The organism is Nostoc sp. CHAB 5836 (genome assembly GCF_020829445.1).
Classification (GTDB): domain Bacteria; phylum Cyanobacteriota; class Cyanobacteriia; order Cyanobacteriales; family Nostocaceae; genus Nostoc.
Genome location: NZ_JAIVFV010000023.1, coordinates 1 through 57,671 on the forward strand (window position 1 = coordinate 1; position 57,671 = coordinate 57,671).

Annotated in this window: 52 protein-coding genes and 1 pseudogene (1 of these 53 running past the window's edge); 23 read left to right on the forward strand and 30 right to left on the reverse strand. The window is 42.0% G+C overall.

Annotated features, from left to right (window positions below; all coding sequences use genetic code 11):
• The 4 genes and pseudogenes from LC605_RS07085 to LC605_RS07100 form a co-directional block, all read right to left on the reverse strand.
• Nucleotides 1–457, reverse strand: a pseudogene (locus LC605_RS07085) (photosystem II q(b) protein); the annotation flags it as partial.
• A gap of 559 nt (nucleotides 458–1,016) precedes the next feature.
• A complete protein-coding gene (locus LC605_RS07090) occupies nucleotides 1,017–1,703 on the reverse strand; it encodes a DUF2834 domain-containing protein (protein WP_229546851.1) in 687 nt (228 codons plus the stop codon).
• Between the two features lie 227 nt (nucleotides 1,704–1,930).
• Nucleotides 1,931–3,103 (reverse strand): heat-inducible transcriptional repressor HrcA, encoded by a 1,173-nt coding sequence (locus tag LC605_RS07095; RefSeq protein WP_229546852.1) that lies wholly within the window; start codon nucleotides 3,101–3,103, stop codon nucleotides 1,931–1,933.
• A gap of 463 nt (nucleotides 3,104–3,566) precedes the next feature.
• On the reverse strand, nucleotides 3,567–3,899 hold the full coding sequence (locus LC605_RS07100) for a rhodanese-like domain-containing protein (RefSeq protein ID WP_229546853.1): 333 nt from the start codon (nucleotides 3,897–3,899) through the stop codon (nucleotides 3,567–3,569).
• A gap of 159 nt (nucleotides 3,900–4,058) precedes the next feature.
• Between LC605_RS07100 and LC605_RS07105 the strand changes: the two genes are divergently transcribed.
• Nucleotides 4,059–5,714, forward strand: coding sequence for a DUF3352 domain-containing protein (locus LC605_RS07105; protein WP_229546854.1), 1,656 nt, complete (start codon nucleotides 4,059–4,061; stop codon nucleotides 5,712–5,714).
• A gap of 374 nt (nucleotides 5,715–6,088) precedes the next feature.
• On the opposite strand, the gene LC605_RS07110 is transcribed toward LC605_RS07105, so the two are convergent.
• Genes LC605_RS07110 through LC605_RS32835 form a run of 3 tightly spaced genes read right to left on the reverse strand, consistent with a single transcriptional unit; the run spans nucleotide 6,089 to nucleotide 7,110 of the window.
• The gene (locus LC605_RS07110) at nucleotides 6,089–6,388 is read right to left on the reverse strand and encodes a hypothetical protein (protein WP_229546855.1); all 300 of its coding nucleotides are present in this window, start codon (nucleotides 6,386–6,388) and stop codon (nucleotides 6,089–6,091) included.
• Nucleotides 6,389–6,413: 25 nt separating this feature from the next.
• Complete coding sequence (locus LC605_RS07115; protein WP_229546856.1) at nucleotides 6,414–6,983, reverse strand: hypothetical protein; 570 nt, start codon at nucleotides 6,981–6,983, stop codon at nucleotides 6,414–6,416.
• Nucleotides 6,976–7,110, reverse strand: coding sequence for a hypothetical protein (locus tag LC605_RS32835; protein ID WP_267868446.1), 135 nt, complete (start codon nucleotides 7,108–7,110; stop codon nucleotides 6,976–6,978). The genes LC605_RS07115 and LC605_RS32835 overlap by 8 nt, the downstream gene beginning before the upstream one ends.
• 243 nt (nucleotides 7,111–7,353) lie before the next feature.
• Here LC605_RS32835 and LC605_RS07120 point away from each other — a divergent pair, with 243 nt between their 5' ends.
• On the forward strand, nucleotides 7,354–7,521 hold the full coding sequence (locus LC605_RS07120) for a hypothetical protein (protein WP_229546857.1): 168 nt from the start codon (nucleotides 7,354–7,356) through the stop codon (nucleotides 7,519–7,521).
• Here the strand turns inward: LC605_RS07120 and LC605_RS07125 are convergent.
• On the reverse strand, nucleotides 7,511–7,723 hold the full coding sequence (locus LC605_RS07125) for a hypothetical protein (RefSeq protein ID WP_229546858.1): 213 nt from the start codon (nucleotides 7,721–7,723) through the stop codon (nucleotides 7,511–7,513). The genes LC605_RS07120 and LC605_RS07125 overlap by 11 nt on opposite strands.
• A gap of 990 nt (nucleotides 7,724–8,713) precedes the next feature.
• Here LC605_RS07125 and LC605_RS07130 point away from each other — a divergent pair.
• On the forward strand, nucleotides 8,714–9,202 hold the full coding sequence (locus tag LC605_RS07130; RefSeq protein WP_229546859.1) for a hypothetical protein: 489 nt from the start codon (nucleotides 8,714–8,716) through the stop codon (nucleotides 9,200–9,202).
• 158 nt (nucleotides 9,203–9,360) lie between these two features.
• On the forward strand, nucleotides 9,361–10,125 hold the full coding sequence (gene cysE / locus LC605_RS07135; protein ID WP_229546860.1) for a serine O-acetyltransferase: 765 nt from the start codon (nucleotides 9,361–9,363) through the stop codon (nucleotides 10,123–10,125).
• Nucleotides 10,126–10,311: 186 nt separating this feature from the next.
• Here the strand turns inward: cysE and LC605_RS07140 are convergent, their stop codons facing one another.
• The 6 genes from LC605_RS07140 to LC605_RS07165 all read right to left on the reverse strand — a co-directional run bounded on the left by LC605_RS07140 (nucleotide 10,312) and on the right by LC605_RS07165 (nucleotide 18,870).
• Nucleotides 10,312–10,896, reverse strand: a complete 585-nt coding sequence (locus LC605_RS07140; RefSeq protein WP_229546861.1) for an Npun_F5749 family FMN-dependent PPOX-type flavoprotein — start codon at nucleotides 10,894–10,896, stop codon at nucleotides 10,312–10,314.
• Nucleotides 10,897–11,248: 352 nt separating this feature from the next.
• Nucleotides 11,249–12,013, reverse strand: a complete 765-nt coding sequence (locus LC605_RS07145; RefSeq protein ID WP_229546862.1) for a Uma2 family endonuclease — start codon at nucleotides 12,011–12,013, stop codon at nucleotides 11,249–11,251.
• 123 nt (nucleotides 12,014–12,136) lie between these two features.
• Nucleotides 12,137–12,973, reverse strand: coding sequence for a formate dehydrogenase accessory sulfurtransferase FdhD (gene fdhD / locus LC605_RS07150; RefSeq protein WP_229546863.1), 837 nt, complete (start codon nucleotides 12,971–12,973; stop codon nucleotides 12,137–12,139).
• Between the two features lie 232 nt (nucleotides 12,974–13,205).
• Nucleotides 13,206–14,183, reverse strand: a complete 978-nt coding sequence (locus tag LC605_RS07155) for a hypothetical protein (protein WP_229546864.1) — start codon at nucleotides 14,181–14,183, stop codon at nucleotides 13,206–13,208.
• Between the two features lie 203 nt (nucleotides 14,184–14,386).
• Nucleotides 14,387–15,607 (reverse strand): MFS transporter, encoded by a 1,221-nt coding sequence (locus tag LC605_RS07160; protein ID WP_229546865.1) that lies wholly within the window; start codon nucleotides 15,605–15,607, stop codon nucleotides 14,387–14,389.
• A gap of 1,376 nt (nucleotides 15,608–16,983) precedes the next feature.
• Nucleotides 16,984–18,870, reverse strand: coding sequence for a calcium-binding protein (locus tag LC605_RS07165; protein WP_229546866.1), 1,887 nt, complete (start codon nucleotides 18,868–18,870; stop codon nucleotides 16,984–16,986).
• Between the two features lie 773 nt (nucleotides 18,871–19,643).
• Between LC605_RS07165 and LC605_RS07170 the strand changes: the two genes are divergently transcribed.
• Both LC605_RS07170 and LC605_RS07175 read left to right on the forward strand, forming a co-directional pair.
• Complete coding sequence (locus LC605_RS07170) at nucleotides 19,644–19,877, forward strand: hypothetical protein (protein ID WP_229546867.1); 234 nt, start codon at nucleotides 19,644–19,646, stop codon at nucleotides 19,875–19,877.
• Nucleotides 19,870–20,151, forward strand: coding sequence for a hypothetical protein (locus LC605_RS07175; RefSeq protein ID WP_229546868.1), 282 nt, complete (start codon nucleotides 19,870–19,872; stop codon nucleotides 20,149–20,151). The genes LC605_RS07170 and LC605_RS07175 overlap by 8 nt, the downstream gene beginning before the upstream one ends.
• A 381-nt stretch (nucleotides 20,152–20,532) precedes the next feature.
• Here the strand turns inward: LC605_RS07175 and LC605_RS07180 are convergent, their stop codons facing one another.
• From LC605_RS07180 to LC605_RS07190, 3 genes are all read right to left on the reverse strand, one after another.
• On the reverse strand, nucleotides 20,533–21,096 hold the full coding sequence (locus LC605_RS07180) for a Uma2 family endonuclease (protein WP_229546898.1): 564 nt from the start codon (nucleotides 21,094–21,096) through the stop codon (nucleotides 20,533–20,535).
• Nucleotides 21,097–21,369: 273 nt separating this feature from the next.
• On the reverse strand, nucleotides 21,370–22,065 hold the full coding sequence (locus tag LC605_RS07185) for a hypothetical protein (RefSeq protein WP_229546869.1): 696 nt from the start codon (nucleotides 22,063–22,065) through the stop codon (nucleotides 21,370–21,372).
• On the reverse strand, nucleotides 22,040–23,287 hold the full coding sequence (locus LC605_RS07190; RefSeq protein WP_229546899.1) for a sulfite exporter TauE/SafE family protein: 1,248 nt from the start codon (nucleotides 23,285–23,287) through the stop codon (nucleotides 22,040–22,042). Before LC605_RS07190 ends, LC605_RS07185 begins: the two co-directional genes overlap by 26 nt.
• A gap of 680 nt (nucleotides 23,288–23,967) precedes the next feature.
• Here LC605_RS07190 and LC605_RS32840 point away from each other — a divergent pair.
• Nucleotides 23,968–24,093, forward strand: coding sequence for a hypothetical protein (locus LC605_RS32840; RefSeq protein ID WP_267868448.1), 126 nt, complete (start codon nucleotides 23,968–23,970; stop codon nucleotides 24,091–24,093).
• An 81-nt stretch (nucleotides 24,094–24,174) separates the two neighbouring features.
• On the opposite strand, the gene LC605_RS07195 is transcribed toward LC605_RS32840, so the two are convergent.
• The 5 genes from LC605_RS07195 to LC605_RS07215 all read right to left on the reverse strand — a co-directional run bounded on the left by LC605_RS07195 (nucleotide 24,175) and on the right by LC605_RS07215 (nucleotide 27,232).
• A complete protein-coding gene (locus tag LC605_RS07195; RefSeq protein WP_229546870.1) occupies nucleotides 24,175–24,435 on the reverse strand; it encodes a hypothetical protein in 261 nt (86 codons plus the stop codon).
• 271 nt (nucleotides 24,436–24,706) lie between these two features.
• Nucleotides 24,707–25,306, reverse strand: coding sequence for a DUF1802 family protein (locus LC605_RS07200; protein ID WP_229546871.1), 600 nt, complete (start codon nucleotides 25,304–25,306; stop codon nucleotides 24,707–24,709).
• A gap of 369 nt (nucleotides 25,307–25,675) precedes the next feature.
• Nucleotides 25,676–25,921, reverse strand: coding sequence for a hypothetical protein (locus LC605_RS07205; protein WP_229546872.1), 246 nt, complete (start codon nucleotides 25,919–25,921; stop codon nucleotides 25,676–25,678).
• 179 nt (nucleotides 25,922–26,100) lie between these two features.
• On the reverse strand, nucleotides 26,101–27,054 hold the full coding sequence (locus LC605_RS07210) for an alpha/beta fold hydrolase (RefSeq protein WP_229546873.1): 954 nt from the start codon (nucleotides 27,052–27,054) through the stop codon (nucleotides 26,101–26,103).
• A gap of 25 nt (nucleotides 27,055–27,079) precedes the next feature.
• Nucleotides 27,080–27,232, reverse strand: a complete 153-nt coding sequence (locus LC605_RS07215; RefSeq protein ID WP_229546874.1) for a hypothetical protein — start codon at nucleotides 27,230–27,232, stop codon at nucleotides 27,080–27,082.
• Nucleotides 27,233–27,349: 117 nt separating this feature from the next.
• Here LC605_RS07215 and LC605_RS07220 point away from each other — a divergent pair, with 117 nt between their 5' ends.
• From LC605_RS07220 to LC605_RS07240, 5 genes are all read left to right on the forward strand, one after another.
• Nucleotides 27,350–28,297 (forward strand): shikimate dehydrogenase, encoded by a 948-nt coding sequence (locus LC605_RS07220; protein ID WP_229546875.1) that lies wholly within the window; start codon nucleotides 27,350–27,352, stop codon nucleotides 28,295–28,297.
• A gap of 192 nt (nucleotides 28,298–28,489) precedes the next feature.
• Nucleotides 28,490–29,554 (forward strand): vWA domain-containing protein, encoded by a 1,065-nt coding sequence (locus LC605_RS07225; RefSeq protein WP_229546876.1) that lies wholly within the window; start codon nucleotides 28,490–28,492, stop codon nucleotides 29,552–29,554.
• A 585-nt stretch (nucleotides 29,555–30,139) separates the two neighbouring features.
• Nucleotides 30,140–32,176, forward strand: a complete 2,037-nt coding sequence (gene ligA / locus LC605_RS07230) for an NAD-dependent DNA ligase LigA (RefSeq protein ID WP_229546877.1) — start codon at nucleotides 30,140–30,142, stop codon at nucleotides 32,174–32,176.
• Nucleotides 32,177–32,342: 166 nt separating this feature from the next.
• The gene (locus LC605_RS07235; RefSeq protein ID WP_229546878.1) at nucleotides 32,343–33,152 is read left to right on the forward strand and encodes a Uma2 family endonuclease; all 810 of its coding nucleotides are present in this window, start codon (nucleotides 32,343–32,345) and stop codon (nucleotides 33,150–33,152) included.
• 231 nt (nucleotides 33,153–33,383) lie between these two features.
• On the forward strand, nucleotides 33,384–34,238 hold the full coding sequence (locus LC605_RS07240; protein ID WP_229546879.1) for an HIT family protein: 855 nt from the start codon (nucleotides 33,384–33,386) through the stop codon (nucleotides 34,236–34,238).
• A gap of 230 nt (nucleotides 34,239–34,468) precedes the next feature.
• Here LC605_RS07240 and LC605_RS07245 read toward each other — a convergent pair whose 3' ends face one another.
• Nucleotides 34,469–35,314 (reverse strand): Uma2 family endonuclease, encoded by an 846-nt coding sequence (locus tag LC605_RS07245; RefSeq protein ID WP_229546880.1) that lies wholly within the window; start codon nucleotides 35,312–35,314, stop codon nucleotides 34,469–34,471.
• A gap of 1,381 nt (nucleotides 35,315–36,695) precedes the next feature.
• On the opposite strand from LC605_RS07245, the gene serA reads away from it, so the two are divergent.
• The 5 genes from serA to LC605_RS07270 all read left to right on the forward strand — a co-directional run bounded on the left by serA (nucleotide 36,696) and on the right by LC605_RS07270 (nucleotide 43,262).
• Nucleotides 36,696–38,276, forward strand: a complete 1,581-nt coding sequence (gene serA, locus LC605_RS07250) for a phosphoglycerate dehydrogenase (protein WP_229546881.1) — start codon at nucleotides 36,696–36,698, stop codon at nucleotides 38,274–38,276.
• Nucleotides 38,277–38,539: 263 nt separating this feature from the next.
• Nucleotides 38,540–39,460 (forward strand): 50S ribosomal protein L11 methyltransferase, encoded by a 921-nt coding sequence (gene prmA, locus LC605_RS07255; RefSeq protein WP_229546882.1) that lies wholly within the window; start codon nucleotides 38,540–38,542, stop codon nucleotides 39,458–39,460.
• Nucleotides 39,461–39,533: 73 nt separating this feature from the next.
• Complete coding sequence (locus tag LC605_RS07260; RefSeq protein WP_229546883.1) at nucleotides 39,534–40,109, forward strand: TIGR04376 family protein; 576 nt, start codon at nucleotides 39,534–39,536, stop codon at nucleotides 40,107–40,109.
• Nucleotides 40,110–40,765: 656 nt separating this feature from the next.
• Nucleotides 40,766–41,833 (forward strand): DMT family transporter, encoded by a 1,068-nt coding sequence (locus LC605_RS07265; protein WP_229546900.1) that lies wholly within the window; start codon nucleotides 40,766–40,768, stop codon nucleotides 41,831–41,833.
• Nucleotides 41,834–42,119: 286 nt separating this feature from the next.
• Nucleotides 42,120–43,262, forward strand: coding sequence for a peptidoglycan-binding protein (locus LC605_RS07270; RefSeq protein WP_229546884.1), 1,143 nt, complete (start codon nucleotides 42,120–42,122; stop codon nucleotides 43,260–43,262).
• 429 nt (nucleotides 43,263–43,691) lie between these two features.
• Here LC605_RS07270 and LC605_RS07275 read toward each other — a convergent pair whose 3' ends face one another.
• The 3 genes from LC605_RS07275 to LC605_RS32845 all read right to left on the reverse strand — a co-directional run bounded on the left by LC605_RS07275 (nucleotide 43,692) and on the right by LC605_RS32845 (nucleotide 46,609).
• Nucleotides 43,692–44,147 (reverse strand): DUF2141 domain-containing protein, encoded by a 456-nt coding sequence (locus LC605_RS07275; protein ID WP_229546885.1) that lies wholly within the window; start codon nucleotides 44,145–44,147, stop codon nucleotides 43,692–43,694.
• Between the two features lie 271 nt (nucleotides 44,148–44,418).
• The gene (locus LC605_RS07280; RefSeq protein WP_229546901.1) at nucleotides 44,419–45,978 is read right to left on the reverse strand and encodes an ammonium transporter; all 1,560 of its coding nucleotides are present in this window, start codon (nucleotides 45,976–45,978) and stop codon (nucleotides 44,419–44,421) included.
• Nucleotides 45,979–46,474: 496 nt separating this feature from the next.
• The gene (locus tag LC605_RS32845; RefSeq protein WP_267868450.1) at nucleotides 46,475–46,609 is read right to left on the reverse strand and encodes a hypothetical protein; all 135 of its coding nucleotides are present in this window, start codon (nucleotides 46,607–46,609) and stop codon (nucleotides 46,475–46,477) included.
• Nucleotides 46,610–47,018: 409 nt separating this feature from the next.
• Between LC605_RS32845 and LC605_RS07285 the strand changes: the two genes are divergently transcribed.
• From LC605_RS07285 to LC605_RS07310, 6 genes are all read left to right on the forward strand, one after another.
• Complete coding sequence (locus tag LC605_RS07285) at nucleotides 47,019–47,504, forward strand: glutathione peroxidase (RefSeq protein ID WP_229546886.1); 486 nt, start codon at nucleotides 47,019–47,021, stop codon at nucleotides 47,502–47,504.
• Between the two features lie 132 nt (nucleotides 47,505–47,636).
• A complete protein-coding gene (locus LC605_RS07290; RefSeq protein ID WP_229546887.1) occupies nucleotides 47,637–48,461 on the forward strand; it encodes an SDR family oxidoreductase in 825 nt (274 codons plus the stop codon).
• Between the two features lie 22 nt (nucleotides 48,462–48,483).
• A complete protein-coding gene (locus LC605_RS07295; RefSeq protein ID WP_229546888.1) occupies nucleotides 48,484–49,413 on the forward strand; it encodes an alpha/beta fold hydrolase in 930 nt (309 codons plus the stop codon).
• A gap of 77 nt (nucleotides 49,414–49,490) precedes the next feature.
• Entirely contained in the window at nucleotides 49,491–50,225 is a 735-nt protein-coding gene (locus LC605_RS07300; RefSeq protein WP_229546889.1) for a redoxin family protein, read from the forward strand.
• 790 nt (nucleotides 50,226–51,015) lie between these two features.
• A complete protein-coding gene (locus LC605_RS07305) occupies nucleotides 51,016–52,257 on the forward strand; it encodes a hypothetical protein (RefSeq protein ID WP_229546890.1) in 1,242 nt (413 codons plus the stop codon).
• 36 nt (nucleotides 52,258–52,293) lie between these two features.
• A complete protein-coding gene (locus LC605_RS07310) occupies nucleotides 52,294–53,061 on the forward strand; it encodes a phosphatase PAP2 family protein (protein WP_229546891.1) in 768 nt (255 codons plus the stop codon).
• Between the two features lie 351 nt (nucleotides 53,062–53,412).
• Here the strand turns inward: LC605_RS07310 and rtcA are convergent, their stop codons facing one another.
• The 4 genes from rtcA to LC605_RS07330 all read right to left on the reverse strand — a co-directional run.
• Nucleotides 53,413–54,474 (reverse strand): RNA 3'-terminal phosphate cyclase, encoded by a 1,062-nt coding sequence (rtcA, locus tag LC605_RS07315; RefSeq protein WP_229546892.1) that lies wholly within the window; start codon nucleotides 54,472–54,474, stop codon nucleotides 53,413–53,415.
• A gap of 311 nt (nucleotides 54,475–54,785) precedes the next feature.
• Nucleotides 54,786–55,268, reverse strand: a complete 483-nt coding sequence (locus LC605_RS07320; protein WP_229546893.1) for a tetratricopeptide repeat protein — start codon at nucleotides 55,266–55,268, stop codon at nucleotides 54,786–54,788.
• A 754-nt stretch (nucleotides 55,269–56,022) separates the two neighbouring features.
• Complete coding sequence (locus LC605_RS07325; protein WP_229546894.1) at nucleotides 56,023–56,427, reverse strand: PleD family two-component system response regulator; 405 nt, start codon at nucleotides 56,425–56,427, stop codon at nucleotides 56,023–56,025.
• Nucleotides 56,428–57,655: 1,228 nt separating this feature from the next.
• A protein-coding gene (locus tag LC605_RS07330; RefSeq protein ID WP_229546895.1) for a hypothetical protein crosses the window boundary here: on the reverse strand, nucleotides 57,656–57,671 show its 3' portion. Its footprint extends 194 nt past the window's final position; only the last 16 of its 210 coding nucleotides appear in the window; its start codon lies beyond the right edge, outside the window; it ends in the stop codon at nucleotides 57,656–57,658.

The window sequence follows — 57,671 nt, forward strand, 5'->3', positions numbered from 1 at the left end:
CTGCAACCGGCGCTGAATAGGCGATCGCAATCCAGGGGCGCATACCTAAGCGGTAGGATAGTTCCCATTCCCGACCTAAGTAGCAGAATACGCCAATCAGGAAGTGGAAGATTACCAATTGGTAAGGGCCGCCGTTGTACAACCACTCATCTAGAGATGCTGCTTCCCAAATTGGGTAGAAGTGCAAGCCGATGGCGTTGGAGGAAGGTACTACTGCACCGGAGATGATGTTGTTTCCGTAGATCAACGAACCTGCAACTGGTTCACGGATCCCGTCGATGTCTACTGGAGGTGCGGCGATGAAGGCGATTACGAAGCAAGCGGTGGCCGCTAGCAAGGTGGGGATCATCACTACCCCGAACCAACCGATGTAAATCCGGTTGTTGGTGCTGGTGATCCATTCGCAGAATCGATCCCATACGTTGGCGCTTGAGCGCTGTTGTAAGGTTGTTGTCATTGTTTTATAAATGCGGTTATTTGGAGATGAATTTAGGTAGATTTGACTACCTGTTACACATCTTAAAGAATTTATTGCGTTTTGTAAAGTACTTTCCGAAAAAACTTTCTCTTGGGATTTACATATCCACAGAGGCAGCATCCCAAATGTGTAAAAACCTTGATAGCCCAATACACTTGGGTTAAGGCTAAAACTCTTTGCCAAAGTCAATTTTTTTTACGTAGACGCTTCGGCTTGCCGCAGGCTACCGCAAACGCGAGTGCGTCTCCCCTTCTCCCAAAGGGAGAGGCTAGCGCCAAGGGAGAAGGACGCCAAGGACGCAAAGAGAAGAAAGAAATGCTTAACTGAACTGTATTGCTTGATAGCCCTCATCCCCTAACCCCCAATCCCAAACATGGGATTCGGGGAACTAGAATTATGTCTCCCCTCTCCCAAAGATGGGAGAGGGGCTGGGGGTGAGGGAAAAGATTTAAGCTTGCATTGGGATCATTACCCCACAGAAAATCCCCAATTTACTGAAAAATGGGACTTTGGGCAGTACTATTTTGGATTTTAAATCTTAGATTTTGGGTTGTGAAAATGCTGGCTGCTGGGATATGGACTCTATAGCCACTTCCGGCAAAGGCGGACGCACAGATAAATAAATTAATGGGCCCAATAGCGGTATCAAGGCTATTAACCAGAAAAACTGCGGATTTTTCCAACCACGACGTGCCATATCATCCCCCAGCAATGTGGGAAATAATAGGGAGAGTAAGCAAAAATCTAAACTCATCACATTTATGAAGCGGTTAGTTTGCCACTCTTGCACAAAACTGCCCCAATCTCCGCCTCTTAAACCGTAGGCAACTAGAATAACTGTGGCTACGGTCAACACAAAACCAGTCACACGAGAATCTAGCAGTTTGAGCAAGGTATTCTTTTTACCGACAAACTGATTATTTGGTTCTCTAAGGGCTAAGTACGGCAACAAGGCAAAAGCACCAACTGCGAAAGAGGCAGTAGCAAACACCCAAGCAGGTGTTTTTTGCCCTCTGCCATCAATAAAGACTACTGCGCTGTAAATAATAGCCCAGATACCCATGAGGTTGAATAGTGCTACTACTAATGGGTTAATGCCTTGCCACTGGCCAAGAGAAAGGTTTTTAATTAACTCGAATGTAGCGGGTTGCTCAGGAGGTGCGAGGAAAAAAGCATAGACAGTGAATCCCAGCCAGAGCAAGCCAAAGGCAATTTTTCTAACCATGAAAGATTTAGGTAGGATTAATTACAATACACTTGGCTTTGTGGATAATTGTAGGTTGGGTTGAGGAACGAAACCCAACCTACGCAAATTTATTTTTACGGCTTAACCCAAGCGTATTGGGATTAATTATTGATTTTGCCGCTACAAATTGGGCTATCTGCTTGCTATTATATTGTTGATTCGCCTACACCTGTAGCGGCTTGTGCTTAAATATTACTTGATAGGATTTAAGGGTTGAAATAAGTGAAAGCTTCTGAGAGGTAATCAGCAGCAGAGGCTACTACTGCGATCGCACTTTCATAATCTAGGCGCGTTGGCCCCAAAACTCCCACACTTCCTACAGGAATCGATCCTCGGCGATAGTTGGAAGAAATCAAGGTGCAGGTACGTATCGGTTCTAATGGATTTTCTGCGCCAATGCGAACCGTTACCTTTGGTTTAGCACCTTCCTCCGGTTCTGGCTCCTCAAATATTAATCTCCACAGTTGGTCTTGTTCTTCTTCCAAGAGGTGGATAATCGTTTGTACCTGCTGTAACTGCGAAAATTCTGGCTGGCGCAAAACTTCTGACACACCCCGAACCATAATTTGGGTTGCAGTGGGTGCAAGAGTGCGACGAGTCAATTCGGCAACTGAGTTTTTCAAGAATTCCCCGTAACGTTGGAACTTTTGATCTAGTTCGCTCCAGTTGAGGTAGGCTAATTCCAACAGACTTCGCCCCCGCAAGTGACTATTCAAAAAGTTAGAAACAATCTGTAACTCGCGATCAATTATCTCTGAATCCCGTCGTGTTTCTTCTGGTGTTGGCGACAAATCCATCAATTTAGAATGTGTCTCGTAACCATCAGTGACCACAATCAGCATGATCCTTCCGGCTTCAATTTGCACTAATTGCAGATGTCGCAATAGTGCTGTAGTCGTTTGCGGCATGGTGATCAAGCTAATGCAACCACTTAAGGTTGCTAAAATTTGTGCGGCTCCTTGTAGTAGAGTTTCTAAACTGCGATCTTCCCACTGGAGACGCTTTTGCAGTGCTACTTCTACTTCTCGCCCTAAACTTTCTGTACCACTTCCCTGCGGGACGCTGCGCGAACGTGGAAGCAAGCTACGCGTAGCGTCTGTCTGCGACACGCTGCGCGAACACAGAGAAGGTGTAATTAGCTGGTCAACATAAATGCGATAGCCTGAATCTGAAGGTACACGTCCAGCAGAAGGGTGTGGTTGGTAGAGTAATCCAGACTTTTCTAAAACGCCCATGACATTGCGAATTGTCGCCGAGCTTACACCCAGGTCGTACTCCTCGACTAAAGCCTTTGAACCAACAGGTTCTGCTGTAGCAATGTAGTGACGTACCGTTGCCCAAAGTATATGCTGTTGTCGATTTGTTAACTGAACTTCCATTATGGTATGTTTTGCTGAAGGCAAATTTTAATCAAACTCTGACAAAACTTCTGGATTTAATCGAAAACAGAGAAAGAATATTAATAATTGATTAAGATAGCAAATTATACAACTATATTGTGATAAGTATTTTTAAAGTTTATATACATAAAGCATTTTTTAACAGTAGACTTGGAAAAGTAGCTCAACTTTTTTCGCAAAAGCTGCTAGTTATAATGTACCCTTGATATGCTTCTTTCTAAGCGTACTTTTGCACAAACTTGCACTTGCAACAGTATTACTAGATACGTATTTTTTTGGGATGGCTAATACTGAACTGTAGATTTGGGCAAGTCGAAAAGTTTCGTGCAGATGTACCTGACACCCAAATCCCAAGCTTTCCACCAAAACCCCGAAAGTGATGTACTGCTATATCTAGCATAGCAAAAGCCAGATGGAAGAGTGAGTTCCACCTGAGCAAAGGCTAATATTGGGGAATTGAAGGGTCTACTAGTAGAGAGTAAGCATCAATACCACCCGAAATATTTTGCACGTTTGTAAAACCTTGAGCAATCAACCACTGGCACATTTGGGCAGAGCGAATGCCGTGGTGGCATAGCACAAGGGTTTCGCCTTGGGGATTGAAGAGGGTCGGTACTTGATCTCCCCATTCGGCAAATTGACTTAAAGGTAGGTTGACAAAGCCCTCAATGCTAGCGATCGCCAATTCTTCTGGTTCACGCACATCTACTAGTTGAATACTTGAATCACTAGAAGAAAGACGTTGCGCCAGTTCTTGTACACTAATTTGGTTCATGAGTTCCCTGTCATGAGGTTTTTGTAAACAGTCCTAACACTATTTATGGTGACAGAAAATTTGTGCCTTGGCATGAGCATCCATTCTCAAGAGGGCTGATTAATTCTGGTAAGCTTTCTGCTTAAATGGCTGTAAATTGTGTTTTTTAATAGGTTTAATGTGAATAGGCAACGTTCATCTATCGGTTTTATCGTAGCTGGGGCGATCGCTCTACTAGTAATTGCGATCGCCAGCTTTTACTGGTTTTTTGCTAAAAGTCCGCTTAACCTCATTGCTTCTACCGGACAGCCTGGTGCAACCATCTTCGTGTCGAAACTTTCGCCTGTAATGGTTTCATTGCTGACAAATCCTGACCGTTTGCAGGCGTTGGAGCGGGAAGAGGAACTATCTAAACTCAAAACCAGTTTATTCGCCAAGAGTGGCATAGATTACAAACAAGACGTTCAACCCTGGTTAGGGGACGAAATTACATTAGCGATCACGACTTTAGATATTGATCGCGATCAAGAAAACGGACAGCAGCCAGGGTATCTGTTGGCGCTAGCCACCAAACAACCGGAAAAAAGCCGCGAGTTTGTCGAGCTGTTGTTTTCCAAACGGGCGTTAGCTGGAGCAAACTTAGCTGTTGAACAATATAAAGGCGTAAAATTGATTTCTGACAATTCTCAACCTGAACAAGACTCCCTTGCAGGTGCTGTTGTCGGTAAAGGCTTTGTCTTATTTGCCAACGATCCGAAAGTACTACGAGATGCGATCAATAATGTCCAAGCGCCCGATTTGAATTTGACTAGTTCCCCCGAATACCAAAAAGCTACCAAAGAAATCCCCAAAGGGAGTTTAGCTGTAGCTTTCTTGAATCTTCCCATCGTGGCAAAATGGCAAGGGTTAGAGTTACCAGAACAGCTTTATAACAGCCAAATCATATCCTTGGCGTTAAACTCTAAAGGATTACTGGCAGAAACCACCTTTTTGACTTCATCGGAAATTACCCCTCCATCTGCACCACTATCTAAACCTGTGGGAGCATTGCAATATATTCCAGCGTCCGCAGGTTTGGCAATTTCCGGCTCTAATTTGAGTAATTTGGGTGACAGTGATTTAACTAAACTCTGGAGACAAGCAACAGCAACTCTATATGGTTCTGGGGAAGATGTGGTTTCTCGGTTAGCAAAACCTTTGGCGGATGTTCAAAAAGATTGGGGTATAAACTTACCAGAGGATATTTTTAGCTGGGTACAAGGAGAATATGCCATAGCGTTGTTACCTGAGAAAGACCAAACAACCCCCCATTGGATTTTTGTGGTGGAAAAATCCGAGGATGTAGAACAAGGCGTTGCTCATTTGGATGCGATCGCCTCATCTAACGGACTCAGCATCAATCCCCTAAGTATAGATCAGCAAAAAATCTCTGCTTGGACGGAGTTAACCACGGCGACCAAAAAAAGTGATGCCAAAGATAGAGCATCTTTTAGCATTGAAACAAAAGTGCGGGGGTTGCATACAACTTTAGGAAATTACGAAGTTTTCACCTCTGATTTAGAAACTATGGATGAAATTCTTACAGCGAAGGATAATTCCATAATTGACAATCCCAATTTCCAAGATAGTATCGCTGCAATTCCCCTACCAAACCAAGGCTATGTATATCTTGATTGGACAAAGAGCCGGAATTTTTTAGAGCGTCAAGTACCAATTCTCAAGCTAGTGGAAGTTTTAGGTAAACCATTTTTTAACAATCTGCGATCGCTCACAGTCAGTAGTTATGGAACTGACAGGCGATCGCTTAAAGGCGGCGTTTTCTTCCAACTCCATTAGGACTTACGCAATAACTCTCTGAAACTCTTATTCCTTTACGGTTGCGGTTCGTTTTTTCATTATAGGACTTACGCAAAAACCCTCTCAAACTCTCATTCCTCCGTGAACTCTGCGTCCTCTGTGGTTCGTTTTCCGTTGCCTTTGCGTAAGTCATACATTATTTTGCGTAAGTCCTGTCCATAATTCGTGAGATTTTCATAAAAGTTCAAAGTGCAGAAGGTAAAAGAATTTTTTTACATTCTGCACTTTCTTACCTCGTGAAAATTACCTATGCTTTATGTAGCAGTTGCTGTTTTAATTTGTCTACGGAAATCGGTAAAAATAGAAAGCGAAAAGATAACCTGTGGGCATATTTGTAGTAACTGCGATCGCCATCAAACTACTTGCTTGAGTAAAGCTATCCACATATCAGGCGGATCGGAGTAGTAATCAATTTCCTCAATTTGATATTCATAAGATTCGCAGCCTTGTCGTAGAATAATGCGATCGCTAGCTCTAATGCCTTTACCTATTCCAGTCATGTAAGCGATCATACCTTCATTTGTCGGCTCAAATATGTAGTCACTTCCCCAAATTTTTTGGCTGTAATCGTGTAGTTTATTCTTCTGTTTTAATTTTTTTGCTGAAGAGGGAACTAGGACTAACTTATTTAAAAAACTAAAACTTAAGTTCATACCTGTTATCTTCAAAAGGAGGTACTTAAAAATAATTTTTTAATATTACTTCATTTTTGACAATATAGTGTATATCCCCTCCGGGATGAATATTGGCTTCAAAAAAGAGATTATTAGTGTCTGAGATATCAAATCCATAGAGGTTGAATTGTCTCACTACAGGCTGGTGATCAGTTACAAACCATGCAAAAGAATTGATTCGTTCTATGTGAGTATCAGGAGCAAGTATTATTAGAGATCGCCCACTGTTTATTTTGCATCCTCCTCTTACACCCGATGAGTCGGAATGCCCAGTAGGGGGTTTTTGATCTTTGGGTGGTTGATACCCAGCTAGTGCAGTCTGAATTATACTTAAGAATATACTTAAAAAACAACTTGTTAAAATTTTAGTCTTAAAAATTTTGTTTAAGAGCCTTTTTCTGTATATCTCTTTTGGTAAGTCTGCCGTTTTGTAGACAGAGGCTACTCTACATATGAAATTGTCTACTTCTTGCACTTCTCCATAGCTACTTTTGCTAAATATATGTGATTTAATCACTGTTTTATCCTTAAAAACTACACGAAATAAATAATTAAAAATTGAGTATTTAATCAAAATTTATCCACCAAATAAATGCATACAAGTAGGTCGGCGCAATTAAAGCTAACTGGCTAAGGCTGTCATTTGTCATTTGTCCTTCGTCATTCACAAGGGTTTTAAGCCTATTTACGTTTTTTAACATATTTATGTTTTTTCGCGCCAACTTACTTATAGGAATCATATTTGATTTATGAAAAAATCTCAGTAGTCATGTAGGGTGCGTTAGCAAAGCGTAACGCACCATTCCAAGCGTGTGGTGCCGTACTTTCTGCGCTAACTAGTCCTATATAAACTATGCAGTTGCAAATTAAGTATATTTTCAATAGCTATATGGCGTTATATGGCTATTGAAAATATCAACCAAGTTCAGTTGCTCGAAAAATGAATGAAAGTCAAGCTGATCATAAGAGTTTCAGGCTACTTTCTTGGGGCTTTCCATCACAAGCATAAGCGATACCAACGGAAGCGATCGCTCTTAGATATGCCTGAAAAAGTGTGGAATATGTCCATCAAATTTCAGGCAAATCTTCTAGATAAACCGATTATAAACTGATTGCACTTTCCCAAGCATAATAGGTTTCATCTGCACTAAGTCCAGGGACGCCATATACCATACCAGCACCTATAACGAATAGGTAAGCATCAAGATTGAAATGGAAATCATTTCCTTTCTTGCCTTTTTTACCACCACTAACAACGGAAGATTGTTCAGCAGAAACTTCGGTGAATAAGGTGTTATTTTCTAGAACTTGCATGATTTTTCTCCGAGAATTGGAATGTTTATATTTAATGAACGCTGGGAGTTGATTGTTACTGTTGTTTTCCTTCAACCCCTTGCTTAATTAACACAATAAGTGAAAGCACCAAGGGTTGTCATGTCTAGTTTCAGTAAACTTAATTACCAGATTTATGAAAATAGATTTCACAATTAGGTCACGACTATTTCCGAAAAATACATAGATAGAGCAATTGCCCTGGAACTATAGGAATCCGGTTTGATTTTTGAACAACATTAAGTATTTGTAGGGTGCGTTAGCGACAGCGTAACGCACCATTCTTAAGGATTCGGTGCGTTACGCGAAACGCTAACGCACCCTACGTATCTGTTCAGAAATCAAATAGTAGTCCTATAGTTATTTCTAGGCAAGAATATTTAATTTAATAATGAAATACCTTCCTTCCAGCAAAGAATAAATTGTCCCAATTAATTTCTGGGCATTTAAGAGGTTGTTTGAAAAGTCTAATTTATTACTTGCGTCGGCGATTAGAAATCGCGGCTACACAGGCAAAACCTGCCTCCGCAGGTTAAAAACCCTTGATTTTGATTAGTCCACGAACGCGAACAGCGTTACGAACAAAAGGTGTACTTTGCTTGTGTAAGTACGTTGGTGTGAAAAAACCTAAGTATATTACGAAACGTCAATAAGCTTAAAACCCTTATTAATGACCAATGACCAATAGACATCTGGTGAAATTAAATATGCGTTACCCCGAACCCTTGTAGAGACGTAGCAGTGCTACGTCAAAACAATTCTTTTTCACCAGACGTCTAATGCCAATGACCAATGACTAATGACCAATGACAGACGTAGTACGGATACGTCTGTACAGTTCTATGTCTGTTTTTCAAAGGCATGACTTGTGGCACATTCTAATGTGGCACAACCACCTGAAATTTCACTAGATTTTTTTAACTAGAATATGTATATATCATTACTACTTTAAAAGCCTGTTGGAGGGCTACTATGAAATACTGTCGCCCCCGACTTCAGTTTCACTGCGGCTGGATGTTGGCTATACTTACGACCATCACAGCAACCCCTGTAATAGCAGAGACAGCAAATTTTGGCACTTTCAATTTATCAACAAACTTGAATTCAGCACAAGTAACAGTGCAGGGCTTTACAGGCGGTTCTTACTCATTGTCTGCCATCAGTAACCGCGATCGCGAGCAAAAAGCCTGTATTGGCTTTGCTGATCCCAATCCAGATCACATTATGGTTTTGGAAAAGGACTTTTCCGAGCTAACAATCCAAGTCGATAGCAACAATAACGACACCACTTTGCTCATTCAAGGCCCAGATCAGAAGACAATTCGCTGCGGCGATGACACTGCCAAAATAAAAGATGCTAGCGTTAGCGATCGCAACTGGAAAAGTGGCACTTATCGGATTTGGGTAGGTACATTTAATTCTGGGGTTAAGCGTGACTATACTCTGAAAGTGGAGCAGTAGTGAGTTGGGAGTTGGGAGTTAGGAGTTGGGAGTTAGGAGTTGGGAGTTGGGAAAAATTCATGCCCCATACCCAATGTCCTATTCGCAATTTTTACGTGTAACACTTGAGAGGATAATATGGGAGAGTAGCTTGTTGTGCTTTCCGAGGGTGCTATCTCGTGCTATCTATACTGCGTGCTGACTTTCGTATCATATTTGAACGTGACCCAGCTGCCCGTAACTGGTTGGAAGTCTTATTTTGTTACCCTGGTTTGCAAGCCCTGCTATTCCATAGGCTGGCTCACTGGTTGTATACTCTCGGTCTTCCCTTTATTCCCCGCCTGATTTCTCACTTGGCTCGGTTTTTAACTGGAATTGAAATTCACCCAGGTGCAGTAATTGGGCAAAGTGTGTTTATTGACCACGGTATGGGTGTAGTAATTGGTGAAACTGCGATCGTCGGAGACTATGCCCTAATTTATCAAGGTGTCACACTTGGGGGAACTGGTAAAGAATGTGGCAAGCGTCATCCTACTGTGGGTGAAAACGTCGTAGTCGGAGCTGGAGCGAAGGTACTGGGCAATATCGAAATTGGCAATAATGTCCGTATTGGCGCCGGGTCTGTTGTTCTAAGGGATGTGCCTTCAGACTGTACTGTGGTAGGAGTGCCTGGGCGCATCATGTATCGTTCTGGAGTCCGGGTTTCACCTCTTGAACACAATAACTTACCAGATTCGGAAGCTCAAGTAATTCGTGCTTTAGTAGACCGGATTGAGGCGCTCGAACAACAAATACAAACTCTTGTGCGCACCAACTCTTCTGCAAAAACTCCTGTGTTGGTAAGTTGTGTAGCTTCTAACCAAGCTGATTTATCCCAAGATGCTCCGGTGTGCAGCCTTAAAGATAAGGCAATACAGCAGTTTCTAGATGGTGCAGGTATTTGAAGAAGGTAATCTGCACTTCTGTGTAATTCTGTTTAACTGCGACAAATCTAGGCCAATGACACAACAGCCACGCAGCAAAACTCATTTACATCGCTAGAAGATAATAATAATTCTTCTAGTAGTCTGTCAAGTTGAAATTGATGGGTAAACAAGTTCTTCGGAAGGGAGCATCCCAAATGTGCCAGTTCAAGGATTAATTTCTTCACAAAACCACTCTTGATTTTGATCGCGGCGATAAAACCTTCTATTTTGTGGTTCGCCGCGTAATTCTAAATGGTCTACCTGCACCGGATCGAGTAGCAGTAGACAAAAATTAGGTACTGGCTCAATAGAATCGGGTGGTGGTGGCTCAAAGGCTCCTGCTTCTTGGATTCTGGGTTTACCAGGATGGGGCCAAGCAAACTGTAAACGCGCCGCATCACTTAATTCTTGCCACATTGCGATTCGGGCTGGCTGTAAATCCTGGTCAGAATCATCACTGCTAACCAGGGTCAAACAACCACTGATGCGGAATTGTTCTCGTGTATTGGGGAAGTACCAGCAAATTTCTGCCCAAGGTTGTTGCTGTATCTGGTGGGTTTTGGCGCTACGAGTATCGGTGATCAATTTTAACTGGTTTGTATCTTCCAGAAAGCCCCGAAAGACTAGGGTACGATTAGCGGGGCGACCATTCGCTTGTACCGTTGCTAGTTGCACGTAACGGGCATAAACAAGGCTAAGGTTGCGATAGAGGGAATGAGCGATCGCACTTCTCCAAGGAGCAAGAGACATATTAATTCGTAATAAGTACGTTGGTGCGAAAAAATTCAAGTATGTTACGAAACGTAAATAAGCTTAAAACCTTTACTAATGACCAATGACAAAGGACAAATGACAGCCTTAGCCAGTTAGCTTTATTTGCGCCAACCTACTTACCTCGACTTCGCTCGGCACAAAGAAAGTAATTCGTAATTTTTGAAAGTCAGATTTAATCTGGGTTTTCAGGTTTGGGTTTGTTGCCTTATTTTAGACAATTAGTACAACACTAAGTAAATAATTTTGCAATCGTTTCTGTGTCTGTGCGTGAAGCTTATCGCCAATTCAATGCAGAATATACAGTTTACAAATGAATTTTGGCAGCAATTTAAATCAGAGAATCAGGATCTATGCCGAGCGTTCGCAACCGTTCTGCTAATAATTCAGCACGTTGTCGTGCTTGCTGTGCATCTTGTTTAGCAAGTTGTGCATCTTGTTTAGCAAGTTGTGCATCTTGTTTAGCTTGCTGAGTTTGCTGTTGAGCAAGTTGTGCGTTTTCTTCGGGTGTTAAAAGCTTTTCCCCTTGCTGGTTATACCAATACAACCACTGGCGAGGAATGCCGAGATAAGTTCCCCGTTCCATACCAATTCCTAAACCAATCTCTGGTAGCCAAAGGGGATTACCATCTGCTAATGCAGTGTAATCACCATTAATTAATTTGTATACTTCTAAAGGTGGCTTTCGCCGACGAAATGGATTGTAAACTACATAATATAAAATCCCTAGTTTTCCGTACTCTGCTTTTTTAGTAGAGTACTCACCACGATATTTTTGAGATACTACTTCTAGGGCTAATACTGGTACTCTTCTCTCTTCCCAAAGCACATAACTGGGACGGAGGTTTTCATCATAAAATCGCTCTACCCCCAGACTCAAAAAACCATCTGGTACTATTGGCGGTAAGTTGGGGTCATAATAAATACCCATATCTACCCCAAAAAACCAATCCATCCGTTCTGGCCAAGCGATCGCCAAAAGCGCCTTGAGTAAACCGGGAATCAAATCTTGTAATTCATTATCCACTGGCGTATCGTCAGAGTCAGGTAGCTCCTCAGATGAGGGCAAACAAGCCAATGGATCGTACTTTAGCATGATGGGTTTACGCTTCCTCAGTTATTAGTACATCTTTATTTTACAAATGAATTTTGGCAGCAATTTAAATCAGACAAGACTTACGCAAAATGTTGGGCTTGTTTTGTTTGCTGGATTTGTTGTTTAGCTTGCGTTTATTCTTTGTAAACCAGTGTAAATATTGAACTGTTGTCCGCGCAGGAATCCAATTAAAGTAATCCCGAATTCCTTGGCGACAGACACCGCCAAACTACTGGGAGCAGAAACAGAACAGACAATGGGAACTCCAGCAGTTGTAGACTTTTGTAAAATCTCAAAACTAGAGCGTCCACTGACCAGGATAATACAATTATTTAAAGGCAACTCGTCACTGAGCAAAGCTGTACCAATCAATTTATCCAAAGCATTGTGTCGCCCAACATCTTCTTGCAGATTTAAGAGTTGTCCTTGAGCATCAAAGATAGCCGCAGCGTGCAAACCCCCAGTAGCAGTGAAGATACCTTGAGCAGCCCGGAGCTTGTCTGGTAAACTATAAATGATCTCAGGTGTTACCGTTGGCCCAGAAGGAATTACTGGACATCCGCGCAGACGCAAGGCTTCAAGGCTAGCTTTACCACACACCCCACAGGCGCTACTAGTGTAGAAATGACGCTCTAAAGGCTGTAAGTCTGGAATCAACCCATCCCGCAGTTCTATATTGACGATATTATGGCGCTGCTCACCATCTACTAATTCATCTACGCAATAGCTGATACGTCGGATATCTTCTCTGCGGTTAACGACTCCTTCACTGTAAAGGAAACCAGCAGCTAGTTCAAAATCTGCTCCAGGTGTCCGCATTGTTACAGCTACCGTCTTCTGGAGAGGAACAAGGCGAATTTCTAAAGGTTCCTCGGTGGTGAGTTGGTCTAAACGAGGCCGTATCTGATCTTTTTCTACCACCCAGACAGTGGCTTTAGTTTTGCTTTTAGTTGGAATCATCTACACCAATAACCCTTAACTAAACCCTATTGATTGCGAAGGTTGTGAACGAATGCAGTTTAACGTGAATTCGATGAACCTCTCCCTCCCAGCCTCCCTCTCCGAAACGGAAAGGGAGGAGCAACGAAAAATTAAGCTTTTTGCTCCCCTCTCCGCTTCGGAGAGGGGCTGGGGGAGAGGTCAAATAAGACTTGTCAAACTCACGTCAGTTTATATCCCTGTGCAGTATATATTACGTCTTAATAGGCAAACGAGAAATTGTCCATAAGATGAGCAAGAAGATTAAGTAAATTGCGCCAACCAGCCCAAACTCAATCAAAGGGATATAGGTTACTTCGTAAATTCTGCCCAAGCCGCGCTCAGTCAGTGCATAAACGGCCAGTACACTTACTAAAAAGGCTCCGTAGATTGTACGTTTAGTCAAGATACCTACAGGTAGACCGTGAAGCTGAGTAAGCACCAGAATGCCAAGAAAACCAAAGAGAAATGTTGGCCACTTGCTTTGTCCTAGCATTACCGATACAACAACACTATGTAAAAGCACCGTAATTTCTAAAGTGAATGTCCACCAACGGTTTACATGACTACGGTTAAATATCAACGACGATTGGAGCAGAAGCAAGAACATATAGAGGAAACCAATTAAGTGCCCCACAGTCGCTTCCATTGGATGATACCAAAAAGTGTAGATAGCGGCGAAGGAGAAAAAGTAGCCGTGGTACAGCTTGATAATTTGCAAAAACTGTTGATGGAATGGAACAGAATTGCCAAAAAACAAACCGCGTCGAGGCGTTTCCAAAATCAGTACGAACACCAGTAGGAGTACAACTGCACCTTGAGAAGCCCAAATTGAAGTATCTTGAGCTAGAGCATCGTACCAAATATAGGTTTGGAGAAAGTGTAAAGCGATAAATGCACCATTAATGGCAAGCATGAGGTAATTAATCGGGTGCAACGCTGATTTGTATTTTAACTGCGATCGCTGCGCCCACAAGATACACGCCCAGATGCTAAACTGATGCCCAAGGTACATACCCCAAGCCGTCGCTCGACTCCAAAAGGTCGGGCTGGGAAGCTTCCAATAGTACCAATTTAATCCTTGGTCAGGAAGTTTGATGATGCTTGCAGGAATGCTCCCACCTAGCCAAATTGCGTAGGTGAGCAGAATGCTTACAAAGATGCCTAAAAATAATGCTCGGCGACCTGTCATATTAATTCGTAATTCGTAATTAAAAGGCAATACACTTGGTGTTCAATACTGCTCGGTTAAGGTTAAAAAATAAAAATGTGTAGGTTGGGTTTCATTCTTCAACCCAACATATTGCCGGGTTTGTTGGGTTTCACGACCTTCAAGCTAACCACTTTTCAAACAACCTCTTAACCGATTTAAAACATCCTCTAAAAATTAGAATTTCAAGCGACACGTTCTGTGTTTGGTTCAGATACGTTTTTAGTCACTCGCAAACTCAGAGTTAAAGCTATCAACATTACGATAAATCCACTCAAAAAAGGAGCATAACTGCCAAACTTCACAAAACTAACCCCTGCCCACGTTGGCCCCCCGATGCGTGCCAACGCAGAGCAAGAACTGGCAATTCCTAATATTTGTCCTTGTTCTTCTGGAGCTGTCATCTGGGAAATTAGACTGTTTAATATAGGCTGGGTAACACTAATTCCCCATGCCACAAGCGCGGCGGCAATCAACAATAAAATTAAGCTTTGTGAGAATCCGATTAGCAGTAATCCTGAACCTAATCCTAATATCCCCAAGATAAGTAACTTTATTTCACCCAATTGTTTCTTGAGGAATCCGATGAGTCCTCCTTGAATGATTGTGCTGACAATCCCCATGAAGGCAAAAAGATAACTAGTGTGTTGAGGGCCCCAGTTCAATTGCTGCTTAGACCATAAAGCCAATGTAGAGTCCATAGCTGCAACAGCAAAGGTAACAAAAAAGTAGATGCTAACAAGCACACAAAACTGTGGACGTTGTGACAGTTGTACCAAGTTCAGCCGTCGCTGACGGTGGCGATGAACTTGAATTTTGGCTTTAGTCTCAGAATTGAGAGATTCTGGAAGTAATATCAAAGCACAAATAAATGCTAATAAAGATAATCCGGCTGCGAACAACGACGGTAGATGGAAGTTAGCGTTGTTCTGATCTGACCCAATCAGAAGACCTCCAATGGCTGGGCCAAGAATGAAACCAAGACCAAAAGCTGCTCCGATTACACCCATACCACGAGATCGATTAGCTGGCGTGGTAATATCTGCTATGTACGCCTGAGCGGTAGCAATATTCCCTGCCATAATGCCCGCAAGACTACGAGCAATAAACAAAATCCCCAATGAGTTAGCAAAGCCTAACCCTGCGTATGCAATTACAGAACCGAATAAAGTAAGTAATAAAATTGGACGGCGACCGTAGCGATCGCTAAATCTGCCCCATAATGGTGCAAATAAGAACTGCATTAAAGAATAAATAGCTACAAGTAGAGTCGCTTCATTAGGTTTTGCGCCGAATTGTTCAGCATACAAAGGCAGTATCGGTAGGATAATTCCGAAACCAAGCAAGTCTATAAATACAGTCAAAAATAAGACGAATATAGCCTTGCCATTATTTTTACTCTCCATAGGTGCAATTCCTTTTTAGAAAAAATATGTGTAACTGGGATTAATTTGATGAACATCATAAACAACTTGATCATAAAAACCCATTGAATGCAACTAAGTAAGTTTGCGCGAAAAAACCTAAATATGTTACGAAACGTAAATAGGCTTAAAACCCTCGTAAATGACGAAGGACAAATGACAAATGACAAATGACAGCCTTAGCCAGTTAGCTTTAATTGCGCCGATCTACTTAGTACCGTGTGGCGTAAATACGCATACGATTTTTAAGCCTTGCAATCAATCAAATTCTCGTAGTTTTTAATGGTCTGCTTATTTCCGCCGCCCTGTACTAGTAATCAGTTAAAGCAAAATGTATGAATTTGAGTGTGATTGAGCCAAATACTGTGGAACAAACCCACTATAAAAATTAAGCCAATAATACTACTAATTAAAGAAACTATGATTTCGTGCTTCCGTATAGCTTTTTGTATCTTAGTGTCTATGATATTTTCTAATTCTTTGTATGACATTGACTTGAATTTGGTGAGAGAGAATAATTATTATGTGGAACTTATACCAATACTGCGTAGGTTTTGGCAAAAAAATAAAAAATGTGTAGGTTGGGTTGAGGAACGAAACCCAACCGAAGAGCTGGGTTTGTTGGGTAACGCAAAGGCTCAACCCAATCTACAAATATTAAAAACCTACGCAGTATTGAAACTTACGTAGCCAGGGCTATAGGAATCCGGTTTGATTTTTGAACAAAATTAGTATTTGTAGGGTGCGTTAGCGTTTCGCGTAACGCACCAAACCCTTAAGAATGGTGCCGTACTTTCTGCGCTAACACACCCTACGTATATTTTCAAAAATCAAATATGAGTCCTATATTTCAGCCTAGACATAAACCACCCGAAACTGAAGTTCCTGGCTAATAGCTAAAATCCGCGTTTTAAGGGACTATAACCCAATACGGTTGACTTAAGGGCTGAAACTCTTTTTTTTACGTAGACGCAAACGCGAGTGCGTCTGGTAAGAGTTGCGGCTTGCCGCAGGCTAGCACTCCAGGCGCAGAGAACACAGAGAGAAGGAGAAGGAGGAAATGCTTAACCCAAGTGTATTGGACTATAACCTTTTCTCAGTCGTCTTTAGACGACTTTCGCTATTAGACTCAGAATTGATTCTGAGGCGGGCTAGATGAGAATGAAATAGCCCTGCTAGTGGAGATAGTTGAAACGACTGCCGTGTTCAACAGTTGTGTTGCAAAAACTTTTTGATGGCTGGATAAAATCTACAAAAATAATACTTATACCAGTCTAATAGCATTTATGCAATACAACTTCAGCCCGTTCTTACAAACACAGTTGCTCATGTTTATACCAATGTGAAAAACATTAGTTTCATACCAATTTAATATTCAAATTAGATGAAAGATTTTCAACGAAGGCGAATTGGTTTCCTAAGAAAGATAATTTTCCGCTAAAGGCATCGTAAGAAAAGTCGTTAATGCTAGTAGTACCAAACCCTACTTTAGAAACTTCGATTAGGTCGTTCTGACCCAACTTGTAATCTTTAATGGTGTCAACACCCTCTTTAAAACTGTTGAAAATAAACTTATCTGCACCAAAGCCACCAATGAGAATATCGTCACCTTGTCCACCAATGATAGAGTCATCACCATCATTACCAACTAATTGGTTATTTTGGCTGTCCCCAGTGATGCTGTCACTTTCATTTGTACCGATAACATTATCAAAGTTGATGATCGTAAATGGCAATGTCCCATATTTGGGAACATTATTGGCAGAGATACTTTTGGTTTGTAGGTTAGCGGTGATATATATACCAGGAAGCGATTGGGACGTATCTATAGTATTGTTGGTAACACTAGCATCAGCAATAACTGTTTCTACTTTAAAAACTTGGTCTGTCCCAAATCCATCAGCTTTGGTAATTGTCCCTACACCTGAGAGGGTAATGGCTTTACCTAGTTTGCTATAATCTGCTGTATCAAAGCCATCTCCGCCATCGATGCTGTCCTTACCCTGACTACCCTTGAAGGTGTCATCACCTGCACCACCCACTAAGTTGTCACTACCGCCTCCACCGTCAATGGTGTCATTGTCACCTCTACCATCAATAGTGTCATCGCCATCATTGCCGAATAATTGGTTACTTTGGTCGTCGCCAGCAAGGATGTCATTGGCATTTGTGCCGATGATATTATCAAAGTTGATTATTGTAAATGGCAATTTTCCATATTTGGGAACATTATTGGCAGAGATAGTTTGGGCTTGCAGGTCAACTATGGCAGATACTCCAGGTAAAGATTGAGACCCATCTATAGTGTTGTTGGCAACACTAGCATCAGCAATAATCGTTTCTACTTTCAAGAGTTGGTCTTTTCCAAACCCGCCAGCTTTTTCAATTGTCCCTACACCTGAGAGGGTGATGCTTTGACCCAAGTTACTGTAGTCTGCGGTATCAATGCCCTTTCCACCATCAATGTTGTCGTTACCTTGACTACCCTTGAATCGATCATTGCCGTCATTACCAAATAATTGGTTACTTTGCTTATCGCCAACAATGATGTCACTTTCATTTGTGCCGATAACATTATCAAAGTTAATTATATTAAATGTTAATGTCCCATATTTGGGAACATTATTAGCAGAGATAGTTTGGGCTTCCAGGTCGGCGGTGACAGATACCCCAGGCAAAGATTGGGAGGTATCTATGGTGTTGTCAGTAACACTAGCATCAACAATAACCGTTTCTACTTTGAAGAGTTGGTCTTTGCCTAATTTGCCTTTATCAACTGTCCCTACGGCTAAGAAGTTGATGCTTTGACCTAGTTTGCTGTAGTCTGCGGTATCAAGACCATCTCCGCCATTGATGTTGTCGTCACCCTGACTGCCCTGAAATGTGTCATTGCCTTTACCACCTGACAACTTGTCATTGCCACCTCTACCATCAATAGTGTCATTGCCATCAGTACCATCAATGATGTCATCGCCATCAGTACCAAATAATTGGTTTCTTTTGCCATTGCCCTTAACACTCTCATTTGTATCTGTATTGATGGCATTGTCAAAGATAGTTTGAACTTTTGTCCCTAGATCTAATAGGGTAGTGCTTTTATTTAATTTACTGAAGACTGCCTTCTCAATACTGCCATCAACTCCACTGATATTAAATATATCATCGTCTCCATTACCAAAAACCTGATCGTCAATACCAGTGCCCGACAAAAAACCATTGTTAGGAGTACCAACAATAATCGACATAGTGTATACCTTTATAGTTTTGCAGTTCAAATAAATGCATTTGAACCCTGTAGTATCAGTATACTACAAAAAATGACTTATCAATTTATGACTGAAATATATCTGTTGTTAAAGAAATATGTAATTAATAGACCTCTTGCAAAAGTCCCTAACACCCCTTTGCGCTCTTCGGGAGGCAGCGTGGTTTCATCCGAAGAAAGAAAAATACATAAGTCTTGATTTCTCGTGAAAGTGGCATGGCTTTTTACCCCACTTCCATTCTTCTCCCCGAAACGGGGAGAGGCTTTGAAACCCAGTTGTTGTTTTTCTCTGCTTGTATGAAACCACCCTGCTTTGCGCTCTTCGGGAGGGGAGACAAAGTGTAGCTTTGGCTCTTTGGGGTTCAAATTGTTTGATTTATGCAAGAGGTCTAATGAGGTAGAAGGACGTTCGCCGAACAACAGTCTACATCCCTGGGCGATCGCACGGCATTTCTGAAAGCCATGTTGGATAATGAAACGCTGAAATCCCTACTATTAAAGGATTATTCTAGTTGAGATGCCTTTGTCCTGATCTACATACCTGTTGCAAAACTTAATTACGTTAGGACAGCGTTAGCGATCGCACCAAGGTCGAAATTGCCTAGTTTTCAGCCTCGTTTGCATAACTCCGATAGATTACCGCAAATGCTCTGATAGTTCAATTTCCCCTCTTCATAAATTCCGCAAAAACACTGTTACGCTATTTCTGCTTGTGATTAAAACTTAGAGCATCCAGTTTATTAGGGCGTGTTTATGACCAACCCTGTAAAGACCGTTATTCAAGTCAATCTGGAGATGGCTCTAGAAGTAGCTCAAGAATTGGAGCAATCTCCATACACTCAACTTAGTAATTATTGTTTGGAGATTTTACGAGAGATAGGATGTCCTGGTACTGAACTCCCTATTAACTTACAAACTCGTGATCAGCAGCTAAACTTTATCACAGGCTTTGCATCTTATGCTTTCGGGGAGGTACAAAGTGTATAAAGTATTAATTGAAGATATATTTTTTGATTCAGAAGGCGCAGAAGAAACTACTTTTGCGGCTACAGATCAAGATTTGTTAATCTTAACAGAAAAATTTTTAGGGTTTGAAATTCCTCCAAAAATTTTTTTGCAAGCTATAGCCATTGCTGACTACGACTGTGCTGCTGCTTTTCGCTACGTTGATAATTATTTGACTACCCTTAAGAATAAGAATAAGCGTAAGCATAAGAAATTACTTGTGTTAAGGCCTTCGACTAGGTTTGACAATAATTGATGTGTTTATTCACAAGCTAACTATGCAATAGGATTTAAGTAAGTAGGTCGGCGTAAATAATTATCGTTGGGATAAGGCAGGGGGCAGGGAGCAGGGAGCAGGGTGAAAGACAGTTTGAGCCTTGTTTACTTTTCTTTACACAGTTTGGTTTTATTATGCCGACTTACTTATTTGGACTTTGGACAAAAAACTTGCAAGGTATAAAAATAATTCGTAATACCTCGACTTCGCTACTTCGACGCCGCTCAGTACAAGTCGGCACAAGTTCGTAATACTTCGGCTACGCTCAGTACAAGTTCGTAATTCGTAATTGAATTAAGCCAGATACAACGGCAGAGGGTTTCTACCTACCTTGGGATACGAACCGTATTGAGAGTAAGTCTACCAGTTTAAGACTTCGGCGACAGTCAGTGTTAACTGAGGAAAATATAGTGATTTAATCCGATCGCTATTCTGAAATACAGCTTCTTCATACAGTCCATCTACCAACGTCAGCACGATAACCTGTTGTTTCGCAAAATCAACAATCCAGTATTCAGGAATTCCCCTAGCTGCATACTCAGAGCGCTTGTAGCGGTAGTCTCGGTCTTCATTAACTTTACCAGGGGAGACAACTTCAACCACTAGTGCAGGGGATGGCATATCTATGGTAATCGTTGCTCGCCTACCCCCGATTGCCGTAAATAACTCCTCAGTCAATATCATCAAGTCTGGTAGTCGCACTCGATTTCCCGTGACTATAATTTCTGTATCTTTGTGACGGATGAGACGGATTGGTACAAACTTTAAGAATTCTGACAGTAAATACAAGGAAATTAAATTATTTCTATCCGTTTCTGGAGGCATTGCTACAAGTTCTCCATCCACCATCTCATAGCGGGTATCTGTCCCGTCATCATAGGTTAGATACTCCTCAAGGTTGAGCTTTTTTGTAGTGGTGGTCATGGCAGATAGAGTGTGACCTGATTTCTCGATTATTAATTGTAGCTTCAACCAAGCGATCGCATTGGCATTTAATCGCAAGAGGACGACTTCGGGGATGAGGGAGACAACAAGGACAAGGAAAAAAATTGCTCGATTGTCTCCCCCTACTTCCCAATACGGTTCGGTTAAGGTGGATAGTCCTCCAAAAGGGGGAAAATAGAGCCATTCTTAGCCCCCCAATTCATCGGGGGGTTGGGGGGATCGAATCTTATCCGAACCGTATTGCCCTACTCTCTACTCCCCACTCCTCCTCATACTTTGCAGCACCACAACTAAGATGGCAACAAATCCTAAGATTGGAAGTGCGATCGCCCAAAGTGGTAATTGCTGAGATTCACTCTCTACTAAATCACCATTGACATCTCGCAAGTTTCGTGTATTCTGTGCAGAACCACTTGCCACAGTAACTTCAAATTTGAACTCAAAGGGTCTGAATCTTGCCCCAGAAACTGGTTTCCCATTTAGTTGCAACTCATAAATACCTGCCTTGGGAAAGACAATTTCTGCACCTGGAATGCCTTGATAGCGTTCAGCGGCCACAGGTTCTAACTGTGGTTCTAACAGTGGTGGCTCTCCGGCTGCATAGGGTTCGGCATAAACAGCCAACTGACAATTGCACTGTGAGAGGGGAATTACCTTTCCACCTCTGCGGGTAAGTGCAAACCAGGCTTGGCTTGGTTCTCCAGCACGGGGATTATCATTTGGTTCAATGTGGAGAGTACCACCGACATCTCCAGATATCTCTACTTTATGAGCAGAGGCCGGGTAAAGATTAGTTATTGATATAACTAAGCAACTCAGGAATAATAAATACTTTATTGTTCCTTGATGCCAAGAAATGCCTTTAAGCAGGTAACGCCTGTGTTTTTGACTCGTTGAGATGGAGTCAGAAAATAAGGATGATTTACCGCGATTTGGTTGGGGGAACATAAAACTTTTCTACGCCTAACTTTGACCAAAAAAAGCGCGAACGTACCATCAAAACACCGAGGGTAACAATTCCCATAAGTACTGCCGCTAATTTATTTCCCCAAGTTGATTGTAAGGAACCCAGATAATGGGAACCAATCAACACAGTATGAATGGCACTCAAGAGCAAGGCTGGCACACCCAATAGATGAATCTGTCGCCAACGCTTGCCCAAGGATTTCTGCAATGATTCCCAACTCGTTAAAGCGGCGGGGGACATTAATACCAATGCTACAGCACCCGCAGCCATACCCCACTGAAATTCTGGCGGCAGGAAAAAAAAGGCGGCAAAATTCCATTGCAAAGAGTGTTCTATCATGTGGAGGGTGTGAACCACAGAAAGCACAAAAGCACCCACTCCCAAACCCCGACGGTAACGCAGTGGTGAAGCCCACAAACCACTAATGGGACGCGCAATTAATGCCAAGATTAAGCAGATTAATGCGGCGTGTCCGGTGTAATCTACCATTGTGTCACCAGTCCGCAACAAGGTGATAACGCCAATGGTGAGTGTTACCCAGCCGCCTAACCGAAACAACTGACTGCGCCTGTCTTTACTTACCAAAGAGGTAGAAACGCCGACACCTAGCATAGTCGGCAGGGTTCCCAAGCCAAAAGCCAGCATAGTTGCCCCACCCATCCATAAATTACCAGTTTCAGCAGCTTTAATTTGGGCAGCATACAAGAAACCACACGGCATTAAACCCCAAGTCATTCCCAAAAGCATTGGCGTCCACCATTTGGTTTTTAAGGAAAGCTTAAGCATTCCTCTGCTGAGGCGATCGTGTAAACTACCTTGCAAGAGGGGATGTAACACAGGAATGGGCGGCAATAAATCAGGTTTTACTTGTTTTAACCCAAACCAAATCAGCATTACACCAGTCAAAATTGCCATCCAGCGCCGGAAGTCGCTACCAACACCCGCTAGCTGTCCACCTTGCAGCAATACCGAACCCAGTGCCCCAATGCCAGCACCGACTAGAGCATAGCTCAACATCCGCCCCAGGTTTAGCAAGATATGAAATTTTAATTGCTGTTGCCAAGTATTGGACTTTTCTATGGATGATGCCCGTTTCGGCTGATGAGACAGAGAAAACGCCACCGTTAGGGGGCCACACATCCCAAAGCAATGCCCAAAACTCCCCAGGAACCCCAGGATTGTGAGCAGTAACAAATCTACCATAAACATGAGCGACTGGCGTGTGGGGTGCAATGACTGTGGTAATGATAACTAATTATACGGACGTGTCTATTAGACATAGGAGTGAAAAATAATCTCAAACCCTTATCCAGTGGAGGTAACACCGTTTCTCAAGCACAGGGATTATTCAGAGGCTATTTATAAAGTAAATAGACATCTGGTGAAGTTAAATATGCGTTACCCAGAACCTTTGTAGAGACGTAGCAGTGCTACGTCTCTACGTTCTTTTTCGGAGATGACTAATAATAAAATGGCAAAGATAGGACAATATGCTTGGGTTAAGCATTTCTTTCTTCTCTTTGCGTCCTTGGCGTCCTTCTCCCTTGGCGCTAGCCTCTCCCTTTGGGAGAAGGGGAGACGCTACGCGATGGCGGTTCGTAAAAAAAATTGACTTTGGCAAAGAATTTTAGCCTTAACCCAAGCGTATTGAAAGATAGGATACTTTTAAGGCAGTGTATTTATTTAGTAGACAATGGCTCGAAAAGCTTATTTTATTTTGGAAATATACGTAGGATGTGTTAGACGAAAGTACGACACCACAAGCTTGGAATGGTGCGTTACGGCTTACGCCTAACACACCCTACAAATACTTAGATTTTTTCAGAAATCAAATATGATTCCTATATAAAAGTCAAACATTCTGTATTGCAGGTGTTGATGGCGTGAGATTATTTGAGCCAACACAGCACGGCTTTTTTCTGGGGTACAAGGCGATCGCTGTTACACCTGATGGAATTGTAGAAGGGGCGGCTGATCCTCGCGGGGAAAGTTCGCCCAGAGGTTTGTGACGGAGATGAGGGACTGGTCAGTGGGGAGTGGTAAAGATGAGGCGGATGAGGAAAATAACTAATGCCCAATACCCAATGCCCTTATTGATTTTGGATTGTTGACTCTGCGTAGCTGCTGCCAAATTCGTTTGCCCGTGCGCTGGGTACTAGTGTCCAGCCTGCTTTGAGAAGTTTTTGATAAGTTGCCCAACCTCTAGAACCACCTGGTATTTGATAATCGGGGACTGCAAAATGTCCAAAAGCTGTGTAGGGACGCCAACCTTGACTTGGTTCTGTCTGCAAATACAAAATTTTCTCTCCGTCGCCACCAGACTTAGATAACCAGCACATTTGTCGATGCATTGCAAACTCCTTTGCTTTTAGCTAATCACTACTGCATAATATCAAACTTTTGTCAACCCATACATCACCCTAGTGGGATAATTTTTTGAGCCAAAGTGTAAATAAACAGCTTTGCTTCCCCTTGTTTCTAGTGAAGATTTTTCTTATGTTATCCGCGCTTTTTCTGTTTGGGTGTAACAACAACTACTGTTTTGGCTGAGTTTCCCAATCAGACTATTTGTTTTTCTAAAACTTGTTCAAGAAGTCGAGGATTTGGGCAGCGCTTGGGTTATTAGAAGGATGGAGCATACAACTTATCGCCGATAATACCGCGAATTGTCTCTACTAGTTCGGTGTATGCAAAGTTAGATAAAACTGGTTTTGCTGCTTGCAACTCAATTTGTTGATCTAAATCAATCCATGACTTACAGCCAGCGTATTTGGCGTAATAGGGAATTTCTTGCTCTTGGGGTAGTTTATATGTCCGTAAGAGGAGAATATAAAGAGGCTGACGTGGTTTCCATTTGAGGCGATCGCTAATAAAATGCTCGTTCCAAATATGGAAGGGAAGCAAGGCGTTGACAATAGACTCGTTACTAACTGGCAAAATATCCGTAATTTCAGCCCAACTGCCGATGCGAACTGTTTCTGGATGCCAACCTGATGTTACTGGATAAACATGATTGGCATACTCTGCTTTCAGCATGAAAGCTTGTTGATGTTCATAAGTAGGGTAAAGCAAAATTTGCTTGTGGGCAACTTGGAAATGTCCATTTCGTTCATGGATACCACCTTTGCGGAGTAGCATAATTGTTTTGCCGCTTTCCAAGGCATTTACGGCGACTGCCCATTCTTTGAGAGCATGAAAAGTTGTAGTCAATTCCATCTGCATCTACTGTAACTCTGATTTAATTTCTAGCTAAAACCGATCAAGTGTGAACCTATCCAAGGAAATGAATTAAGAAGCAGTTATGGAAAAGCGATGACTACGACGGGCTATTCGGCGTCGCCAGGGCTATTTTATTCTAGACATAAACCACCCGCAACTGAAGTTCCTCTCTTATAGCTATAGTCTGTTTTAACGGACTATAACCTTTTCTCAGTAAGTAGAGCGACGCAAATAAAGCTAACTGGCTAAGGCTGTCATTTGTCACTTGTCCTTCGTCATTTATAAGAGTTTCAGGTGTATTTACGTTTCGTCATATAGTTTTATTTATTCTTGCCGACTTACTTAGTCTAAAGACTACTTTGGCTATTAGACTCAGAATTCATTCTGAGGCGGGCTAGATAAGAATGACATAGCCTTGACGCCTACGCTAGGTACTTCTGATGTGCAAATCATACCCAATGGAAACTTGGCAAGGTGGTAAAAAATGTGGGTAGGAATTGAGGATGCTGACTCAATTAAAACAATGCGCTCCTTTAGCGATCGCCCTTTCTGCAATGAGGTGTGTTCGTTCCTATGTCCATAGCCATCAACAAAAATTACCAAGACTGAATAATCCATAAAACTGGCAATTGTTCGGTGGTTGCGAGTAACATTAATAACAGATAATTTACGAAGCAAAACACAAGGTAATGTCTCTTGAGAACTATTTTCAGTCTCAAGAGGCGCGATCGCTGCCTAATCGCCTCATTTTTATCGACGGGCGTCGTCGGCTAGATGCTGTTTCTCAACAACATTTTCTAGTGAAATTTAATATCACTGGCAATAGACAAAACCCAATCTTGTAAAAGTTGATTTACTCTATCCGGTATTTCATCATGAGGACAATGACCTGCTGTTAAAAAATGTTCTGTCAATTCCGGACAATATTGACGAAACTTTTGAGAACGTTCTTTAGCATTTATCCAAGGATCGGCTTCTCCCCACAACATCAATAAAGAACAACTTAATTGCTTCAATAGCACATCAACTTTTTCACCTTGAGGACTGCTAAAAACTGAGACAAATACATCCAACGCACCCGCATCAAAAGCAGGACGAGAAATTTCTTCTATCAATTGATCTGTAATCGCACTTTTATCAAGATATACCTTTTCTAAAGTTTGGCGAATTACCCAACGTTGTCGCACGTATTGAAATAACACAAACTGAGCTAAAGGTTGTTGAAAAATCCATTTAACTGAGTCACCCAAAAGTTTCTCTAAAGAAGAGGGTTGTTTGGGTGGCTGAATTTCACTTTGCAAAGCTTCCGGTTCAGATGTGGGTTGGCTTTCGCTAAAAGGCCCGGCACTATTGAGCAAAACTAAACCAGCTGCACTGTCAGGACGTTGGGCTGCAACACACAAGCAAGCATAACCACCAAGGGAATTACCGGCTAATACTGCTTTTTGACCAATCACTTCGCTGATAAAATCATGGAGTTGGTCGCGCCACAAGTCGCCACTGTACTGCAATTTTGGTTTTGCCGATCGCCCGAATCCCAAAAGGTCGATCGCAAATACTTCAAAATCTTGACACAATCCTGTGATATTCTTGCGCCAGTGGTCTGTGGAAGCACCAAATCCATGTACCAAAAGCAAAGGCGGACGTTGCGATTGTTTCTCTCCCGCACGCACATAGTAAACGTTGTGCCCGCGCCACTGCCAATATTTACCAGGTGTTGGAGTTGTAGAGGGGGCTGTAGTTGTCTGCATGATTCAAAGAAATGTTAAGTAGCTTTTAATAATTGTAGGCTAGGTGGGGAGATGAGGGGGATGAGGGGGATGAGGGGGATGAGGGAGATGAGGGGGATGAGGGGGATGAGGGAGAAATGAGCTGCCACGCATCTAGTTTTTTAGCTGCCTCTGGGCTATGGAAGGGTTTTAGACTCAAAATTATATAATTTAAATGTGCGACAGCTTACCAATGCTCTATAACAAATGACAAATGACAAATGACAAATGACAAATGACAAATGACAAATGACAAATGACAAATGACAAATGACAAATGACAAAAAAAATTACAGGCAAAACTAAACTACTAGGAGTCATTGGATATCCGGTGGAACATTCGCTGTCGCCCGTGATGCATAATGCTGCGTTAGCGCAGCTCGTCGTTGGCGTTGGCGTTAGCGTCTCTGAAAGAGAAGCCTCTCCTAGAGAAGACATCGCACAATTAGGATTAGATTACATTTATCTGCCTTTTCCGATTGAACCACAGAATTTAGAGGTGGCGATCGCAGGTTTCGCTGCTGTTGGTGTTGTCGGTTTTAGTGTTACCATACCTCACAAACAAGCAATCATACCTCTCCTCTCAGAAATTACCCCTATTGCCCAAACTATCGGTGCAGTGAATACTGTTAGCCGCCAAAATCACAAATGGGTGGGCACTAATACAGATATAGAAGGATTTATCGCCCCTTTGCAGACAACATATAAACAGGATTGGAGTCAGAAAGTAGCGGTAATTTTAGGCAATGGTGGTGCAGCGAGAGCAGTTGTAGCAGGTTGTACTCAGCTAGGTTTTGCCCAAATTCATGTTGTTGGACGCAATATGCAGAGATTACAAGAATTCCGCAATAGTTGGAGCAATTCACCCCTAGCGGAGAAATTCCAGGTTCATCAATGGGAGGAATTACCAAAGCTCATTCCTCAAGCAAATCTGCTGGTAAACGCAACTCCGATTGGGATGTATCCTAAAGTTGATGAGTCACCTTTGAGTGTAGAGGAAATAGCAAACTTATCAACAGGTGCGATCGCTTACGATTTAATATATATTCCTAAACCGACGCAATTTCTTCATCTGGCTGAAAAACAAGGCGCAATTGCGATCGATGGATTAGAAATGCTAGTCCAACAAGGGGTAGCAGCATTAAAAATCTGGTTAAATCAGGAAAATTTGCCTGTAGAAGTGATGCGCCAAGCGTTACAAAATCATTTGGGTTTAGGGAAATGAGGTTCTGCAAAGGTGACATACTCCACACATTCCCCTACGGGTGAGTCTGAGCTTCTCAGTGATTTCTCTGTGAGGACATTAACTGAGCTTTTAGACCGTTCTAATGGGGTTTACCTGTCAAAGTTTTAACCATGATTGCGTGCCATTCGTAATTTTCTAAGTTAAAAATTAAATATTAATTTAGGTGAGCGGATGACAAGTAATAACATTGAGGTTGTTTTTAGCTTCGATACAACTGGAAGTATGTATCCTTGCCTTACCCAGGTACGGCGAAAAATCAAAAATACTGTCACCAGACTCATAGACGAAATTTCCTTGATTCGGATTGGCATTATTGCTCATGGTGACTACTGCGACGAAGGCTCAACTTATGTCACCAAAACATTTAATCTATCTGGTGATGTTGATGCTATCTGTGATTTTGTCCAAAATGTAGCGCCTACTGGTGGTGGAGATGCACCGGAATGTTACGAATTAGTATTATATGAATCCCAATCTTTATCTTGGTCAAAGTCAGCAACAAAATCACTGGTTTTGATTGGCGATGATATTCCCCATCCTCCAGCACACAATCCGAAAAAATTGAATTGGCGCAAAGAGTTAGATAAATTAGCTGAAGCAGAAATTACAGTTTACGGAGTTCAAGCACTGAATCGTCCTCATGCCACTCCTTTTTATCAAGAACTTGCACAAAAGTCTGGGGGGTTTCATCTCAACTTAGACCAGTTTTCGTATATTAGTGACTTGTTTTTAGCAGTTTGCTACCAACAATCTTCTAATGAACAACTACAAGCTTATGAACAAGAAGTAATTGACCAAGGACGCATGAGTCGTGGGTTAAATAAAATATTTAACACCATGATGAACCGGGAAGCAACATCCTATTACGAATCGGCTGATTTACGGGCAGTTTCTCCAGGGCGGTTCCAGATTTTAGAGGTTGAACAAGACATTTCAATTAAAGCGTTTGTATTGGAAAATGGTTTGAGTTTTAAAGTTGGGCGGGGTTTCTACGAATTCACAAAAACCGAAACTATCCAGGCTCAAAAAGAAATTATCTTGATGGATCGAGCAACAGGTGATTTATTCCAAGGAGGTGCTGCACGAGAAATGTTAGGTCTACCGATGGATGCAACGATTCGGATTAAACCGAGTAACCTAGAAAAGTATGTTGTGTTTGTCCAAAGTACCTCTGCTAATCGTAAACTGATTGGCAAAACTCGATTTTTATATGAAGTCGAAGACTGGGATCGCTAAATCCCAACCACTAGAGACTGTTTTCAAACTCGAAGATCCTAACCCTCCTTTTTAAAGCTTTGTCATTACCAACATCTTTTAAACAGTAAATGACAAGCTTTTTAAGGAGGGAATAGATTCAATACTGTTCGGTTAAGAATATTCGTAGGTTGGGGAGCCACAGCGCCCTTGCGGGTTCTCCGACTTGTTCGCTTTTAGCGTTCCCGCAGGGTAGCACGTGGCGTTTGAGGAACGAAACCCAACATTTTCTTTCTCTTTTAGGACTTACGCAAAATAATGAAAAAACGAACCGCAAAGGACACAAAGGAATAAGAGTTTCAGAGAGTTATTGCGTAAGTCCTATCTTTGTTGGGTAACGCATTGCTTAACCCAACCTACACATTTTTATTTTTTTGCCAAAACCTGCGCAGTCTTGAGGTCTACCGATGGATGCAATGATTGGGATTAAATTAGGTAACCTGGAAAAGCCCGTAGTGTTTTCTCGTTGACCCGACGACAGAAAGTCGTGGCTATCCAAGCAAAGGCTGTCAAAGCAGCTTTGATCATCTTTAAAATTGTATTCGCTAAGTATTTTCTTATAAGTCAATGACCCAGATTAAGCCTGAAGTAAAGCGCACAGAAGAACTCCGCCAGTTATTGCAACAAGCAAGCTATGCTTATTACGTCCTAGATGCTCCAATCATGGAGGATGCAGTCTATGACCAGCTATATCGAGAATTGCAACAACTGGAAATTCAATATCCAGAGTTGACAGCACCCGATAGTCCGACTCAACGGGTGGGTGAGCTTAGGCATACTCAGTTTACCTCGGTGCGGCATAACATTCCCCTGTACAGTCTGGAAAATGCGTTTAATATCGATGAGTTACAAGCATGGGAGACGCGCTGGCGGCGACAAGTATCGAAAATAGACTCGGTGGAATATGTCAGTGAACTCAAAATTGATGGTTCTGCTTTAGCTCTTACCTACCAAAATGGCATTCTAGTTAGGGGTGCAACTAGGGGTGATGGGGTGACAGGTGAAGATATCACTCCAAATGTGCGGACAATTCGCTCAATTCCCTTGCGTTTGAATTTTGAAGGCTTAGAAATTCTGGAAAAAGTGGAAGTGCGAGGCGAGGCGTTTTTGCCTTTGGAGGTATTTAAACAAATTAACGAGGAAAGACAAAAAGCAGGTGAGCAATTATTTGCCAATCCCCGGAATGCCGCAGCTGGTACACTCAGGCAACTAGACTCCCGCATTGTCGCTAAACGGCGGTTAGATTTCTTTGGCTACACTTTGCACATTCCTGGTAGAGATGACACCAGTATTGCTAATACCCAATGGGAAGCGTTGGAGTTGTTAAAAAAGATGGGTTTTCCAGTCAACCCCAACCACAAACTGTGTGTATCCATCGCAGACGTGGTAAAATATTATGAATACTGGGATACGAAACGACTTAATTTACCCTACATGACTGATGGGGTAGTAGTAAAGCTGAATTCTTTTAAACTTCAGGAACAACTAGGCTTTACCCAGAAATTCCCCCGTTGGGCAGTAGCACTAAAGTACCCAGCCGAAGAAGCGCCTACCCGTGTGGAAAATATTGCTGTGAATGTTGGGAGAACGGGGGCGTTAACGCCGTTAGCCGAGATGCGCCCTGTGCAACTGGCTCTTACAACAGTTTCTCGCGCTACTTTACATAATAGCGATCGCATTGCTCAATTAGACATCCGCATCGGCGATACTGTGATTGTCCGCAAAGCTGGGGAAATCATCCCAGAAGTGGTGAGGGTACTCAAAGAACTCCGTCCCTCTGACACCGAACCCTTCGTTATGCCTACCCATTGCCCAATCTGCGGTCAACCAGTGGTGCGAGAATTAGGTGAGGCGGTGACTCGGTGCGTCAATGCTTCCTGTGCAGCAATTCTCAAAGGTTCCATTGAACATTGGGTAAGTCGTGATGCCTTAGATATTAAAGGCATAGGGGAAAAGTTGGTATATCAACTTGTTGATAAAGCCTTGGTACATTCCGTTGCCGATTTATATGAGTTGACAGCAGAGAAGTTATCTGCATTAGAAAGGATGGGGAAAAAGTCGGCAGAGAAATTGGTAGATGCGATCGCTCAATCAAAAAATCAACCTTGGTCAAGGGTATTGTACGGTTTAGGCATCCGTCACGTTGGCAGTGTAAATGCCCAATTGTTGACTCAGAAGTATTTCACTGTAGACCAGTTAGCTACAGCAAAGCAATCAGATATTGAAGGCATTTACGGTATTGGTGCTGAAATTGCCCAATCTGTGTACCAATGGTTTCGGATTGATGCCAATCAAAAGTTGATAGAACGCTTGCAAGCAGAAGGATTGCAATTAACTGCAACAGAGGAAACAAAAACAGTTGGTGATGGTAATCAAAAGTTCGCAGGAAAAACTTTTGTAATTACGGGAACATTGCCAACCTTAAAGCGAGATGAAGCGAAGACTTTGATTCAAAAAGCTGGGGGGAAAGTGACGGATTCTGTCAGTAAAAAAACAGATTATTTAGTGTTAGGAGAAGATGCCGGTTCTAAATTAGAAAAGGCGATGTCCTTAGGAATTACGCAGTTAAACGAGGCGCAATTGTTGGAGATGCTTGAAGATTGAGTGCTTGACTAAGTAGGTCGGCGCAATTAAAGTTAACTGGCTAAGGCTGTCATTTGTCATTCGTCATTTGTCATTCGTCATTGGTCATTAGTAAGGGTTTTAAGCTTATTTACGTTTTGTAACATAGTTGAGTTTTTTTCGCACCAACGTACCTAGGAGTAGTTTTATGGTTCTACAAGTTAACCTCATCCAAAAAGAACCAACTGTAACTTGGGAAGCACTTCCAGCCGACTTCATTTTACCTGACGATCCAGTGGAAAATATTCAACAACCTGCGATCGCTGCTGCGCTTACCGACGCTTTGGGAAGCACAGGACGCATCCAACCCCAAATGCTGATTGGCTCTAATTTTGGACTTGTAGCCACAGTCAACAAAAAAATTGTCGTTAAAGCCCCTGATTGGTTTTACGTTCCTCAAGTGCAATCTGTGGGAACAAATGTAGTTCGTCGCAGCTACACCCCAAATTTAGAAGGCGCTGCTGTGGCTGTAGTAATGGAATTTCTCTCAGACACAGAAGGTGGAGAACTATCAGTCCGCTCAACTCCACCCTATGGTAAACTCTATTATTATGAAAAGATTCTCCAAGTTCCAACCTACGTAACTTACGACCCCTACGAACCAAGTCTAGAACTACGATCCTTGCAAAATGGACAATATATCTTGCAGCAAGCAGATAGCAATGGACGCTTTTGGATTCCTGAGTTAGAGTTATTTCTCGGAATTTGGCAAGGTGAAAGATTATGCCAAACTATGAATTGGCTGCGCTGGTGGGATACAGAAGGAAATTTGCTGTTGTGGAGCAGCGAACAAGCCCAACAAGAACGCCAACGTGCTGAACAAGAACGCCAACGTGCTGAACAAGAACGCCAACGTGCTGAACAAGAACGCCAACGTGCTGAACAAGAACGCCAACGTGCTGATATATTAGCAGCTAAGTTACGTGAGTTAGGTGTTGACCCTGATGGGACGCCGTAAGCGACGCGCAAAGCGAGTTTTCTCCCAAGGGGAGATGCTTTAGCGCAACGAGCGTCATAGCCCGTCGTAGACATCGCATAACCTAAAAGACATCTGGTGAAATTAAATATGCGTTACCCAGAAACCTTGTAGAGACGTAGCAGTGCTACGTCAAAACAATTCTTTTTCACCAAATGTCTAAAGAAATGCTGGGAATAATAATTTTGGGACATCAGCACCAAAATTCATTCCATGAAACAGCAAAAAAATCAATTCAGTCATCTGACTGCGATCGAAAGAAGTTATCTATCATTTCCGGCGCAGTTTTTATTAAATCAAAACCTGTTACAAGGCAAAATACTAGACTTTGGTTGTGGCTTTGGTAATGATGTTAAAATATTACGCCAAAAAGGTTGTGATATTACAGGCTATGACCCTTATTATTTTCCAGAATATCCTGATGCTAAATTCGATACAATAATTTGTTTTTATGTTTTAAATGTTTTATTTACTGAAGAACAAACTAATGTTCTGATGGAAGTATCACACTTATTAAAACCAGGAGGTAAAGCTTATTATGCTGTAAGAAGGGATCTCAAAAAAGAAGGTTTTAGAGAACATTATGTTCACAAAAAACCTACCTATCAGTGTATTGTCAAACTTCCCTTCACTTCAGTTTGTTTAGATGAACATCGTGAAGTCTATGAGTATGTTCACTATAATCATCAACGCAATTCATCTAATTATTGTATATTTTGTAATCCCCATAAAAGTCTCAAACTATTAACTGAATCAGCAACTGCTTATGCAATTTTTGATGGCTATCCTATAAGTAAAGGACATATTCTGATTATTCCCAAACGTCATGTTAGCAGTTATTTTGAGCTACCACTTAAAGAACAATCTGCTTGCTGGTTTATGGTGAACAAAGTACAAGAAATTCTCAAAGCAGAATTTAAACCTGATGGCTTTAATATAGGAATAAATGTCAATCGAGCCGCAGGTCAAAATATTATGCACGCCAGTATTCATATCATCCCTCGTTACAAAGGCGATACTATCTCTACTAAAAGTGGAATCAGGAATGTTATTCCTAAAAAGCAATAGTTTTTTACTGACAGCTTTTAGTAGCAAAACCGGATTTAAGTAGGTCGGCGCAATTAAAGCTAACTGGTGATGGCTGTCATTTGTCCTTTGTCATTGGTCACTAGTAAAGATTTTAAGGTTATTTACGTTTCGTCACATAGTTTGATTTATTTTCACCGACTTACTTCTAGCAAATACATAAATCTGAAAAACCCGATTTTTCAGTCTTGTTGAAAATATCGCAAAATGTTTCAACCCAGGTTATCTGGATCTATTCCCAGCGCTCTTAATTGTTCTGTTAATTGTTGCACTCTTTGTTCTGCTTGTTGAGCGCGTCGCGCTTCTTGTTGAGCGCGTTGCGTCTCTTGTTGAGCGCGTTGTGCTTCTTGTTGAGCGCGTTGTGCTTCTTGTTGAGCGCGTTGTGCTTCTTGTTGAGCGCGTTGTGCTTCTTGTTGAGCGCGTTGCGTCTCTTGTTGAGCGCGTTGTGTCTCTTGTTTTACTTGTTCTGCGGGCGTGAGATACCGTTGTCCTTGCTCATCATACCAATACATCCATTCTCGCGTTACACCGCAATAATTTCCCCTTTCGCAACCAATTCCTAAGCCAATCTCTGGTAGCCAAACGGGGTTTCCCTCTTGCAATTCATACTTACCATTAACTAACTTATGTACTTCCAGATGCGGTTTACGGCGGCGACGAGAGGAATAAATCACGTAATAAAGTACACCTAAAGCCTCATATTCAGCCAATTTAGTAGTGTATTCTTTGCGATAATTTTGGGAAACTACTTCTAGGACGAAAATCGGTATAACATTTTCATCCCACAACACATAACTAGGACGCAGTTCCTCATCATAAAATCGCTCTACCCCTAAGCTCAAAAACCCATCTGGCACAATGGGCGGTTTATCGGGGTGATAATAAATACCCATATCTATCCCAAAGAGCCAATCCATGCGTTCTGACCAAAGTATCAGCAGGATCGCCTTCAGCAAGCCTGGTATCAATTCTTGCAGTTCGTTATCCACAGGCGTTTCATCAGAGTCTGGTAGTTCCTCGGCTGAGGGCAAGTACCTTGGCAAGTTGTACTCTAACATGGCTGGTTTCCCCAAAACTCAAAGGATATTTGGCTCTATTTGGCTCACCAGAATTATAGCGATTTCTCTCCTAGCGATGTGACTATAGCCTGACAATTCAGGTCATCTGGAAAACCTCACTTTTATTTCTCTCTTCCTTTAAGAGGATGTTTGAAAAGTCCTCTTCTCAGTTACAAAACGTTTTTGATCCCCCTAAATCCCCCGATAAATTGGGGGACTTTGATTCTTCCCCCCTTTTTAAGGGGAGCCAGCGCGGTCTTCTCCCAAGGGGAGACGCTTTAGCGCATGGGGGTTTCCCCCATGAGCAACTGGCGTGGGTTAGGGGGGATCAGAAGTGCCTAAAGTCACAAGGAAACACTTTTCAAACATCCTTTAACCTCGACTTTATCCATTTTTTGCCAACGCTCAACTTGACGCTGAAACCTCTGTGCTACGGTAGTTCTACTTTTTCGATTTCACCGATAATCAGTGACATGGAAAAAGTTTTTGCCAAAAAGCTAGGCTTTGGTCATATCAAGAGAGCCAAGTTCTTAATTTTGGATAAAGTCGAGTTAACGAGAGAGACTTTTAATTTCCCCCTTACAGCATCGGCCTCCCCAATGCAGTGACTCTTCCTTTTAGGAGAGAGGTCAAAACTGTATTGCACCCAAGGGAGAACTGCTATAGTAGTCTGTCTCATTAGTTGCGAGGCGTAAACGAGTTCGTAGTCAGGACTTTAGTCCTGGTTTTTTAAGCACTCAAGTGCTTACTACAAACTCTCAAAATTAGCTTGACAAATTACTAGTTTACTCTGTATGTTAAGTACTCTACTGACACTAATTAGTAGCTTTTAACTACTATACAATCTTAAATCTGCTGAAATCATGAGCAAAAAAAATTATTTTATACCTAAATTCTAACTCTCACAATCCGATTATCTCGATGATGCAATGTTTTGCTTTGACTAAGGGATACCACTTGTGGTATTGAAAAACAGACAAGACTAAACAGATATAATAGTTACTAGCTAGTTTCCTGATTGTGCATGGCATTGCCTCATCTCAAGTCTCACCCCAGTCAAGAATACAAGCGTTTATAATCCACCAAGGAAGTTCCTTCAGCCGATAAAATTTTGGTAACTCTTAACTATTAATAAATATATAGGTGCTTAGTGCTATTAATGCTTTATATTTAGCAACAGGGTGGTGCTAACAGCCACTCATCTTCAAATACTTAGGAGGCAGTACCACCGGAAGCAACTTATGCTTCCATACCGTTAGCACGTAGTGTAAGTAAAGGTTAAGTTGATATTCAAACGAATAATTTTTGCTGAATTACGACAGATAAAGACTAAACTAAAAAGTCTTGTGCAGCAAAACCTGTAGCTTTAAATGAAATAATCATGTCTAAGGTTCTTGTCTCCGATTCTATAGACCAAGCTGGGATTGACATTCTTTCGCAAGTTGCTACCGTTGATGTCAAACTAGGTCTAAAACCAGCAGAATTGATCGCAGTTATTGGTGAGTATGACGCGCTGATGATTCGTTCTGGTACGCGCGTCACTCAAGAAATCATTGAAGCCGGCACCCAGCTAAAAATCATCGGTCGTGCTGGTGTAGGTGTAGATAATGTGGATGTTCCCGCCGCCACCCGCCGGGGAATTGTGGTAGTCAATTCTCCAGAGGGAAATACAATCGCTGCGGCTGAACACGCCCTAGCGATGATTTTGGCTTTATCTCGCCACATCCCCGATGCTAACGCTTCGGTGAAACGCGGTGCGTGGGATCGCAATAGCTTTGTTGGTGCGGAAGTCTACAAAAAAACTCTCGGTGTTGTCGGTTTGGGTAAAATTGGCTCCCATGTTGCGGCTGTAGCGAAGACAATGGGGATGAAGCTTTTAGCGTATGACCCTTTTATTTCTACAGAGCGAGCCGAACAAATTGGCTGTCAGTTAGTGGAGCTAGATTTACTCTTCCAGCAAGCAGACTATATTACCCTACACATCCCCAAAACCCCAGAAACCACCCATCTAATCAATGCTACAACCCTGGCAAAGATGAAACCCACGGCGCGGATTATCAACTGTGCCCGTGGTGGAATCATTGATGAAGTAGCTTTAGCAGCAGCTCTGAAAGCTGGTAGAATCGGGGGTGCAGCCTTGGATGTGTTCGAGTCAGAACCACTGGGTGAATCTGAATTGCGATCGCTAGGCAAAGAAGTTATCCTCACCCCCCATTTGGGAGCCTCTACCGCAGAAGCTCAAGTAAATGTGGCTATCGATGTTGCCGAACAAATTCGCGATGTACTTTTAGGACTACCAGCACGTTCAGCCGTCAACATTCCCGGACTCGGCCCCGAGGTGTTGGAAGAACTCAAACCTTATATGCAACTAGCAGAAACTCTAGGTAATCTGGTGGGACAGCTAGCCGGCGGACGGGTGGAAGTACTCAATATTCGACTGCAAGGGGAACTCGCGACCAACAAAAGTCAGCCTTTGATCGTAGCTGCCCTCAAAGGACTACTTTACCAAGCTTTGCGGGAACGAGTAAATTACGTAAATGCCAGCATAGAAGCCAAAGAACGGGGAATTCGGGTGATTGAAACCCGCGATGCTTCCATTCGAGACTATGCCGGCACACTGCATCTGGAAGCCACGGGTACTTTAGGTACTCATTCGGTCACAGGCGCTTTGTTGGGTGAGCGGGAAATCCACCTCACCGACGTTGACGGTTTCCCGATTAACGTCCCACCCAGCAAATATATGGTGTTTACTCTACACCGCGATATGCCAGGGATCATCGGTAAACTTGGTTCCCTACTCGGCAGTTTTAATGTGAATATTGCTAGTATGCAAGTAGGTCGTAAAATCGTCCGTGGTGATGCCGTAATGGCTCTGAGTATAGATGACCCTTTACCAGAGGGCATTTTGGATGAAATTATCAAAGTCCCTGGTATTCGGGACGCGTATACAGTAACACTATGAGTGCTGAGTCAAGAAAAGTTAAGTAGGTCGGCGCAATTAAAGCTAACTGGCTAATGCTGTCATTTGTCCTTTGTCATTGGTCACTAGTAAAGATTTTAAGGATATTTACGTTTCGTAACATACTTTGATTTTTTCGCGCCAACTTACTTAGGAGTGAGTAGTGAGGAGTTAAAAGTTAAAAAGGAAAACTCCTAACTCCTAACTCCCAACTCCCTCAAACTCACCACGGGCTAAAGGCCCCGCTAGCGATAACAGCACTAAAGATGGCAAATACCTGGTGGGAACTACAGATTTTATGTGAGCCAGACCTCGAAGATTCAATCTTTTGGCGACTGGAAGATTTTGGTTGTCGGGGTACAGCTAGTGAAAACAAAGGAAATTCATCTTTAGTAAAGGCTTATCTACCGACAATTCAAACAGAACTATTAGATTTGGCAGCGCTGTCGCTGTGGTTGCGTCAAGATGCTCTCTGTGTAGGTGTTTCATCTCCCTCACTACAATGGCAGTTAATTAATGAGGAAGATTGGGCGACTAGCTGGAAACAATATTGGCATCCGCAAGAAATAGGCGATCGCTTCCTAATTAACCCCGCTTGGCTACCATTACCAGAAACCACGGAACGGTTAGTAATTCGTCTTGATCCTGGTGTAGCATTTGGTACGGGTAACCATGCCACCACTCAGCTATGTTTAGAATCCCTGGAAATGCGGCTGAGTGGAGTTTCTCAGTCCTTTGTGGGTAATAGTGGTAAACATGAACATCTGGTAATTGCGGATATTGGCTGTGGTTCTGGTATCCTTTCCATTGGGGCGCTGCTATTGGGAGCCGAGAAAGTCTATGCAGTGGATACAGACCCTTTAGCCGTGCAATCAACTATCAGCAATAGTGCCCTAAATGACATTAGCTCAGAACGTTTATTACCTGCACAGGGAAGTGTAGAGGTTTTGACGAAACTAGTTGACAAACCAGTAGATGGCATCGTCTGCAATATTCTGGCGAACGTAATTATTGAATTAATTCCAGAAATGAGTGCGATCGCTAAACCTGACACTTGGGCAATCTTTAGTGGTATTTTACTAGAACAATCTAAAGCTGTTGCTGACGCTTTAGAAAAACATGGTTGGATCGTCGCTACCCTGTGGAAACGCAAAGAATGGTGTTGTTTAAATGTACGGCGTTCTTAAAATTTACATTCCCGCCCACAATGATAATTACTACAATAAAATAGTCACGCACCCGATCTCTGGAGTTCTAGCAGTGGGCTTATTTGATGATTTGAGTCGGTTTCTAGAAAACCGTTTAGAAGAATTCTTGCGCAACAATCCACATTTGGAGTTAGAAGCGCTGCTAGAACAGCTGCGTGAGCAAGAAGAAGACACATTAAAGCTGATCGCAGATTTACAATTACAAGAGAAGCGATCGCAAGAAGAAATTCTGGCCACCGCTCAAGAAATTCAGCGTTGGCATATCCGTGTTCAAAAAGCCAAAAACGCTGCCAGAGAAGATTTGGCGACTGCGGCCGGTGAACGAGAAGCAGCCTTGTTGCGCGAAGGAAATCAGCGCTGGGGACATATGCAAGGGCTGAAAGAACGCATTCAACAATCTCAGGAACTACTGCGAAAAATTCAGCAACGGCGACAGGAGGTGCAAGCTAAAGCAGCCGTTGCACAAACAGCCCGTGCAAAAGCGCAAACCCAGCAGCGTTTTGAAACCATTGGTTGGTCGAATCAAACTAGCAGTTATTCTAGTGGTTTTGATGACTTAGAAGAGAAGTTCCGTAGCTGGGAAACTCAGGATGAGTTAGAACAAATGAAGCGTAATCAGCAAAAATAAAATAACCGTGTAACCTATTAGACATCTAGTGAAATTAAATATGCGTTACCCAGAATCCTTGTATAGACGTAGCAGTGATACGTCTATCCAATTCCCTTTCACCAGATATCTATGTGGCTATACGGATAATTTAGGTCATATGGAAAACCTCTCTTCTATTTCTCTCTCCTAAAAGGAGAGAGACTTTGAATTTCCCCCTTACCGCATCGGGAAGCAGAGTGGTTTCATACAAGCAGAGAAAAACAACAACTGGGTTTCAAAGCCTCTCCCCGTTTCGGGGAGAGGAATGGAAGCGGGGTAAAAAGCCATGCCACAAAACGACAAATCAAGACTTATGTATTTTTATTTCTTCGTATGAAACCACCCTGGTGTCGGGAACTTTCAAGGGTAGGTTTTTTGGAATCTCGAAAATAGTTGAGAAAATTCTCAACTATTTAACGTGGTTTAGTCGTTTCAGAATTTTTAAATCGGGTGAAATAGTCAAAAAATGACCAAATACAAAATACCTACCTTTGTAAGGGTGTTAGGTTTTTCGTTGACTTTTCCACATGACCTGAATTGTCAGCCCAGACGCTACGCGATCGCAAAACTACATAATTCGGTAAAATTGGGTAAAGCAATTTTTGCGCTTGTTAAACAAAGGCATCAGCAAACCCATGCAACTGAAACTCAGTGCATCTCGACTTCCCTTCGCCCCCCTTCTGTTAATTGCCCCCTTTTTCCTATGGGGGACAGCAATGGTAGCCATGAAAGGAGTAATACCCCATACCACACCGCTATTCATGGCGGGGGTGCGTTTGATACCAGCAGGGATGTTAATTCTGATTGCAGCAGCGTTCATGGATAAACCCCAGCCCAAGGGTTGGGCTGCATGGCTGTGGATTGCCTTATTTGCCGTAGTAGATGGGACGCTGTTTCAAGGCTTTTTGGCAGAGGGATTAGTCAGAACTAGCGCGGGGTTAGGGTCTGTAATGATTGACTCACAACCCTTGGCTGTTGCGTTGCTGTCGCTGTGGCTATTCCAAGAACACATTGGTTTTTGGGGATGGCTGGGGCTAGGCTTGGGAGTTACAGGTATTAGTTTAATTGGCTTACCTGATGAGTGGATTTTACATTTTCTCGACTCAGGCGCAAATATCACAATTGGCAACTGGCAAAATTTGTTTGCTAGTGGCGAATGGTTGATGCTGTTAGCAGCCCTATCAATGGCAATAGGGACAGTATTGATTCGGTTTGTATGTCGGTATGCTGACCCAGTAACCGCTACGGGATGGCACATGATTTTGGGTGGATTGCCACTGTGGGGAATTTCATCAGTTGTCGAATCCCAGCAGTGGGAGAATTTAGGAGCATCTGATTTAGTGGCTTTGGGTTATGCTACTGTATTCGGCAGTGCGATCGCCTATGGGCTATTCTTCTACTTTGCCTCTAGTGGCAGTCTCACCAGTCTTAGTTCCCTCACCTTCCTCACACCCGTCTTTGCCCTACTATTCGGCAATCTCTTCCTCTCAGAAGTCCTCAGTACCTTGCAATGGGTAGGAGTATTTCTGACTTTAATCAGCATCTATCTCATTAACCAACGTGATACTTTAGCAGGACAAAATGACACAGTTACCGTCGGCGAAATAGCTAATATACAGCAACCAGTATTAGAAGCATCTGCTAAAAAATTGAACCCTATAACCTTAGCAGTTAGAGAATCAGAACCAGAAATTTTACCCTAAGTACAACATTTCATTAATTCGTAGCGAATTCTCTTTGCGTTCCTTTGCGCTTCCCTTTGCGAACCTACCCTGCGGGAAGGCGAAGCGCCTATGCGTTTAAATTTCAACCCTCAATTGGCCACGATTTTATGCTGCATCTGTACTAAGAGGATGTTTGAAAAGTCGTAAAGTATACTAGAAACCCCGCTTCCAGTCCTCTCCCCGTTGGCGTCAGCCTGTCGTTAGACAAGGGTCGAGAGGCTTTGAAACCCCCATTCTTTAGCACCTTCAAGCTGAAACTTGCAATATGAGGCTATGCCGTTCCTCAATTCTGATACTTACCTGTTTTTCTTGTGTGGGTTTTTACCCAAATCGCGCAAGTACAGCCACACCTAACCTAGCACCTGAAATCTTAGAACTTGCACAAGCCAGTTCGAGAGTTGCTGCTAGTCCGGCTGTTTTAAGCCTCGGTAGTCAGGGGTCAGATGTGCAGAGATTACAAACCCAATTAAAGCAGTTGGGATATTACAGTGGTGTAGTAAATGGACAGTACAACGCCAGTACCGAAATCGCTGTAGCTAAATTCCAGAAAGTAAAGGGCTTAAAAGTAGATGGGATTACGGGTCTGGCGACTATGGGGAGACTGCAAGCAATTTTGGCAGCTAAAAAACAGATGGTCACCTCTCCAATTGTCACCTTTCCGGCTCCGACTTCTCAACCAACTGCAAAACCCAAGCCAACGGAGAGAGGCTTTGTCTGGTGGTTAATATTTGCCATAGGAATTCTCGGATGTATGGGCGCACTCGTTTACCTGCTGAGGTGGTTTCGTGAGGTCAAACGAGTTCAAAAGTCAGAAATATTAGAAAATGAAAGTTTAAGTGAAGCCAACAAATACCCGATTACACTACCATTACCAGAGACTGCAACTAGTCTACAAACAGCTACAGCACAACTTTCCACACAATTGTTGCTACCAGAAAAAACTTCCCGTCTTGTTAAACTCAATATCGTTGACGAATTAATTCAAGACTTACGCAGTTCTGAGCCAAGGAAGCGGCGCAAGGCTATTTGGGATTTGGGTCAGCAGGGAGATTCGCGGGCGATTCAACCTATGGTTGACCTGATGATTGATGCTGATTCTCAAGAAAGCAGTTTAATTTTGGCAGCTTTGGCAGAAATTGGCACCCGCACCCTCAAACCGATGAACCGTGCTTTAGCAATTTCAATCCAAGATGAAAGTCCACAAGTGCGTCAAAATGCGATTCGTGACCTGACGCGCGTTTATGACATGATGGGTCAAATGAGTCAGATGTTGCACCATGCGCTGGAAGACCCAGATGCCGAAGTGCAAGCAACAGCACGATATGCTTTAACTCAGATGAATCGGATGCGTGGTTTACCAGAACAACAGAGTCTAGCGGAAGATTCACGCAACGATTCAGGAGAATAGAGACCAATACGCTTGGGTTAAGGCTAAAATCCTTTGTCAAAGTCAATTTTTTTGACGAACCACAGAGGCGCAGAGGACACTGAGAGAAGAAAGAAATGCTTAACCCAAGCGTATTGGAATAGAGACCTCTTGCAAAAGTCCCTAAACCCCACCCCCAACCCCTCCCCGCTTGCGGGGAGGGGAGACAAGGCGTAGCTTTGGCTGTTTGGGGTTCAAATTGTTTGATTTATGCAAGAGGTCTAAGAAAGAAATGCTTAACCCAAGTGTATTGAAACAGGTGTTATGTCGGGGTTTGAGACCTAGTTTGTGTACTGTAGACATAGGAGTGAAATTAAATATGCCTTACCCAGAACCCTTGTAGAGACGTAGCACTGCTACGTCAAAACAATTCTTTTTCACCAGATGTTTTGTACCAAGTTAAAATCTGCTCTAAAAATATTTCAACTGGATTTGAATATTAGTATCTGGGCCCGCCACTAAAAATACTGCTTCGCTAAATTTGGGCGCTCTGGCGCGAATTTCTGGGTTGCTGGAAAATCCAAAGCCTTCGCTTGGTATACCAAAAATATTGCTATTGAGAGCGCGGTCATTATTTTGATCGTGGAAGACAGCAACGGCGTACCTACCTGGTTTCAAGTTATCAAAGGTAATGGGTAAGGGAGTGTCCGTAATCTTGGTACACTGGTTTTGTAAAACGCGATCGCCATCGCCAGGAAATCCTTTACTACTAGCAAATATACTCGCACAGACTTGTCCTTGTTTATTCTTCAATCCATCAATTTCTACGGTGAGTTTGCCGTTAAAATTTGCCTTGGCACTAAATGACCATGCCAGATTTCCCAGAACTGCCAATAGCAGCATACTAACTCTCAATCCCTTAAGCATAAAATTTTTACAAGTAAAATAAGTTTTGCTGAAATTAAGTTTTTACTTTAATTCAGATCACGCAGACTCATAGTGACATTATTCGGCCAATACTCGCAAGCATCCTGTTATATTTCGTCTCTATATTTGTCTAAGTAGGTGCGTAGAGCTAGCTGTATGCACCTACCTATGTATCTGTGTCAGGTATTTATTTAGACGAAAAGTAGGAGGTATAAAACCCCCTACTTTTCCCAGCTTGGATAGAGAATTTTGCGAAATCTTTTTGTTTTAGCTAAAATCTCCCAATTGAGCTTTGTTCTTCAGAAAATCCAGTTGCATCACCTTCTTTGAGAAATCCACTGTAGGCTTCCATGCCGTGTTCGCCGATATCCAAACCTTCTAGCTCCTCTTCTTTGGATACTCTAATACCTAAAGTTGCTTTGAGTACTAGCCAAAAGATACTACTAAGTAAAACCGTGAAACCACCTACGGAGACAACGCCCAGTAGTTGAACACCGAACTGCCCAAATCCACCACCTGCAAATAAACCTTTTGCTGGGCCAAGTGCCTCACCATACCAAGAATAAACACCAGGGCCAACAGACCATAAACCCACTGCAAGAGTTCCCCAGGTACCACAAACTAGGTGAACTGAGGTAGCTCCCACCGGATCATCAATGCCAAGTTTGTCAAAGAATGTTACAGAGAAAACTACCAGTACTCCAGCAATCAAGCCAATGATAAAAGAACTGCCAATACTGACGTAGGCACAAGATGCTGTAATCCCAACCAACCCAGCCAAAATACCATTGATAATCATTGACAAGTCTGGTTTACCTAAGTACAACCAAGCGGTGACGGTGGCTGCAATCCCACCAACGGCACCAGCCATGTTGGTTGTTAAAGCAATGTGAGTAATCGCACCAGGATCAGCAGCCATCACAGAACCAGGGTTAAAACCAAACCAGCCCAACCAGAGTATCAAACAGCCTAAAGTGGCAATACTCATGTTGTGACCAGGCATAGCAACGACTTGCCGATCTTGATATTTACCAATGCGTGGCCCAAGAAATGCTGCTCCCATTAAAGCTGCCCAGCCACCTACGGAGTGAACCACCGTAGAACCGGCAAAATCCCAAAAGCCTTTATCTGCTAGCCAACCAGCCCCCCAAATCCAGTGTCCGGTAATGGGGTAGAGAATACCTACAAGTAACAGGCTGAAAATTAAGAAGTCAACAAACTTAATTCGTTCGGCGACTGCACCAGAAACTATTGTTGCGGCTGTCCCAGCAAATACTAGCTGGAATAAAAATTTGGCAGCTAGGGGTACACCAGCCCAACTAATGCCATCGAAGACACCTTTATAGGCTTCTCCTGTGGCGGGACTGTTATCTGCACCTCCTAAGAAAAACCCATTCAATCCAATGAAATCGTTGCCATCACCAAACATTAAGCCAAAACCGATCGCCCAAAAGGCAACGGTGGCTAGAGCAAATACAATCAAGTTTTTGGAAAGAACGTTGACAGCATTTTTCTGGCGACAGAAGCCGGTTTCTAACATACAAAAACCAGCGTTCATGAAGAACACTAAAAAGGCTGCGATCGCAACCCATAGGGTGTCAATAGCAACTTTGAGTTCTGCTGTCGTTGGCCCTGCGGCTGGAGTTTGGGCAACTGCGACATAACCCCAACCCAACACAATCAGACAAGCTAGAGGTAAACAAGCTTGCCAACTGGGAGAGAGTCCCTTAATCAGATTAGATAGCTTGACCTGGGAATTGGATTGTGAGTTGATAGCGTAATTTCTTGCAGAAAGATGCCTATTTTTTGTTTTCGATTTTTGTTTGTACATGAATTTGAGCGTCATCCTCCAAACTATCCTTAAACTAGGGAAAAACTAGCGTCCGAAGTGATCACCAGTGGTTTTTGATATTTTTTTGTTTAGACCACTTCTTTAAAAGCCCGAAACTTAAATAACCTTAATAAGAGTTTAAGAAACTATTGGCATATCTGTAAATATTTTTTATAGTTCTTCGTAAGAAAATTATGATCTAATTTCTAAAATAGTCAAGTCTTCTTCACTTAATCTTTAATATTTTCAAAAAGACATAGGAGTGAAAATGAATCTAGAGACGTAGCACTGCTACGTCTCTACAAGGGTTCTGGATAACGCATATTTAATTTCTATCCAGATGTCTAAAGAATTTTTGGCGGGAAAATTGCCCAAAATTTTCTTGTCTATATAATCTCAATAAAAAATACAGTAGGAAGTGGCAAAGGATCTGTGCAATCTGTATTATGTCTACCTGACAATGGCTGGTTTTCAGCTAAAAGCGTGATTGTTCGCTCTATTCGCGGTTAGGGCGATTTTTGTCTTCTTCTTCAAGAAATTGCTTGATCGCATACACATCAGACCATACGGATGCGCCGTGTTCGTAGGCATTGATCCCAATGCGATCGCCTTCAGCATGGACATCCTTCAAAGAAATTATGAGACTACTTCCTGTTTCACTTTTGGTAAATTTATGCGTGAATGGATAATTTTGGTAGATTATCTATTTAGTTAAACCAAAAAACTGTATCGCTAAATACATTTTACCTTTTGTGATGAAATATAGTTTTGGATGCAACATATCAAGCAACTAAGTAAAGGGGAAAAATTATCACTGTGTAATAAAATGTAATACCAGTAAAGAGCTTATGAATGAATCGTTCTAATCTGTTTACAAAACTCAACATATATTGATTTGATCGCGCCCACCTACTTAATCAACCGAACATGATATCAGTTAAACTCACAAGGTTAACAAACCTAATTTCCTTAAATAAACTGGGTTTAGAGTACCTGTAATATGGGAAACTTGGCAATATTCTCTATAAACCAGATTCAAGATGAGTAACACAATTTCAGATATTGCAGTTAAGACTATCAATGGTGAGGATAAACAATTAAACGACTACACCGGAAAGGTACTCTTAATTGTGAATGTAGCATCCTACTGTGGTTATACTTCTCAATACGAGGCCCTAGAAAAGTTGAACCAGAAGTATGGAGAAGCAGGGTTACGTATTTTGGGGTTTCCTTCCAACGATTTTGGAGCGCAAGAACCAGGAAGCAATGAAGAAATTGTGCAATTCTGCACGAGTAAATATGGTATTACTTTTGAACTATTCGATAAAATTCATGCCAAAGGTTCCCAGCAGCATCCACTTTATGAGCGACTTACCAAAGCCGTTGAACCAACGGGAACTGTTGCTTGGAACTTTGAAAAATTTTTAGTCAATAAGCAAGGTGAAGTGGTAGCTCGATTTAATAGTAGTGTCCAGCCAAATTCACCAGAGATCATTGCCATAATTGAGAAAGAATTAGCAAAATAGTCATTAGGTAAAAATTTTTGTAAAATTAACTATTGACTGTTCACTCTGGGCTGTTAAATTTATTTACACCCAGTCTCTTAATTGAGAATATTCTCTCAATGAGTAGTTTAATTTATTTGTGTCTAATTTGTCATGAACGTTGCAATCATTGGTTGTGGTTATGTTGGTTATAAAGTTGCTCAATACTGGCAGCAAAAGATGAATTTTGTTGTCAGCGTAACCACAACTTCCCCTGAGCGTGCCCCTGCACTACAATCAGTATCACAAAGAGTTGTCGTTACCTGCGGTAATGAGTTAGAGAGCCTAAAATCAGTTTTACAAAATCAAGATGTTGTACTTTTGAGTGTTGGTGCAAAAACTAGGGAACTTTATGAAGAAACTTATTTACAAACTGCCCAAACTTTAGTTTCATTCTTACAGCAGATTAAGAGTGTGAAACAATTAATATATACAGGCAGTTATGCGGTGTATGGTGACAGAAATGGTGTATGGGTAGATGAAGAAACACCCCTTGCCCCCCCTAATTTAAATGCACAAATCCTCCGAAAAACAGAGGATGTGTTGCTATCAGCATCTAGCGAAAATCTCCGTGTTTGTATCTTCCGCTTAGGAGGGATTTATGGAAGTGGTAGAGAACTGTTGAAAATATTTAGTAGATATTCTGGTGCAACCCGTCCGGGAAATGGCGAGGATATCACAAATTGGATTCATCTAGATGATATTGTTGGTGCGATAGAATTTGCCCGTCACCGTCGTTTGCAAGGGATTTACAATCTAGTCGATGATGCACACCTCACCAGCCGAGACTTGCTAGATACCTTATTTGAAAAACATAATTTACCCAAGGTTAAATGGGATACATCTATCAAGAGTAACCGCCTATATAATGCTTGGGTATCGAATGAAAAGCTCAAAGAGGCTGGATACCAGCTGATTCATCCACAGATAATTTTTTAGCAAGTATTAAAAACTAGGAATTATGCAACCATCTACTGTAGCTAACACAACCTATTTTACAGCATCTCCTAGCCAGTTTTATCGTTGGCAAAATTATCGTTGCGCCTACGAAGTTTATCAACCAATTAATCCAACACCAGACGGTATTCCCTTACTTCTAATTCATCCGATTGGCGTAGGATTGTCGCGGCAATTTTGGCAGCGATTTTGTCGGGAATGGTATAATAATGGTCAGGGTAATTCAATTTACAACCCTGATTTACTAGGATGTGGTGAAAGTGATATGCCTCATGTAGCTTACACTCCTAGTGATTGGGCAGAACAGTTGCAGTACTTTTTACAAACAGTAGTGCAAAAACCTGTTATTGTAGTGGTACAAGGTGCTTTATTACCAGTTGCCATCGAATTAGTCCAAAAGGAATCAAATTTAATTGCTGGACTGGTACTTTCTGGGCCTCCAGCGTGGGCTTTGATGACAAATAAATCACTAGAATGGCAGCAGAAAGTTATTTGGAATTTGTTAGATTCGCCTTTGGGAAATGCTTTTTATCGCTATGCACGCACCCCAAAATTTTTACGTTCTTTCTCGACTCGTCAACTCTTTGCTTCTGAAAATGCTGTGGATGCAGAGTGGTTGAATACATTGGTTGCAGGTGCAGAAAATCCTGAGAGTCGTCATGCAGTATTTTCTTTTTTAGCAGGGTTTTGGCGACAGGATTATACTAGTTCTATCACCTCTATTCAGCAACCAACATTAGCCGTTATGGGCGAAACTGCATCGAGTATTAGCCAAGACAATAAAAAAGAAACACCAGATGAACGCTTGGCTGACTACCTCGCTTGTTTGCCTCAAGGTCGAGGGATAAAAGTAAATGGGCGTAATGTTTTACCCTATGAATCAACTGCTGAATTTGTAGGAGCGATCGCCACCTTTATTAATGAAGTGTCTTAGCCGATTGATAGTTACATTATACCAGTTCTCCCATGATAGGTTATGACTGGAATTGATTACTAAAGGCAAGGAAAATTATGTTCACCAATCGCCGAGGGCAAAGAGTTCCTAATGTTACTTTTCATACTCGCCTGAACAATGAGTGGATGGATGTGACAACCGATCAGCTATTTGCTAATAAGACAGTGGTTGTCTTCTCCTTACCAGGTGCTTATACTCCGACTTGTTCATCAACTCATCTCCCTGGTTACAACGAGTTGGCTGAGATTTTCAAACAAAATGGTGTTGATGACATTATCTGTATTTCTGTGAATGATGCCTTTGTGATGAACGAATGGGCAAAGGATCAAGAGGCAAAAAATATCACACTAATTCCTGATGGTAATGGTGAATTTACGGAAGGCATGGGGATGCTGGTAGATAAATCAGACTTGGGGTTTGGGAAGCGATCGTGGCGCTATTCTATGCTGGTAAGAGATGGTGTAGTTAACCAGATGTTTATTGAACCAGACGAGCCAGGAGATCCCTTTAAGGTGTCCGATGCTGAGACAATGCTAAGATACATCAACCCCCAAGCAGTGAAGCCTGAACTCGTTTCTCTATTTGCAAAAGTTGGTTGTCCCTTCTGCGCCCGTGCTAAGGCGATGCTCAAGGAACATGGCATTAACTACGAAGAAATTACCTTGAGTAAGGATATTACCACACGCTCTTTACGAGCAGTTACAGGTGCAACAACAGTTCCCCAAGTATTTATCGATGGTAAATTAATTGGTGGTTCTGAGGCGTTAGAAGCCTACTTCGCTGCTAAATAGGGTTCAGTTGTAGCGTAGCACAGCCATCAACTGTGTTAACTTGAGGTGAAAGTCATGAGATTTTTGACCTCAGCCTGATTTGTGAGAATTGAAAGCCATAAATACCTGACTTTTTTGAAAAGTCGGGTATCTTAATTTCCAATACGCTTGGGTTGGGGCTAAAATCCTTTGTCAAAGTCAATTTTTTTGACGAACCACAGAGGCGCAGAGGACACTGAGAGAAGAAAGAAATGCTTAACCCAAGTGTATTGGACTATAACCCAATACGCTTGGGTTAAGGCTAAAACTCTAAGTAAAAGTCAGTTTTTTAACGAACCGCCATCGCGTAGCGTCTCCCCTTCTCCCAAAGGGAGAGGCTAGCGCCAAGGGAGAAGGACGCCAAGGACGCAAAGAGAAGAAAGAAATGCTTAACCCAAGCGTATTGGACTATAACCTTTTCTCAGTCGTCTTGAGACGATTTTCGCTATTAGACTGGTGAATTCATTCTGAGGCGGGCTAGATGAAAATGAAATAGCCCTGATGCTTAACCCAAGTGTAAGTACGTTGGTGCGAAAAAAGTCAAGTATGTTACGAAACGTAAATAAGCTTAAAACCTTTACTAATGACCAATGACAAAGGACAAATGACAGCCTTAGCCAGTTAGCTTTATTTGCGCCAATCTACTTATTGTCTTAATTTCTGGTCAGTAGTTAACAAATCTTAAGATGAGTAGGTGTATTTTTGCCCAGTTACTCGGTACTGATCATCTAAAATTGATTCTCATTGAATTTCCATTTATTTAAAAGACAATATGTTTGCCAGAATTCGCCGAATTTTGAGTCAATTTTTAGGTAATTCAAGGACAATCAACAACGAACCGCTGAATAAAGTGAGTTTGATTGTCATTATTTTGATTGATATTTTTATCTTAATTAATGTTTTTAGCGGAATCGATGATATTAGCCGATGGTATATAAGTCCGACTGAGGCTTATCCATGTTATTCAGAGTGGCAAAATTACCGGACAAAAACCACTAAAGATAAAGACTATGAAATTATTAAACTTTCATTGTTATCTTACACCAATAATCAACTAAGTTTTCAGCGAAACTATCAACAAGCCGAAACAGGACATCTGGGTAAGGTTTCTAAAACGTGCTTGCAATATGCAGATTACAAAGATAAGGTTAATAACCCTGAAAAGCAGCAAATCATCAAAACTATTGATCAGAAACAAGCAAAAATTAGTAGGTTTGAACAAGCTAATAGCACGATTAAATCTCAGTATGACTCAACGCTTTTAGAAAAAATTGCAGGTCAGGGTCGTGAACAATCAATTAATCAAGTCAGTGCTGAAAAAGCTAAACAAGCACTAGAACAAAATAATCGCCAAATCTCTACTCTTAAACAAGAAAATTCTACTCTGAAAAATGAACTGCTTGCCAAAGCGGAAAGCGTTAATTTTCTGGCCTTTCTTCAAGATGAAAATCAATTCCAGCAAGTTGATAAAGGCTATAAGCAGGCATCATTTTGGTATCCAAGTATCCAGCTAGCTTTTCAGTCTCTTTTTCTGTTACCACTGATTCTCATTGCCTTATTAGTTCACAAATTTGCCCAAAGAAGAGGATACGGACTAGTCTCTCTAATTAGCTGGCATTTGCTAGTTATCTTTTTTATCCCACTCATTGTTAAAATATTTGAATTTCTGCAAATAGGTGCAATATTTAAATTTCTCTTTGAGATCATTAGCGCCATTTTTGGTGGATTAGTTTTCCTAATAAATTATATTTATATCTTGCTAATTCCCATTATAGGTTTTGGAATTATCAAGTTTTTTCAAAAATTTGTTTTTAATGCTAAAGTCCAAGCAAGCAGCAGAGTTCAAAAATCACGCTGTGTCAATTGTGCCAAGAAAATTCGACATCTTGATACTTATTGTCCGCACTGTGGTTATTATCAGTACATTGAATGTCAAAACTGTCATAATCTTACTTATAAACATTTGTCGTACTGTAAACATTGTGGAACTTCTCAAGATTCCAGTAATTTCTAATCAATGAAGTCGTTGATCAGTCTTTTGAATTTAGATATGGAAAAGCTGAAAACAGTCAAGAAAGAGAGTCAGTCACCGCTTTCTTTTCTTAAAAACCTCTTGATTGCCCGTTGGCGATCGCTATTACTCCTCTTAATCGGAGTATATTTACCTTTGCAGGTCTTTGAAATCTTGACAGTGAAGGTATGGGAGAATGAAGCGGGCTTCCCGTGGGATGTGCCGATTCTGTTAGCAGTTCATTCTACAGCCAACCCACAGTTAGATGTTTTAGCTCTCACCCTAGCGACAATTGGGTTACCTTGGACGGCGATACCGATTTTGGGTGCGATGGCACTTATATTATCACTACAAAGACGCTGGCGATCGCTAGCTTATTTACTCACCGCCTCAGTGGGAAGCATCATCATCAATGGCACAGCAAAGCAATTAATGCATCGAGTGCGTCCACAATTGTGGCAGTCCATTGCACTTGAGTCTAGTTTTGCATTTCCCAGCGCTCATGCCATGACCAGTATAACTCTGGTAGCAATTTTGTTATTCTTCACTTGGGCTAGTTCTTGGCGCTGGTTGGTTCTCATATTCGGCAGCTTATATGTCATAGCTGTTGCGTGGTGTCGTCTCTATCTGGGGGTTCATTTTCCCAGTGACATTCTCGCAGGTTGGATGGTTGCATTAGGTTGGACAATTGGCGTTAGTCTAATTATCAAACCCTATACAACTCAAGTCAAATCCGTAAATGGCGATCGCCCGGAAGATGAAACAACCTTACTCCCTGAAGAAAAAAAGTTGATGACTAAGGAGTGAGGGCAATAGGGTTCGGTTAAGAATATTTGTAGATTTGGTTGAAGGTCGTCAAACCCAACAAACCTGACAATACGTACCCTAAAAAAGGGGGGAAACTCTCAACGCTATAAGTGCTGAATAGCTTTGAATTGACTAAGTACAATATTTCATAAATTCGTAGCGAATTCTCTGCGAACCTTTGCGTTTACCTTTGCGAACCTTTGCGTTTAAATTTCAATCCTCATAGGACTTACGCAAAGGCAACGGAAAACGAACCACAGAGGACGCAGAGGCCACAGAGGAATCAGAGTTTGAGAGGGTTTTTGCGTAAGTCCTACCTCAATTCGCCACGATTTTATGCTGCATCTGTACTTAGGATTGAACACTAAGTCTAGTCAAAGGCATTACTGACACTATTTTATCAGCTTCATCTACCGTGATTTGCGCTAGCCCAAATTGTTCAATTACTGCTGCATTTGTCGTCAAATGTCTACTTATTTCAGCTACCCGATACTGACTTCCCTGCGCAGCTAAAGCAGCTGGCAATAATAACTGGTCTGCTAAATGTTCATCTACTGCTGCGCCAGTTTGATGAAACTCAAGCAGTTGCTGACAAGCAATTTCTGCAACTGTTTCCGCCGACAACCGTAATCGCCCAAACCCACCAAAGCCAGTTAAGCTGTTCTGATATTCAGCAGTTAAGAAAATACCCGCCCCAGGTGCGACACCTCTTTCTCGCAAGGCGTGTACAGCAACTTTCAAATGGGCTGACCGTAACAAATTTTCGGCACGATTTGCCATCCGTTGGGGAATATGAGAAGGCAATTCCGTCACCACTGCTAGTCCCCGCACCTGTTGTAAATCTCCCCGTTCTAACAAGTTGATTCCGCCGACGTTACCACCCCCATCCACCTGTAACTCCACCTCTCCCCCACCTTGGGGAAACCACCCCCAAGCGCCTAACTTGACTTGGGCTTCCACTCCCATGCGTTGCAATATTGGCAAATAAACTTGCTCAATGTACGTCACTGTCGGGCTAAAATTTACATGAGTTCCACCCTTTAGTGTTACTTGGGAATTGCCGGATGCGAGTGCCAAAGGTAAAAGAATTGTCTGTAAAACTAGAGCGATCGCACCCGCAGAACCACCTTGTTGTGCTTTACTAACATCAAAGGTATAAATTCCAGCTTGCACAGCACTACCTGGAATGAATTCCAGCACCATTGAACCCAAAGCATCACCCCGTAATTGGGCATTACAAATTCTCGCGGCAGCCCGAACTGCTGTCAAGTGTTGTGCTGCTAATCCTGGCTTTTTGCGTCCAGCGCGAATGCCTGTAATCCTTATGGGTTCGGCAGTGATGGCGGCTAGACTTAAGGAAGTGCGAAGAACTTGTCCGCCTCCCTCTCCGTAGGAACCGTCAATTTCAATCATGGGCGATTTTGGGATGGTGGATTTTGGGTTATGCCCACGGCTCTTAAAATCAAACCACACATTATAAACGCTCAACAGCGAGCTTTTTCGAGGGAGGTTACACAAATATACAGAGAAAGTTTGATATGTGTTTCTATAGTTTGCTAATTCGGCAAGGGTTTTAATTGCTGGGTTGGGATGTGCAATAAGACACCAAGGGTCTTTCTTTTAAGCTGTCTTTGTTTGAATTCGCATCTAGGATATTTAGCCCATAGCATTTCTTTTGTACAAGACGCTACGTGAACATTTTGAATGCGTGAATTTTGAATTGCTTATCTGCCGTTGTAGCTGAATCTAAATGTACATTCTAGAATCAACTTTTGATTCACTAGCGAATAGGGCTGAATTTCTAGAGCGCGTTGAAAAGCTCGAATAGCTTGACCATACTCTGCTAGTGCCGCATAACACAAGCCCATACCGTGAAGTGCCCCAAAATGTATTGGATTTATCTGCACAACCATCTGACAATCTGCCAAAGATTTTTGATAATCACCAACACTGTAATAGAGGAAAGCCCGACGATTCCAAGCTTCAGCAAAATCTGGCTGCTCTTTAATTAGTGCTGTCAGTGCTGTTTCAGCTTCAGCAATTTCACCTGCATCCAGCAACTTTTGACTGCGGTCAATTATTTCCAGCCCATAGATACCCTTTTGCTGAAACCAAATCCGCCAGATTTTTCTGGTTGCCTTTTCGCGGACTGTAGCATCCGGGTTTTTCAACTCTTCAAGTAAGGAATTGATAGATAAAGAATCCATGAATTTGAGATCAGTGAATATACCTTTGTATTAACTTTCTCACAAATTATATCTATTAAATCATTTTTAAAGTCATCTTTAAATTTGCGGTCATTAAGTGCTAATTATGAAAGTTCTGTGTGTTTGTTCTATTTAGTAATGCGACTAATACACACTCGACATCAAGAGCCATAAGTGGTTGCTTATTAGGATGTCAATCTTTCAAAACTGACTATAGGTCAATACGCTAAGGCTTTGGCTAAAACTCTGTTACAAAGTCAATTTTTTAACGTAGACGCTTCTCTACGAGACGCTACGCGAACGGCTTGCCGCAGGCTACCGCCAACGCGGAGCGTCTCGTAAGAGGATGTTTGAAAAGTATTGGGTGAATAGAATTCGCTACTAAGTAAGTCAGCAAGAATAAATAAAACTATATTACGAAACGTAAATACACCTGAAACCCTTATAAATGACGAAGGACAAGTGACAAATGACAGCCTTAGCCACTTAGCTTTATTTGCGCCGCTCTACTTACACTAGCGTTGTCCACCTTTGTGGACTAACGAAAAATTAAGGTTTTGAACCTGCATAGGTGGTCACTGAGCGGCTGGTGAGCGCAATCGAACCATGTCGAAGTGCAGGTTTTGTTTGTGTAGCCGCACCTGTGCCAGGGCTAGTAATAAATTAGACTTTTCAAACATCCTCTAAGAGTTGGACACAGAGAGAAGAAAGAAATGCTTAACCCAAGTGTATTGGACTATAAGTTTGAAGAATCTCAAACGCTTACTCTGTCTAGGTGAAAACCTAATTTCCGGAGATGTCTATTGATTACCACTTCTAATTGGTTAAAATCATAAGGTTTAGTAATGCAATCATCAAATCCTTTGACCATCATAGATTCATGATTTTGTTTCATTCTTAGAGGTGTTACTGCAATGATTGGAATGGTAGCAGTTTTTGAGTCGTGTTTGAGGTCATGAATGACTCGATTGGCACTCAAATTAGATAACATCATATCTAGCAGAATGATATCCGGTTGATGAGTTTGTGCCAATATCACAGCCCTCACCCCTTGTTTGGTACAAATGCACGAGAAATTTAATATTCCTAGATGAGAATTAAGAAGCTCTAAATCATGTAAACTCTGTTCTACAACCAATATTAAAGGCTGTCCATTCATAAGCAGTTAATGCTGTCTAAGAAAGGCTAGGCATCAAGACTCCACCCATCAGGGGAAGCTACAGGTCTTTTTTTTAGTAAGTGCTTAAGTAAATGAATGTACGAAACTATTTTCAGGGGGAGCATCCCAAATGTGCCATTCCCTTGATAGCCCTCATCCCCTAACCCCGAATCCCAAAGATGGGATTCGGGGAACTAGAGTTATGTCTCCCGAATCCCAAAGATGGGAGAGGGGCTGGGGGTGAGGGACGAGACTTAAGCTTGCATTGGGATGCTCCCTTTTCAGGCGACTAACTAGGCCATGAAATGAATCGGCTGGTGTACAATCTATGAAATTATTCATCTAAGCTGAATTTTAGCAAAGAACATAACAATGTAATCATATCATCAAGCAGATATTAGCATGATTAATGTATATAATTGCAAGGATTGACTAAATGATCGTGATTTTTTGGTAAATAGGGGAGACTTAATGGGCTTGAGGTTGCAGATTTATAGAAGAATTCACAACTCAGGAGTCAGAATTCAGGATCGAATGGGAGTTTGATACTTCGACCCTTGTCGATGAGAGGCTGCGCCAACGGCAGAGCTACGGACAAAGCAAGTATTATAGTATTACAGTGAGGTTGCCGAACTGCTGAGTGAGCGCCGCAGACATCGCTTCTGTTGAGAGAAATTGATTAGACATCTGGTAAAAATTAAATATGCGTCACCCAGAACCCTTGTAGAGATGTAGCACTGCTACGTCAAAACAATTCTCTTTCACTACTATGTCTATTAAGTATATTTAACCATGAAAGAATATCAAATCCGCTTCATAGCACATAGTAACCGTAGAAGCTAACCCATGAATTACAGCAACCGCCTTGGCGGTTTGAGCATTAACTGGAAGTAGTCCCTTTTTCTGTGGAGCGATCGCTATATATATAGCTATCCCAAATTCAGGATGGACATCCTTGGATATTGAGATTAGGCGGCTTGGATGTACTACCAGACATCCCCTATCCCTTGACGGGATTGCGTTTTTTATTGATTAAGGTTTTCTTAATCAGTCTGAGGTGGCAGATTGCTGCTCTCAATAAAAGATTATAGCCAATAAACGGCTATATCTGAATAGATTTTGTTTCAATTTTTCTCATACGCATAGTATTAATTTGCTCAAGCATTTCCGCCTCCATAGGCTGGACAAGAGCTAGAGAGATTTTTGAGATTGAATGTTTCCTTGATTTTTAACTTACCAAATCA

What these genes read in the sequence shown, in the direction of transcription:
- LC605_RS07090 (WP_229546851.1), bottom strand. Translation starts at nt 1,703, where the DNA reads ATGGTTAGAAAAATTGCCTTTGGCTTGCTCTGGCTGGGATTCACTGTC.
- LC605_RS07095 (WP_229546852.1), bottom strand. Translation starts at nt 3,103, where the DNA reads ATGGAAGTTCAGTTAACAAATCGACAACAGCATATACTTTGGGCAACG.
- LC605_RS07100 (WP_229546853.1), bottom strand. Translation starts at nt 3,899, where the DNA reads ATGAACCAAATTAGTGTACAAGAACTGGCGCAACGTCTTTCTTCTAGT.
- LC605_RS07110 (WP_229546855.1), bottom strand. Translation starts at nt 6,388, where the DNA reads ATGAACTTAAGTTTTAGTTTTTTAAATAAGTTAGTCCTAGTTCCCTCT.
- LC605_RS32835 (WP_267868446.1), bottom strand. Translation starts at nt 7,110, where the DNA reads ATGTTAAAAAACGTAAATAGGCTTAAAACCCTTGTGAATGACGAAGGA.
- LC605_RS07120 (WP_229546857.1), top strand. Translation starts at nt 7,354, where the DNA reads ATGAAAGTCAAGCTGATCATAAGAGTTTCAGGCTACTTTCTTGGGGCT.
- LC605_RS07125 (WP_229546858.1), bottom strand. Translation starts at nt 7,723, where the DNA reads ATGCAAGTTCTAGAAAATAACACCTTATTCACCGAAGTTTCTGCTGAA.
- LC605_RS07130 (WP_229546859.1), top strand. Translation starts at nt 8,714, where the DNA reads ATGAAATACTGTCGCCCCCGACTTCAGTTTCACTGCGGCTGGATGTTG.
- LC605_RS07140 (WP_229546861.1), bottom strand. Translation starts at nt 10,896, where the DNA reads ATGTCTCTTGCTCCTTGGAGAAGTGCGATCGCTCATTCCCTCTATCGC.
- LC605_RS07145 (WP_229546862.1), bottom strand. Translation starts at nt 12,013, where the DNA reads ATGCTAAAGTACGATCCATTGGCTTGTTTGCCCTCATCTGAGGAGCTA.
- fdhD (WP_229546863.1), bottom strand. Translation starts at nt 12,973, where the DNA reads ATGATTCCAACTAAAAGCAAAACTAAAGCCACTGTCTGGGTGGTAGAA.
- LC605_RS07155 (WP_229546864.1), bottom strand. Translation starts at nt 14,183, where the DNA reads ATGACAGGTCGCCGAGCATTATTTTTAGGCATCTTTGTAAGCATTCTG.
- LC605_RS07160 (WP_229546865.1), bottom strand. Translation starts at nt 15,607, where the DNA reads ATGGAGAGTAAAAATAATGGCAAGGCTATATTCGTCTTATTTTTGACT.
- LC605_RS07165 (WP_229546866.1), bottom strand. Translation starts at nt 18,870, where the DNA reads ATGTCGATTATTGTTGGTACTCCTAACAATGGTTTTTTGTCGGGCACT.
- LC605_RS07170 (WP_229546867.1), top strand. Translation starts at nt 19,644, where the DNA reads ATGACCAACCCTGTAAAGACCGTTATTCAAGTCAATCTGGAGATGGCT.
- LC605_RS07180 (WP_229546898.1), bottom strand. Translation starts at nt 21,096, where the DNA reads ATGACCACCACTACAAAAAAGCTCAACCTTGAGGAGTATCTAACCTAT.
- LC605_RS07185 (WP_229546869.1), bottom strand. Translation starts at nt 22,065, where the DNA reads ATGTTCCCCCAACCAAATCGCGGTAAATCATCCTTATTTTCTGACTCC.
- LC605_RS07190 (WP_229546899.1), bottom strand. Translation starts at nt 23,287, where the DNA reads ATGGTAGATTTGTTACTGCTCACAATCCTGGGGTTCCTGGGGAGTTTT.
- LC605_RS07195 (WP_229546870.1), bottom strand. Translation starts at nt 24,435, where the DNA reads ATGCATCGACAAATGTGCTGGTTATCTAAGTCTGGTGGCGACGGAGAG.
- LC605_RS07200 (WP_229546871.1), bottom strand. Translation starts at nt 25,306, where the DNA reads ATGCAGATGGAATTGACTACAACTTTTCATGCTCTCAAAGAATGGGCA.
- LC605_RS07205 (WP_229546872.1), bottom strand. Translation starts at nt 25,921, where the DNA reads ATGGATTATTCAGTCTTGGTAATTTTTGTTGATGGCTATGGACATAGG.
- LC605_RS07210 (WP_229546873.1), bottom strand. Translation starts at nt 27,054, where the DNA reads ATGCAGACAACTACAGCCCCCTCTACAACTCCAACACCTGGTAAATAT.
- LC605_RS07220 (WP_229546875.1), top strand. Translation starts at nt 27,350, where the DNA reads ATGACAAAAAAAATTACAGGCAAAACTAAACTACTAGGAGTCATTGGA.
- LC605_RS07225 (WP_229546876.1), top strand. Translation starts at nt 28,490, where the DNA reads ATGACAAGTAATAACATTGAGGTTGTTTTTAGCTTCGATACAACTGGA.
- ligA (WP_229546877.1), top strand. Translation starts at nt 30,140, where the DNA reads ATGACCCAGATTAAGCCTGAAGTAAAGCGCACAGAAGAACTCCGCCAG.
- LC605_RS07235 (WP_229546878.1), top strand. Translation starts at nt 32,343, where the DNA reads ATGGTTCTACAAGTTAACCTCATCCAAAAAGAACCAACTGTAACTTGG.
- LC605_RS07240 (WP_229546879.1), top strand. Translation starts at nt 33,384, where the DNA reads ATGAAACAGCAAAAAAATCAATTCAGTCATCTGACTGCGATCGAAAGA.
- LC605_RS07245 (WP_229546880.1), bottom strand. Translation starts at nt 35,314, where the DNA reads ATGTTAGAGTACAACTTGCCAAGGTACTTGCCCTCAGCCGAGGAACTA.
- serA (WP_229546881.1), top strand. Translation starts at nt 36,696, where the DNA reads ATGTCTAAGGTTCTTGTCTCCGATTCTATAGACCAAGCTGGGATTGAC.
- prmA (WP_229546882.1), top strand. Translation starts at nt 38,540, where the DNA reads ATGGCAAATACCTGGTGGGAACTACAGATTTTATGTGAGCCAGACCTC.
- LC605_RS07265 (WP_229546900.1), top strand. Translation starts at nt 40,766, where the DNA reads ATGCAACTGAAACTCAGTGCATCTCGACTTCCCTTCGCCCCCCTTCTG.
- LC605_RS07270 (WP_229546884.1), top strand. Translation starts at nt 42,120, where the DNA reads ATGAGGCTATGCCGTTCCTCAATTCTGATACTTACCTGTTTTTCTTGT.
- LC605_RS07275 (WP_229546885.1), bottom strand. Translation starts at nt 44,147, where the DNA reads ATGCTTAAGGGATTGAGAGTTAGTATGCTGCTATTGGCAGTTCTGGGA.
- LC605_RS07280 (WP_229546901.1), bottom strand. Translation starts at nt 45,978, where the DNA reads ATGTACAAACAAAAATCGAAAACAAAAAATAGGCATCTTTCTGCAAGA.
- LC605_RS07285 (WP_229546886.1), top strand. Translation starts at nt 47,019, where the DNA reads ATGAGTAACACAATTTCAGATATTGCAGTTAAGACTATCAATGGTGAG.
- LC605_RS07290 (WP_229546887.1), top strand. Translation starts at nt 47,637, where the DNA reads ATGAACGTTGCAATCATTGGTTGTGGTTATGTTGGTTATAAAGTTGCT.
- LC605_RS07295 (WP_229546888.1), top strand. Translation starts at nt 48,484, where the DNA reads ATGCAACCATCTACTGTAGCTAACACAACCTATTTTACAGCATCTCCT.
- LC605_RS07300 (WP_229546889.1), top strand. Translation starts at nt 49,491, where the DNA reads ATGTTCACCAATCGCCGAGGGCAAAGAGTTCCTAATGTTACTTTTCAT.
- LC605_RS07305 (WP_229546890.1), top strand. Translation starts at nt 51,016, where the DNA reads ATGTTTGCCAGAATTCGCCGAATTTTGAGTCAATTTTTAGGTAATTCA.
- LC605_RS07310 (WP_229546891.1), top strand. Translation starts at nt 52,294, where the DNA reads ATGGAAAAGCTGAAAACAGTCAAGAAAGAGAGTCAGTCACCGCTTTCT.
- rtcA (WP_229546892.1), bottom strand. Translation starts at nt 54,474, where the DNA reads ATGATTGAAATTGACGGTTCCTACGGAGAGGGAGGCGGACAAGTTCTT.
- LC605_RS07320 (WP_229546893.1), bottom strand. Translation starts at nt 55,268, where the DNA reads ATGGATTCTTTATCTATCAATTCCTTACTTGAAGAGTTGAAAAACCCG.
- LC605_RS07325 (WP_229546894.1), bottom strand. Translation starts at nt 56,427, where the DNA reads ATGAATGGACAGCCTTTAATATTGGTTGTAGAACAGAGTTTACATGAT.